General features: G+C 41.8%; 64 protein-coding genes and 1 other annotated feature. Of the genes, 62 read left to right on the plus strand and 2 right to left on the minus strand.

Going from position 1 to position 46,938, the window contains the following annotated elements; genetic code table 11:
* The first annotated feature begins 53 nt into the window (after positions 1-53).
* The 60 genes from epsC (at position 54) to EP737_RS20330 (ending at position 43,766) form a co-directional block, all read left to right on the plus strand.
* The gene (epsC, locus tag EP737_RS20035) at positions 54-719 is read left to right on the plus strand and encodes a serine O-acetyltransferase EpsC (RefSeq protein ID WP_129730281.1); all 666 of its coding nucleotides are present in this window, start codon (positions 54-56) and stop codon (positions 717-719) included.
* The gene (cysS, locus tag EP737_RS20040; RefSeq protein ID WP_129730283.1) at positions 700-2,100 is read left to right on the plus strand and encodes a cysteine--tRNA ligase; all 1,401 of its coding nucleotides are present in this window, start codon (positions 700-702) and stop codon (positions 2,098-2,100) included. Before epsC ends, cysS begins: the two co-directional genes overlap by 20 nt.
* A gap of 2 nt (positions 2,101-2,102) precedes the next feature.
* Entirely contained in the window at positions 2,103-2,516 is a 414-nt protein-coding gene (locus tag EP737_RS20045; RefSeq protein ID WP_129730285.1) for a Mini-ribonuclease 3, read from the plus strand.
* A complete protein-coding gene (gene rlmB / locus EP737_RS20050) occupies positions 2,506-3,249 on the plus strand; it encodes a 23S rRNA (guanosine(2251)-2'-O)-methyltransferase RlmB (protein WP_129730287.1) in 744 nt (247 codons plus the stop codon). The genes EP737_RS20045 and rlmB overlap by 11 nt, the downstream gene beginning before the upstream one ends.
* 2 nt (positions 3,250-3,251) lie before the next feature.
* A complete protein-coding gene (locus EP737_RS20055; RefSeq protein WP_129730289.1) occupies positions 3,252-3,764 on the plus strand; it encodes an NYN domain-containing protein in 513 nt (170 codons plus the stop codon).
* Positions 3,765-3,830: 66 nt separating this feature from the next.
* Positions 3,831-4,487: an RNA polymerase factor sigma-70 gene (locus EP737_RS20060; RefSeq protein WP_129730291.1), complete on the plus strand. Its 657-nt coding sequence runs from the start codon at positions 3,831-3,833 to the stop codon at positions 4,485-4,487.
* Between the two features lie 131 nt (positions 4,488-4,618).
* A complete protein-coding gene (rpmG, locus tag EP737_RS20065) occupies positions 4,619-4,765 on the plus strand; it encodes a 50S ribosomal protein L33 (RefSeq protein ID WP_129730293.1) in 147 nt (48 codons plus the stop codon).
* 32 nt (positions 4,766-4,797) lie between these two features.
* Positions 4,798-4,977, plus strand: coding sequence for a preprotein translocase subunit SecE (secE, locus tag EP737_RS20070; protein ID WP_129730295.1), 180 nt, complete (start codon positions 4,798-4,800; stop codon positions 4,975-4,977).
* A gap of 120 nt (positions 4,978-5,097) precedes the next feature.
* The gene (gene nusG, locus EP737_RS20075) at positions 5,098-5,631 is read left to right on the plus strand and encodes a transcription termination/antitermination protein NusG (RefSeq protein WP_129730297.1); all 534 of its coding nucleotides are present in this window, start codon (positions 5,098-5,100) and stop codon (positions 5,629-5,631) included.
* A 167-nt stretch (positions 5,632-5,798) separates the two neighbouring features.
* A complete protein-coding gene (gene rplK, locus EP737_RS20080) occupies positions 5,799-6,224 on the plus strand; it encodes a 50S ribosomal protein L11 (protein ID WP_165350875.1) in 426 nt (141 codons plus the stop codon).
* A 182-nt stretch (positions 6,225-6,406) separates the two neighbouring features.
* Positions 6,407-7,099, plus strand: a complete 693-nt coding sequence (rplA, locus tag EP737_RS20085) for a 50S ribosomal protein L1 (RefSeq protein WP_129730301.1) — start codon at positions 6,407-6,409, stop codon at positions 7,097-7,099.
* 49 nt (positions 7,100-7,148) lie between these two features.
* Positions 7,149-7,289 (plus strand) — a sequence feature (ribosomal protein L10 leader region).
* A 39-nt stretch (positions 7,290-7,328) separates the two neighbouring features.
* Positions 7,329-7,829 (plus strand): 50S ribosomal protein L10, encoded by a 501-nt coding sequence (rplJ, locus tag EP737_RS20090; RefSeq protein ID WP_129730303.1) that lies wholly within the window; start codon positions 7,329-7,331, stop codon positions 7,827-7,829.
* Between the two features lie 56 nt (positions 7,830-7,885).
* Positions 7,886-8,245, plus strand: a complete 360-nt coding sequence (gene rplL, locus EP737_RS20095; RefSeq protein ID WP_129730305.1) for a 50S ribosomal protein L7/L12 — start codon at positions 7,886-7,888, stop codon at positions 8,243-8,245.
* Between the two features lie 88 nt (positions 8,246-8,333).
* On the plus strand, positions 8,334-8,933 hold the full coding sequence (locus tag EP737_RS20100; RefSeq protein WP_129730307.1) for a class I SAM-dependent methyltransferase: 600 nt from the start codon (positions 8,334-8,336) through the stop codon (positions 8,931-8,933).
* Between the two features lie 285 nt (positions 8,934-9,218).
* Positions 9,219-12,752, plus strand: coding sequence for a DNA-directed RNA polymerase subunit beta (gene rpoB, locus EP737_RS20105; protein WP_129730309.1), 3,534 nt, complete (start codon positions 9,219-9,221; stop codon positions 12,750-12,752).
* 38 nt (positions 12,753-12,790) lie between these two features.
* On the plus strand, positions 12,791-16,402 hold the full coding sequence (gene rpoC / locus EP737_RS20110) for a DNA-directed RNA polymerase subunit beta' (protein WP_129730311.1): 3,612 nt from the start codon (positions 12,791-12,793) through the stop codon (positions 16,400-16,402).
* Between the two features lie 307 nt (positions 16,403-16,709).
* Positions 16,710-17,132, plus strand: a complete 423-nt coding sequence (gene rpsL, locus EP737_RS20115; protein ID WP_129730313.1) for a 30S ribosomal protein S12 — start codon at positions 16,710-16,712, stop codon at positions 17,130-17,132.
* 32 nt (positions 17,133-17,164) lie between these two features.
* Positions 17,165-17,635 carry a 30S ribosomal protein S7 gene (rpsG, locus tag EP737_RS20120; protein WP_129730315.1) on the plus strand — a complete coding sequence of 157 codons (471 nt, stop codon included), beginning with the start codon at positions 17,165-17,167 and terminating at the stop codon, positions 17,633-17,635.
* Between the two features lie 208 nt (positions 17,636-17,843).
* Complete coding sequence (gene fusA / locus EP737_RS20125; RefSeq protein WP_129730317.1) at positions 17,844-19,922, plus strand: elongation factor G; 2,079 nt, start codon at positions 17,844-17,846, stop codon at positions 19,920-19,922.
* Positions 19,923-20,042: 120 nt separating this feature from the next.
* Positions 20,043-21,230: an elongation factor Tu gene (gene tuf, locus EP737_RS20130; protein ID WP_129730319.1), complete on the plus strand. Its 1,188-nt coding sequence runs from the start codon at positions 20,043-20,045 to the stop codon at positions 21,228-21,230.
* A 576-nt stretch (positions 21,231-21,806) separates the two neighbouring features.
* A complete protein-coding gene (gene rpsJ, locus EP737_RS20135; RefSeq protein WP_129730321.1) occupies positions 21,807-22,115 on the plus strand; it encodes a 30S ribosomal protein S10 in 309 nt (102 codons plus the stop codon).
* A 34-nt stretch (positions 22,116-22,149) separates the two neighbouring features.
* Positions 22,150-22,782: a 50S ribosomal protein L3 gene (gene rplC, locus EP737_RS20140; RefSeq protein WP_129730323.1), complete on the plus strand. Its 633-nt coding sequence runs from the start codon at positions 22,150-22,152 to the stop codon at positions 22,780-22,782.
* Between the two features lie 26 nt (positions 22,783-22,808).
* Positions 22,809-23,432, plus strand: a complete 624-nt coding sequence (rplD, locus tag EP737_RS20145; protein ID WP_129730325.1) for a 50S ribosomal protein L4 — start codon at positions 22,809-22,811, stop codon at positions 23,430-23,432.
* On the plus strand, positions 23,432-23,722 hold the full coding sequence (gene rplW, locus EP737_RS20150; RefSeq protein ID WP_129730327.1) for a 50S ribosomal protein L23: 291 nt from the start codon (positions 23,432-23,434) through the stop codon (positions 23,720-23,722). The genes rplD and rplW overlap by 1 nt, the downstream gene beginning before the upstream one ends.
* Positions 23,723-23,749: 27 nt before the next feature.
* Positions 23,750-24,580 carry a 50S ribosomal protein L2 gene (gene rplB, locus EP737_RS20155; protein WP_129730330.1) on the plus strand — a complete coding sequence of 277 codons (831 nt, stop codon included), beginning with the start codon at positions 23,750-23,752 and terminating at the stop codon, positions 24,578-24,580.
* Between the two features lie 57 nt (positions 24,581-24,637).
* A complete protein-coding gene (gene rpsS, locus EP737_RS20160) occupies positions 24,638-24,913 on the plus strand; it encodes a 30S ribosomal protein S19 (RefSeq protein ID WP_129730332.1) in 276 nt (91 codons plus the stop codon).
* A 17-nt stretch (positions 24,914-24,930) separates the two neighbouring features.
* On the plus strand, positions 24,931-25,272 hold the full coding sequence (gene rplV / locus EP737_RS20165) for a 50S ribosomal protein L22 (RefSeq protein WP_129730334.1): 342 nt from the start codon (positions 24,931-24,933) through the stop codon (positions 25,270-25,272).
* A 3-nt stretch (positions 25,273-25,275) separates the two neighbouring features.
* Complete coding sequence (gene rpsC / locus EP737_RS20170; RefSeq protein ID WP_129730336.1) at positions 25,276-25,935, plus strand: 30S ribosomal protein S3; 660 nt, start codon at positions 25,276-25,278, stop codon at positions 25,933-25,935.
* A 1-nt stretch (position 25,936) separates the two neighbouring features.
* Positions 25,937-26,371 (plus strand): 50S ribosomal protein L16, encoded by a 435-nt coding sequence (rplP, locus tag EP737_RS20175; RefSeq protein ID WP_129730338.1) that lies wholly within the window; start codon positions 25,937-25,939, stop codon positions 26,369-26,371.
* Positions 26,361-26,561, plus strand: coding sequence for a 50S ribosomal protein L29 (gene rpmC / locus EP737_RS20180; protein WP_129730340.1), 201 nt, complete (start codon positions 26,361-26,363; stop codon positions 26,559-26,561). Before rplP ends, rpmC begins: the two co-directional genes overlap by 11 nt.
* A 22-nt stretch (positions 26,562-26,583) precedes the next feature.
* The gene (gene rpsQ / locus EP737_RS20185) at positions 26,584-26,847 is read left to right on the plus strand and encodes a 30S ribosomal protein S17 (RefSeq protein WP_129730342.1); all 264 of its coding nucleotides are present in this window, start codon (positions 26,584-26,586) and stop codon (positions 26,845-26,847) included.
* A gap of 45 nt (positions 26,848-26,892) precedes the next feature.
* Positions 26,893-27,261 (plus strand): 50S ribosomal protein L14, encoded by a 369-nt coding sequence (gene rplN / locus EP737_RS20190; RefSeq protein ID WP_129730344.1) that lies wholly within the window; start codon positions 26,893-26,895, stop codon positions 27,259-27,261.
* Positions 27,262-27,300: 39 nt separating this feature from the next.
* On the plus strand, positions 27,301-27,612 hold the full coding sequence (rplX, locus tag EP737_RS20195; protein ID WP_129730346.1) for a 50S ribosomal protein L24: 312 nt from the start codon (positions 27,301-27,303) through the stop codon (positions 27,610-27,612).
* A 25-nt stretch (positions 27,613-27,637) separates the two neighbouring features.
* A complete protein-coding gene (rplE, locus tag EP737_RS20200; protein WP_129730348.1) occupies positions 27,638-28,177 on the plus strand; it encodes a 50S ribosomal protein L5 in 540 nt (179 codons plus the stop codon).
* Between the two features lie 33 nt (positions 28,178-28,210).
* Positions 28,211-28,396, plus strand: coding sequence for a type Z 30S ribosomal protein S14 (locus EP737_RS20205; protein ID WP_129730350.1), 186 nt, complete (start codon positions 28,211-28,213; stop codon positions 28,394-28,396).
* A gap of 29 nt (positions 28,397-28,425) precedes the next feature.
* Complete coding sequence (rpsH, locus tag EP737_RS20210) at positions 28,426-28,824, plus strand: 30S ribosomal protein S8 (protein ID WP_129730352.1); 399 nt, start codon at positions 28,426-28,428, stop codon at positions 28,822-28,824.
* 31 nt (positions 28,825-28,855) lie between these two features.
* Positions 28,856-29,395, plus strand: a complete 540-nt coding sequence (gene rplF / locus EP737_RS20215) for a 50S ribosomal protein L6 (protein ID WP_129730355.1) — start codon at positions 28,856-28,858, stop codon at positions 29,393-29,395.
* A gap of 32 nt (positions 29,396-29,427) precedes the next feature.
* Positions 29,428-29,790 carry a 50S ribosomal protein L18 gene (gene rplR / locus EP737_RS20220; protein ID WP_129730357.1) on the plus strand — a complete coding sequence of 121 codons (363 nt, stop codon included), beginning with the start codon at positions 29,428-29,430 and terminating at the stop codon, positions 29,788-29,790.
* Positions 29,791-29,811: 21 nt separating this feature from the next.
* Complete coding sequence (rpsE, locus tag EP737_RS20225) at positions 29,812-30,312, plus strand: 30S ribosomal protein S5 (RefSeq protein ID WP_129730359.1); 501 nt, start codon at positions 29,812-29,814, stop codon at positions 30,310-30,312.
* 19 nt (positions 30,313-30,331) lie between these two features.
* Positions 30,332-30,514, plus strand: coding sequence for a 50S ribosomal protein L30 (rpmD, locus tag EP737_RS20230; RefSeq protein ID WP_129730361.1), 183 nt, complete (start codon positions 30,332-30,334; stop codon positions 30,512-30,514).
* Between the two features lie 39 nt (positions 30,515-30,553).
* Entirely contained in the window at positions 30,554-30,994 is a 441-nt protein-coding gene (gene rplO / locus EP737_RS20235) for a 50S ribosomal protein L15 (RefSeq protein ID WP_129730363.1), read from the plus strand.
* Positions 30,994-32,292 carry a preprotein translocase subunit SecY gene (gene secY / locus EP737_RS20240; RefSeq protein ID WP_129730365.1) on the plus strand — a complete coding sequence of 433 codons (1,299 nt, stop codon included), beginning with the start codon at positions 30,994-30,996 and terminating at the stop codon, positions 32,290-32,292. The genes rplO and secY overlap by 1 nt, the downstream gene beginning before the upstream one ends.
* Positions 32,293-32,349: 57 nt before the next feature.
* On the plus strand, positions 32,350-33,000 hold the full coding sequence (locus EP737_RS20245) for an adenylate kinase (RefSeq protein WP_129730367.1): 651 nt from the start codon (positions 32,350-32,352) through the stop codon (positions 32,998-33,000).
* A complete protein-coding gene (gene map / locus EP737_RS20250; protein ID WP_129730369.1) occupies positions 33,000-33,746 on the plus strand; it encodes a type I methionyl aminopeptidase in 747 nt (248 codons plus the stop codon). The genes EP737_RS20245 and map overlap by 1 nt, the downstream gene beginning before the upstream one ends.
* Before the next feature lie 68 nt (positions 33,747-33,814).
* Complete coding sequence (gene infA / locus EP737_RS20255) at positions 33,815-34,033, plus strand: translation initiation factor IF-1 (RefSeq protein WP_129730371.1); 219 nt, start codon at positions 33,815-33,817, stop codon at positions 34,031-34,033.
* Positions 34,034-34,068: 35 nt separating this feature from the next.
* The gene (gene rpmJ, locus EP737_RS20260) at positions 34,069-34,182 is read left to right on the plus strand and encodes a 50S ribosomal protein L36 (protein ID WP_000868344.1); all 114 of its coding nucleotides are present in this window, start codon (positions 34,069-34,071) and stop codon (positions 34,180-34,182) included.
* A gap of 20 nt (positions 34,183-34,202) precedes the next feature.
* A complete protein-coding gene (gene rpsM / locus EP737_RS20265; RefSeq protein WP_129730373.1) occupies positions 34,203-34,568 on the plus strand; it encodes a 30S ribosomal protein S13 in 366 nt (121 codons plus the stop codon).
* A gap of 24 nt (positions 34,569-34,592) precedes the next feature.
* Positions 34,593-34,985, plus strand: a complete 393-nt coding sequence (gene rpsK / locus EP737_RS20270) for a 30S ribosomal protein S11 (RefSeq protein ID WP_129730375.1) — start codon at positions 34,593-34,595, stop codon at positions 34,983-34,985.
* Positions 34,986-35,158: 173 nt separating this feature from the next.
* On the plus strand, positions 35,159-36,103 hold the full coding sequence (locus EP737_RS20275) for a DNA-directed RNA polymerase subunit alpha (RefSeq protein ID WP_129730377.1): 945 nt from the start codon (positions 35,159-35,161) through the stop codon (positions 36,101-36,103).
* 47 nt (positions 36,104-36,150) lie between these two features.
* Positions 36,151-36,513: a 50S ribosomal protein L17 gene (gene rplQ / locus EP737_RS20280; protein WP_129730379.1), complete on the plus strand. Its 363-nt coding sequence runs from the start codon at positions 36,151-36,153 to the stop codon at positions 36,511-36,513.
* Positions 36,514-36,617: 104 nt separating this feature from the next.
* Positions 36,618-37,454 (plus strand): energy-coupling factor ABC transporter ATP-binding protein, encoded by an 837-nt coding sequence (locus EP737_RS20285; RefSeq protein ID WP_129730381.1) that lies wholly within the window; start codon positions 36,618-36,620, stop codon positions 37,452-37,454.
* Positions 37,430-38,299, plus strand: coding sequence for an energy-coupling factor ABC transporter ATP-binding protein (locus tag EP737_RS20290; protein WP_129730383.1), 870 nt, complete (start codon positions 37,430-37,432; stop codon positions 38,297-38,299). Before EP737_RS20285 ends, EP737_RS20290 begins: the two co-directional genes overlap by 25 nt.
* Positions 38,299-39,093 (plus strand): energy-coupling factor transporter transmembrane component T family protein, encoded by a 795-nt coding sequence (locus tag EP737_RS20295; RefSeq protein WP_129730385.1) that lies wholly within the window; start codon positions 38,299-38,301, stop codon positions 39,091-39,093. The genes EP737_RS20290 and EP737_RS20295 overlap by 1 nt, the downstream gene beginning before the upstream one ends.
* Before the next feature lie 12 nt (positions 39,094-39,105).
* Positions 39,106-39,843 (plus strand): tRNA pseudouridine(38-40) synthase TruA, encoded by a 738-nt coding sequence (gene truA, locus EP737_RS20300; RefSeq protein ID WP_129730387.1) that lies wholly within the window; start codon positions 39,106-39,108, stop codon positions 39,841-39,843.
* 205 nt (positions 39,844-40,048) lie between these two features.
* Entirely contained in the window at positions 40,049-40,486 is a 438-nt protein-coding gene (gene rplM, locus EP737_RS20305; RefSeq protein ID WP_129730389.1) for a 50S ribosomal protein L13, read from the plus strand.
* A gap of 21 nt (positions 40,487-40,507) precedes the next feature.
* Positions 40,508-40,900, plus strand: coding sequence for a 30S ribosomal protein S9 (rpsI, locus tag EP737_RS20310; RefSeq protein ID WP_129730391.1), 393 nt, complete (start codon positions 40,508-40,510; stop codon positions 40,898-40,900).
* 75 nt (positions 40,901-40,975) lie between these two features.
* Positions 40,976-41,167, plus strand: a complete 192-nt coding sequence (locus EP737_RS26340) for an iron chelate uptake ABC transporter family permease subunit (protein ID WP_281278912.1) — start codon at positions 40,976-40,978, stop codon at positions 41,165-41,167.
* 147 nt (positions 41,168-41,314) lie between these two features.
* Entirely contained in the window at positions 41,315-41,755 is a 441-nt protein-coding gene (locus EP737_RS20320) for a DUF2521 family protein (RefSeq protein WP_129730392.1), read from the plus strand.
* A 62-nt stretch (positions 41,756-41,817) separates the two neighbouring features.
* Positions 41,818-42,531 (plus strand): N-acetylmuramoyl-L-alanine amidase CwlD, encoded by a 714-nt coding sequence (gene cwlD / locus EP737_RS20325; RefSeq protein WP_129730394.1) that lies wholly within the window; start codon positions 41,818-41,820, stop codon positions 42,529-42,531.
* A gap of 170 nt (positions 42,532-42,701) precedes the next feature.
* Entirely contained in the window at positions 42,702-43,766 is a 1,065-nt protein-coding gene (locus tag EP737_RS20330) for an Mrp/NBP35 family ATP-binding protein (RefSeq protein WP_129730396.1), read from the plus strand.
* 72 nt (positions 43,767-43,838) lie between these two features.
* Here EP737_RS20330 and gerD read toward each other — a convergent pair whose 3' ends face one another.
* On the minus strand, positions 43,839-44,399 hold the full coding sequence (gerD, locus tag EP737_RS20335; RefSeq protein ID WP_129730398.1) for a spore germination lipoprotein GerD: 561 nt from the start codon (positions 44,397-44,399) through the stop codon (positions 43,839-43,841).
* A 306-nt stretch (positions 44,400-44,705) separates the two neighbouring features.
* On the opposite strand from gerD, the gene EP737_RS20340 reads away from it, so the two are divergent.
* Positions 44,706-45,302, plus strand: a complete 597-nt coding sequence (locus EP737_RS20340) for a KinB-signaling pathway activation protein (RefSeq protein WP_129730400.1) — start codon at positions 44,706-44,708, stop codon at positions 45,300-45,302.
* 156 nt (positions 45,303-45,458) lie between these two features.
* Here EP737_RS20340 and pdaB read toward each other — a convergent pair whose 3' ends face one another.
* Positions 45,459-46,223 carry a polysaccharide deacetylase family sporulation protein PdaB gene (gene pdaB, locus EP737_RS20345; RefSeq protein ID WP_129730402.1) on the minus strand — a complete coding sequence of 255 codons (765 nt, stop codon included), beginning with the start codon at positions 46,221-46,223 and terminating at the stop codon, positions 45,459-45,461.
* A 166-nt stretch (positions 46,224-46,389) separates the two neighbouring features.
* On the opposite strand from pdaB, the gene EP737_RS20350 reads away from it, so the two are divergent.
* Positions 46,390-46,608, plus strand: a complete 219-nt coding sequence (locus tag EP737_RS20350) for a hypothetical protein (RefSeq protein WP_129730404.1) — start codon at positions 46,390-46,392, stop codon at positions 46,606-46,608.
* Positions 46,609-46,938: the final 330 nt, after the last annotated feature.

Consider the following 46,938-nt stretch of genomic DNA (forward strand, 5'->3'; position numbering starts at 1 on the left):
TTGGTACTGTTACTTATATTGCGTTAGAAATTGGCTGAAAAGGAGGGAAACGAATGTTTCAAAAGCTTCGGGAGGATATTGAAGTCATTTTTGAACAAGACCCAGCAGCACGAAGCTATTTGGAAGTCATATGCACATATGCTGGATTACACGCCATTTGGGCTCACCGGATTGCTCATGTATTATATAAGAAACGATTTTTCTTTATGGCACGTATGATTTCGCAAGTTAGCCGCTTTTTTACTGGGATTGAGATTCATCCGGGTGCTACGATTGGCCGCCGTCTTTTTATTGATCATGGTATGGGCGTCGTTATCGGCGAAACTTGTGAAATTGGTGACAATGTGACCTTGTATCAAGGTGTAACGCTAGGCGGAACAGGAAAGGAAAAAGGCAAGCGCCACCCCACTATTGAGGATAACGTGTTAATTGCAACTGGCGCAAAGGTTCTTGGCTCCATTACGGTAGGGAAAAACTCTAAAGTTGGTGCAGGCTCTGTTGTTTTGAAGGAAGTTCCGCCTAATTCTACTGTTGTTGGGATACCGGGCCGTGTGGTTATCCGCGATGGGATAAAAGTGAATCGCGACTTGAACCATTGTGACTTGCCAGACCCCATTGCTGACAAATTTAAGGCGATGGAGGAAGAGATACGGCAATTGAAGGAACAGCTTACATTATCTAAGGAAGGAAAGAATTCAAATGACTATTTATCTTTATAATACCCTTACTCGCAAGAAAGAAGAATTTGTTCCGCTTGAGGCAAACAAGGTAAAAATGTATGTATGTGGTCCGACTGTATACAATTACATTCACATCGGAAACGCACGGCCTGCTATCGTATTTGATACAGTGCGCCGTTATTTAGAATATAAGGGCTATGAAGTGCAGTATGTGTCCAATTTTACTGATGTTGATGACAAACTCATTCGCGCAGCAAAAGAGCTTGGTGAGGATGTACCAACAATTGCTGATCGATTTATTGCAGCATACTTTGAAGATGTAACGGCTTTAGGATGCCGCCATGCTGATGTACATCCGCGTGTGACAGAGAGTATGGATTTGATCATTTCATTTATTGAAGAGTTGATCAAAAAAGGATACGCTTATGAATCTGCAGGGGATGTATACTACAGAACAAAGGAATTTGCAGGGTACGGCAAGCTGTCCCACCAATCCATTACAGATTTGCGTCACGGCGCGCGCATTGAAGTTGGTGAAAAGAAACAGGACCCGCTGGACTTTGCATTATGGAAGGCGGCAAAGGAAGGAGAAATCTCCTGGGATAGTCCATGGGGGAAAGGTCGCCCAGGCTGGCATATCGAGTGCTCAGCGATGGCTAGAAAATACTTAGGGGATACGATTGATATTCATGCTGGCGGACAGGATTTGGCATTCCCTCACCATGAAAATGAAATTGCACAATCGGAGGCATTAACAGGCAAGCCATTTTCACGTTATTGGCTCCATAATGGATATATTAATATTAATAATGAAAAAATGTCGAAGTCTCTTGGAAACTTTATTTTGGTGCATGACATTATTAAGCAATATAATCCGCAGTTAATTCGATTCTTTATGCTTTCTGTGCATTACCGTAATCCTATTAACTTTAATGAAGAATTGCTGCAAAGCACGCAAAACGGTTTGGAACGCATTCAAACTGCCTATGCTAACTTAAAGCATCGGATGGACAGCAGTACAAATTTGACAGAAAACGATGAATCTTGGATTTCAGAGGTTAAAGCATTCCGAGAAGCATTTGAACAGGCTATGGATGATGATTTTAATACGGCGAATGCGGTAACAGAGCTCTATAATTTAGCTAATTATGCGAACCAATATTTACTTGAACAGCATACTTCAAAAGCCGTGATCGAGACATTTTTGACGGAATATGAGGAGTTATTTGAAGTGCTGGGATTGAGTCTTAACCAACAACAAGAGCTTCTTGATGAGGAGATTGAAACGCTTATCGAGCAACGGAATAATGCCCGAAAAGAGCGTAACTTTGCACTAGCTGATCAAATCCGTGATGATTTAAAGGCCCGCAATATTATCTTGGAAGATACGCCGCAGGGTGTAAGATGGAAAAGAGGATAAGCATGATCGATGTAAAGCAATTAAACAGTCTTGCTTTAGCGTATATGGGTGATGCGGTGTATGAACAGTATGTTCGGCATCACCTTCTTTTAAAAGGATCTGTCCGCCCTAATCAGCTGCATCGTTTGAGTACAAGCTATGTATGCGCAAAGGCGCAAGCCAAGGTTGTATACGCGTGGCTTGACGGAAAAGTTTTAACAGAAGAAGAGGAAGCCATCCTTATGAGGGGGCGAAACGCAAAATCAGGCTCAGTCCCAAAAAATACAGATGTACAAACATATCGATATAGTACGGCATTTGAAGCAGTAATCGGCTTTCATTATTTATCAGGTAATGAAGAGCGGCTGCAAGAGCTTTTGTCGGCTGCTATTTTAGCTTTAGAAGAGCAGGAAGGAGAAAAAAAGAATGGATCATGAATATATTATTGGCAGAAACCCCGTCATTGAAGCATTGAAGTCAGGACGCGATATTAATAAAATTTGGGTAGCTGAGGGAGCGAATAAAGGGCAAATTCACACTGTTTTACAGCTGGCAAAGGAGCAAGGAGTCATCGTTCAGCAAGCGCCGAACAAAAAGCTTGACCAATTGGCGGAGGGAAATCATCAAGGGGTTATTGCGCATGTAGCAGCCTATAAGTATGCAGAGCTGGATGATTTATTCCGTAGGGCGGAGAAACAGCAGGAAACCCCATTTTTCCTAATTTTGGATGAGATTGAGGATCCCCACAATCTTGGTTCCATTATGAGAACGGCAGATGCTGTTGGGGCGCATGGCATTATTATTCCGAAGCGTAGAGCAGTTGGTTTAACTGCAGCGGTCGCAAAAGCATCTACTGGAGCCATTGAGTATATTCCAGTGGTGCGTGTAACAAATTTGACGAGAACCATTGAAGAATTAAAGGAACGCGGTATATGGATTGCCGGTACCGATGCAAAGGGAACGGACGATTACCGTAGACTAGATGGCACAATGCCATTAGGTCTTGTAATCGGCAGCGAAGGAAAGGGGATGAGCCGGCTCGTCAGGGAGCAATGCGATTTTCTTGTGCGATTGCCAATGGCTGGAAAGGTCACATCTCTTAATGCTTCCGTTGCTGCTGGACTTCTTATGTACGAGGTATATCGTAAGCGTCATCCGCTTGGTGAGTAGAGATGAAAGAGATCTTGATTGTCGACGGCTATAACATTATCGGTGCCTGGAAAGAACTTCGTAAGTTAAAGGATACGGATTTGCAGTCGGCCCGTGATGTACTTATCGATAAAATGGCAGACTATCAAGGGTTTACAGGGATAAAGGTCATTATCGTTTTTGATGCGTATTACGTACAAGGAATTGAGAAGAAAACGAACCAGGCGAAGGTGGAAGTGATCTTTACCCGCAAAAACCAAACAGCTGATGAAAAAATTGAGCAACTTGCCATTGAACTTAGGGAAATTGATACGAGCATTTCAGTAGCTACATCGGACTATACGGAACAATGGGTTATTTTTGCGCAAGGAGCCCTGCGCAAGTCTGCACGTGAGCTGGAGATTGAAGTAGAGCTAATGGAGGGGCAGGTACGCCGTAGAATTCAGGAGCAAAAAGAACAAAAAGGAGCATTTCAATCCCGATATAATAAGGAAATTACAGAAAAATTGGAAAAATTAAGGCGAGGAGAGCTTTGAGGCATTGACGCTCATAAAGCGCTTACTGTATAATATTTCTAACTAAGCATCGTCGGGGTGATAAGAGTGGAATCAGACTTCTTAAGTGAACACAACGTACAATTTCGAGAATTAGAAGATGAAGGAGTAGTAGAGCTTGTCCGTGGCGGTGATACTGAGGCGTTAGAATACTTGATTAACAAGTATAAGAATTTCGTTCGTGCTAAATCACGGTCATATTTTCTTGTGGGAGCAGATCGCGAGGATATTATTCAAGAAGGAATGATTGGTCTATTCAAAGCGATCCGTGATTACAAGGAGGACAAGCTCTCATCTTTTAAAGCTTTTGCAGAGCTTTGTATTACTCGACAAATCATAACGGCTATTAAAACAGCAACAAGACAAAAGCACATTCCTTTAAATTCATATGTGTCGCTGGACAAGCCTATTTATGATGAGGAGTCTGATCGTACTCTATTAGATGTGATTTCGGAAACAAAGGTAACAGATCCAGAGGAGTTAATTATCAATCAAGAGGAGTATGTAGATATCGAGTTGAAAATCTCCGAACTCCTAAGTGATTTGGAAAGAAAGGTTCTTTCTCTTTATTTGGACGGGCGTTCCTATCAAGAGATTTCAGAACAGTTGAATCGTCATGTGAAATCAATTGATAATGCCCTACAACGTGTAAAACGAAAATTAGAACGATATGTGGAAATGAGAGAAAATACAGCTTTTAATTGATTATGAGTTTATGAGACAGGTGTAATGCCTGTCTCATTCACTTTTATAGTCATGTGAGGTGCATCATTGACAGCTTCTTTTAATATATGGTAAAGTTTTAAGGACATAGCGTTCAAGGCTGGTGTAGTATAATGGGAAAAAAACTTGTACTTGCATGTTCAGAATGCAGCAGCAGAAACTACTCTACCATGAAAAATGAGAACGCCTCCGAGCGTCTAGAAGTAAAGAAATTTTGCAAAGCCTGCAATACACATACAGTGCATAGGGAAACAAAATAATAACGGCTATACATGATGGAGGTTCCATAAACATGCGTTTGACGAATTTTTTTGGCGACGTAACACGCGAAATGAAAAAAGTAAGCTGGCCGAAAAGACAGGAGTTGTTCCGTTCCACATTAACTGTTATTGCAACGGTAGTGCTTTTTGGTATTTTCTTTGCAGTTGTGGATATGGGGATTTCTTCTTTAATTCGTTTAGTTCTTGAATAAGATGCACTTTTACATGATATAATGATAACTATACGAACTGTGTTAAAACCCGGTGAACGGGTTTTTTCATTTGCCTAAAAAAGCAGGGTCGGGGAGGGAAGGACGAACGTCCTACACGATATGGAAAAACGTTGGTATGTTGTACATACATATTCTGGATATGAAAACAAGGTGAAAACAAACTTGGAAAAGCGTGTTGAATCAATGGGCATGCAGGATAAGATTTTCAGAGTAGTTGTACCGGAAGAAACAGAAGTAGAAATGAAGAATGGAAAAGAGAAGCTTACGAAGCGAAAGGTGTTTCCAGGTTATGTGCTTGTAGAACTAGTAATGACAGATGATTCTTGGTATGTTGTTCGCAATACACCAGGTGTTACAGGTTTTGTCGGTTCTGCCGGTTCTGGCTCTAAGCCGACTCCCCTATTGGAGGAAGAGGTTGTTGTTATCCTTAAACGCATGGGCGTTGAGAATGAAAAGGTGGATTTTGATTTTGAGTTAAATGAAACAGTCCGCTTGAAGGAAGGTCCTTTTGCAAATTATACAGGCACAATTGAAGAGATTGATATAGAGAAGCAAAAGGTTAAAGTTCTTGTAGATATGTTTGGTCGTGAAACACCTGTAGAACTTGATTTTGTCCAAGTTGAAAAATTATAAATTAAAAACTTGAAAAGAATTGTAAAAGGTGATACTATCTTTAAGGTCAGTGTCTTTCATGGGTAAAGGCATTGCTTAATAAGTTTTTTATCTCTATAGCAGATAAGAATAGAGTGGGAGGGCGGACAGCCCATTGACCACATCACGGACTTAAGGAGGTGTGTCTCGTGGCTAAAAAGGTAATCAAAGTTGTGAAATTGCAAATTCCTGCAGGTAAAGCGAATCCAGCGCCGCCAGTTGGTCCAGCACTAGGACAAGCAGGCGTTAACATCATGGGCTTCTGTAAAGAGTTCAACGCTCGTACAGCTGACCAAGCTGGTCTAATTATCCCAGTTGAAATTACGGTATTTGAAGACCGTTCCTTCACTTTCATTACAAAGACTCCGCCTGCTGCTGTTCTTCTTAAAGTAGTAGCTGGTATCCAGTCTGGTTCTGGTGTTCCAAACCGTAATAAAGTGGCAACAGTGAAGCGTGATAAAGTTCGCGAAATCGCAGAACAAAAGATGCCTGACCTAAACGCTGCTAGCGTAGAAGCTGCAATGCGCATGGTTGAAGGTACTGCACGCAGCATGGGTATTGTTATCGAAGACTAATTCGCTTTAGTTTCTTGTAAAAAGGTTGCGGGTCTTATACATTCGCAACCTTTATTAACGTAACAAATCGTAGCATTTTAAATACAGGGTTGGTGTCCCCCGCAGCAGAAGCTGAAACCTATTACAGGAACACACACGTGGGAGGTTATTCCGCTAAAACCACAATCAAGGAGGAAATTCAAATGCCAAAAAGAGGTAAAAAGTATCTAGAAGCTGCAAAGCTTGTAGACCGTGCAACTACTTACTCTGTTGCTGAAGCAATTGAGTTAGCGAAAAAAACAAACACAGCTAAATTTGATGCGACTCTTGAAGTTGCTTTCCGTTTAGGCGTAGACCCTAAGAAAGCTGATCAACAAATCCGTGGTGCGGTTGTTCTTCCGCATGGTACTGGTAAAGTACAACGCGTATTAGTATTTGCTCGCGGCGAAAAAGCAAAAGAAGCAGAAGCTGCTGGTGCTGATTTCGTAGGTGATGCAGACTACATCAACAAAATCCAACAAGGCTGGTTTGACTTCGACGTAGTTGTAGCAACTCCAGATATGATGGGTGAAGTTGGTAAATTAGGTCGTGTATTAGGACCAAAAGGTTTAATGCCAAACCCTAAAACTGGTACAGTTACATTCGATGTAACAAAAGCAGTAAACGAAATCAAAGCAGGTAAAGTAGAATACCGTGTTGACAAAGCGGGTAACATCCACACGCCAATCGGTAAAGTATCTTTCGACAACGAAAAGCTTGCTGAAAACCTGCAAACAGTTTATGAAGCAATGCTAAAAGCAAAACCTTCTGCTGCAAAAGGAACTTACATGAAGAACGTAACAGTTGCTTCTACAATGGGACCTGGCGTACGCGTAGATGTTTCTACATTTGCCTAATAAATGGAATTTGACTTTTTTATAAAGTTTTTATATAATAAATGATGTTGTGAATTTAATAACTGTACCGTAGACAGTAGGTGCCCTTACAGGCTTAATTTCCTACCGAGGTGTTATGATAAGAACGGATTATTCTGTGACTATTATGCCTCCATGTCTAGTTTTGATATGGAGGTTTTCTAATGCACATTCGGTGTCGGTACAATCCAGTCTTATAGGAGGTGTAACGATGAGCAAAGCAATTGAAGCTAAACAACAAGTCGTAACTGAAATTGCTGATAAATTACGTGCGAGCAAATCTACAATTGTAGTTGACTACCGTGGTTTAACAGTAGGTGAAGCAACTGAACTTCGTAAACAATTGCGTGAAGCAGGCATCGAGTTCAAAGTTTACAAAAACTCTTTAACTCGTCGTGCAGCTGAACAAGCAGAGGTAGCGGAATTGAACGCTCACTTAACAGGTCCGAACGCGATCGCGTTCAGCAACGAAGATGTTGTTGCCCCTGCTAAAGTGTTGAACGATTTCGCGAAAAAGCATGAAGCTTTAGAAATCAAAGCTGGTGTCATTGAAGGTAAATTAGTAAGCGTTGAAGATGTGAAAGCAATTGCAGAACTTCCTTCCCGCGAAGGCTTACTTTCTATGTTGCTTAGCGTTCTTCAAGCTCCAATCCGCAACCTTGCACTTGCTGCAAAAGCTGTGGCTGAGCAAAAAGAAGAACAAGGCGCTTAATTCCCGATTATTCGGTCTGAGTTATTAATAAAAGGAAAACAAGGAGGAACACTCAAATGACTAAAGAACAAATCATTGAAGCAGTTAAATCTATGACTGTTTTAGAACTTAACGATCTAGTAAAAGCAATCGAAGAAGAATTCGGCGTAACTGCTGCTGCTCCAGTAGCTGTAGTAGGCGGCGGTGCTGCTGAAGCGGCTGAGCAAACAGAATTCGATGTAGTACTTGCTAGCGCAGGCGCTCAAAAAATCAAAGTTATCAAAGTTGTTCGTGAACTTACAGGCCTTGGCTTGAAAGAAGCGAAAGAACTTGTTGACAACACTCCAAAAGCAATCAAAGAAGGCGCTTCTAAAGAAGAAGCTGAAGAAATCAAAGCTAAACTTGAAGAAGTTGGAGCAGTTGTTGAAGTTAAGTAATTTCACTTGTACTGCAAAAAAAAGCTCGCTCTTATGCGGGCTTTTTTTTTAACCGAAACAATAACCGTGAGGAAAGAGGGCTGTGGGTATGGCAGATCACTACTTTTCAAACAATCCTGTAAGCAAAAGCGATCGAAAACGATGGAAATTTGAGTTAAGAGGACAAACGTTTACGTTTCTGTCGGATCAAGGTGTTTTTTCAAAAAATGAGGTGGACTTCGGTTCGCGTCTTTTGATTCATGCATTCGAACAACCAGAGGAACAGGGTGCTTTTTTGGATGTTGGTTGCGGATATGGTCCAATCGGGTTGTCACTTGCTAAGGAGTTTGTCAATCGTCGCGTTGATATGGTGGATATAAATGAACGGGCGTTGGAATTAGCAGGGGAAAACGCTGTGTTGAACAGGGTTACGAATGTTTCTGTGTTTCAGAGTAATGTGTATGAAAATGTGAGCGGGCAATATGCTGCAATTTTATCAAATCCACCGATTCGAGCTGGTAAAAAAGTAGTTCATGAGATTTTAGAACGGGCAAATGAGCACTTAGTTCCTGGTGGTGAGCTGTGGGTTGTGATTCAGAAAAAACAAGGCGCACCTTCTGCCTTAGCTAAGATGGAAGAGATCTATCCCACTGTAGAAGTGGTAAAGAAAGAAAAAGGATATTATATCATAAAATCAAAAAAACGTTGACGGTTATTTTTGGTTGTGTTAAGATTGTAAAATGCCAAATATATCATTTCTTGCAATGTTTGGAATGTATAATTCTTCATGCATTGGGAAAGATAGTAAAATCAGTAGAGCGCGAAACAGAATGGTGGTTTTCTTATGAGAAGCCATTTTTCTTTTTGCATAATTAGCAAAGGTTCTGCATGTCCTTAAGGCACGGCTGCGCCTCCGGGCGTCGGCTGTTTTTAGCTTGTAAATTATGCAATTTTATTGCATTTTATAATACTCATGATTTGAGGGGTGAAGCAGTTGACAGGTCAACTAGTTCAATACGGCCGCCACCGCCAACGAAGAAGTTATGCCCGTATTAGTGAAGTATTAGAGTTACCAAATCTTATTGAGATTCAAACCTCTTCTTATCAGTGGTTTCTTGATGAAGGTTTGCGAGAAATGTTCCAGGACATTTCACCAATTGAAGACTTCACGGGAAATCTGTCTCTTGAGTTCATTGACTACAGCCTAGGTGAGCCTAAGTATTCTGTAGAAGAATGTAAAGAGCGTGATGTTACGTTCGCAGCACCGCTGCGCGTGAAGGTACGTCTAATCAATAAAGAAACTGGCGAAGTGAAGGAACAGGATGTATTTATGGGGGATTTCCCACTCATGACAGAAACGGGAACGTTTGTCATTAACGGTGCGGAACGTGTTATTGTTTCCCAGCTTGTTCGTTCACCAAGTGTGTATTACAGCGGAAAGGTAGACAAAAACGGTAAACGTGGCTTTACTGCGACTGTTATTCCGAACCGTGGCGCTTGGCTTGAGTATGAAACAGATGCGAAGGATGTAGTATATGTACGTATCGATCGTACGCGCAAGCTTCCTGTAACAGTGTTATTACGGGCACTTGGTTTTGGTTCTGACCAAGAAATCATTGAGCTTTTAGGCGAAAATGAATACTTGCGTAATACGTTAGAAAAAGACAACACAGATAGTACAGACAAAGCCTTGCTTGAGATTTATGAGCGTCTTCGTCCGGGCGAACCTCCGACTGTAGACAATGCAAAGAGCTTACTTGTTTCACGCTTTTTTGATCCGAAACGCTATGATTTAGCGAATGTAGGGCGATATAAAATTAACAAAAAACTTCATATTAAGAATAGATTGTTTAACCAGCGTGTAGCAGAAACATTGGTAGATCCGGAAACAGGTGAAATTCTAGTTGCGGAAGGTACAAACTTGGATCGTCGCACACTAGATAAAATCCTCCCATACTTAGAGAAAAACATTGGTTTTAAAACTTCCAGACCGGTTGGAGGCGTGGTGGAGGACGAGGTTCTGATGCAATCTATTAGAATCTATGCGCCAGATGCAGACGCGGATCAGATGATTAATGTAATCGGAAACGCGAACATCGACCGGAATGTGAAACATATCACGCCTGCAGATATTATTGCATCTATCAGCTATTTCTTTAATTTACTTTATAAGGTAGGCGACACGGATGATATCGATCATTTAGGAAACCGTCGTCTTCGCTCTGTTGGTGAATTGCTTCAAAACCAGTTCCGTATCGGTCTTTCCCGTATGGAGCGTGTTGTTCGTGAGAGAATGTCTATTCAGGATACGAACGCAATTACACCACAAGCCTTGATTAATATTCGTCCAGTTATCGCATCCATTAAAGAGTTTTTTGGAAGCTCTCAGCTATCTCAGTTCATGGACCAAACGAACCCGTTAGCGGAATTAACGCATAAACGCCGTTTATCTGCATTAGGACCGGGCGGTTTGACTCGTGAGCGTGCAGGCTTTGAAGTGCGTGACGTTCACTATTCTCACTATGGCCGCATGTGTCCAATCGAAACACCGGAGGGTCCGAACATTGGTTTGATCAACTCATTGTCTTCCTTTGCGAAGGTAAATGAATTTGGTTTTATTGAAACGCCATATCGTCGAATTGACCCAGAAACGGGACATGTAACAAGTCGTGTGGATTACCTGACTGCAGATGAAGAGGATAACTATGTAGTAGCACAGGCAAACATGCGTTTATCAGATAATGGTGAGTTTCTTGATGAAGATATCATTGCTCGTTTCCGTGGTGAGAACATTGTCGTGACACGTGATCGTGTTGACTATATGGATGTATCACCGAAGCAGGTTGTTTCAGCTGCGACAGCATGTATTCCATTCTTGGAAAATGACGACTCTAACCGTGCTCTAATGGGAGCGAACATGCAACGTCAAGCAGTTCCTCTTTTAAATCCAGAAGCACCGACTGTAGGAACAGGTATGGAATACGTATCTGCTAAAGACTCCGGGGCAGCTGTCATTTGTAAGCATCCAGGCGTTGTAGAGCGAGTGGAAGCGAAAGAGGTTTGGGTACGTCGTTACATTGATGTAGATGGTCAGAAGGTCAAAGGTGATTTAGACCGTTACAGAATGTTAAAGTTTATTCGTTCTAACCAAGGAACTTGTTATAACCAACGTCCGATTGTAAGTGTGGGCGATGAAGTTGTAAGAGGCGAAATTCTTGCGGATGGTCCATCGATGGAAAAGGGTGAACTAGCTCTTGGACGCAACGTGCTTGTTGCCTTCATGACATGGGATGGTTACAACTATGAGGATGCCATCATTATGAGCGAACGCCTTGTGAAGGATGATGTATACACATCTGTTCATATTGAAGAATACGAGTCAGAAGCTCGTGATACAAAGCTTGGTCCTGAAGAGATTACACGCGATATTCCGAATGTTGGTGAAGATGCACTTCGTAATTTGGATGAGCGCGGAATTATTCGTATTGGTGCCGAAGTAAAAGATGGAGATCTTCTAGTTGGTAAGGTTACTCCAAAGGGTGTAACAGAATTAACAGCTGAAGAACGTTTATTACATGCGATTTTTGGTGAGAAAGCACGTGAAGTTCGCGATACATCTCTTCGTGTACCTCATGGCGGCGGCGGTATTATTCTTGATGTGAAGGTCTTTAACCGTGAAGATGGAGATGAGCTTCCACCAGGTGTAAACCAACTTGTGCGTGCATATATTGTACAGAAGCGTAAAATTTCCGAGGGTGACAAAATGGCAGGACGCCATGGTAACAAAGGGGTTATCTCCCGTATTTTGCCAGAAGAAGATATGCCGTATCTCCCAGATGGTACGCCGGTTGATATCATGTTAAATCCATTAGGGGTACCTTCTCGTATGAATATCGGTCAGGTATTAGAGCTTCATATTGGTATGGCAGCTCGTTACCTTGGAATTCATGTAGCAACTCCAGTATTTGATGGAGCGCGTGAAGAAGATGTATGGGCAACGATTGAAGAAGCAGGTATGTCTCGCGACGCTAAAACAGTTCTGTACGACGGTCGTACGGGTGAAGCATTTGATAACCGTGTATCCGTAGGTGTTATGTACATGATTAAGCTGGCGCACATGGTTGACGACAAACTTCATGCTCGTTCTACAGGACCATACTCACTTGTTACACAGCAGCCTCTTGGAGGTAAAGCACAGTTCGGTGGACAGCGTTTCGGTGAGATGGAGGTTTGGGCACTTGAGGCTTATGGTGCTGCTTATACACTTCAAGAAATCTTAACAGTGAAATCTGATGACGTAGTAGGACGTGTGAAAACGTACGAAGCAATCGTTAAAGGAGAAAATGTACCGGAGCCGGGTGTACCTGAATCATTTAAAGTATTGATTAAGGAACTGCAAAGCTTGGGTATGGATGTTAAGATTTTATCCAGTGACGAGAAAGAGATTGAAATGCGTGACACGGATGATGATGATGACCATCAGTCTGCCGATAGATTGAATATCGAAGTTGAGACAACGAAGGAATAATTCGATATAACCTGTAGATTGAAAGGGAGGTAGTCCCCTTGATAGATGTAAATAACTTTGAGTATATGAAGATTGGACTTGCTTCACCCGATAAAATTCGTTCTTGGTCGCACGGGGAAGTCAAAAAACCAGAAACAATTAACTACCGTACATTAAAACCGGAAAAAGACGGTTTGTTCTGCGAGCGCATTTTCGGTCCTACAAAGGACTGGGAATGCCATTGCGGAAAGTACAAGCGAGTTCGCTATAAAGGTGTTGTCTGTGACCGATGCGGTGTGGAAGTAACACGCGCTAAAGTCCGCCGTGAGCGTATGGGGCATATCGAGTTAGCTGCCCCAGTCTCTCACATTTGGTATTTTAAAGGGATTCCTAGTCGTATGGGGCTTGTTCTTGACATGTCTCCTCGCGCCTTGGAGGAAATCATTTATTTTGCTTCTTATGTAGTAACGGAAAGCGGCGATACTCCTCTTGAGAAAAAGCAATTGTTATCCGAGAAGGAATATCGTGCATACCGTGAAAGATACGGAAGCACCTTCCAAGCATCTATGGGTGCGGAAGCAATTAAAAAGCTTTTACAAGATATTGACCTAGATAAAGAGGTAGATTTTCTCAAGGAGGAGCTTAAAACAGCACAAGGACAACGTCGTACACGTGCTATTAAGCGCCTTGAGGTGCTAGAGGCGTTCCGTGGTTCAGGAAATGAACCATCTTGGATGATTCTTGATGTTCTTCCTGTTATTCCTCCTGAGCTTCGCCCAATGGTACAGCTTGATGGAGGCCGTTTTGCGACCTCTGATTTAAATGACCTATATCGCCGTGTTATTAACCGTAATAATCGTTTGAAACGCCTTCTAGATCTTGGTGCGCCAAGTATTATCGTGCAAAACGAGAAGCGTATGCTTCAGGAAGCGGTTGATGCATTAATCGATAATGGTCGTCGTGGTCGCCCTGTAACAGGACCAGGTAACCGTCCGTTAAAATCTCTTTCACATATGCTAAAAGGTAAGCAAGGGCGTTTCCGTCAAAACTTACTTGGTAAACGTGTTGACTACTCCGGACGTTCTGTTATCGTTGTAGGACCAAACTTAAAGATGTACCAATGTGGATTACCTAAGGAAATGGCTCTTGAATTGTTCAAGCCATTTGTTATGAAGGAATTGGTGGAAAAGGGTCTTGCACACAATATTAAGAGTGCAAAGCGTAAAATCGAGAGAGTACAGCCAGAGGTTTGGGATGTATTAGAGTCTGTGATTAAGGAGCATCCGGTTCTATTAAACCGTGCCCCGACTCTTCACCGTCTCGGTATCCAAGCATTTGAGCCAACTCTTGTAGAAGGTCGTGCAATTCGTCTTCATCCGCTTGTATGTACAGCATACAACGCCGATTTTGACGGAGACCAAATGGCTGTTCACGTTCCGCTTTCCTCCGAAGCGCAAGCTGAGGCTCGTTTACTAATGCTTGCTGCACAAAACATCTTGAATCCGAAAGATGGAAAACCAGTTGTTACGCCGTCTCAGGATATGGTATTAGGTAACTATTACCTAACACTGGAGCGTATTGGTGCGGTCGGAGAAGGTATGGCATTTAAGGATACAAATGAAGCATTGCTTGCCTACGCAAACGGTTATGTTCACTTGCATACTCGTGTTGCTGTTGCAGCTGGCTCTTTGCAGAATGAAACATTCACAGAAGAGCAAAACAACATGCTTCTTTTAACAACTGTCGGTAAATTGATTTTTAATGAAATTTTACCGAAATCCTTCCCTTACATTAATGAGCCTACAAAAGAAAACTTGGAAAAAGAAACACCTGCCAATTATTTTGTACCTAAGGCTGCTAATATAAAGGAAATTCTCGCTGAGCGCGAAGAGGTTGCGCCATTTAATAAGAAAATTCTTGGTAATGTCATTGCGGAAGTGTTCAAACGTTTCCAGATTACAGAAACTTCTCGTATGTTAGACCGTATGAAGAATTTAGGTTTCAGACACTCCACAAAAGCGGGTATTACAGTTGGTGTAGCAGACATCGTGGTATTAGGCGAGAAGGAAGAAATTTTACAAGAAGCGCAATTGAAGGTAGATACAGTAACAAAACAATTCCGTCGCGGCTTGATTACGGAAGAAGAGCGCTATGACCGTGTTATCTCCATTTGGAGTAATGCGAAGGATGTAATTCAAGGAAAACTGATGAAATCCTTGGATCGACGCAACCCAATCTTCATGATGAGTGATTCGGGTGCCCGTGGTAACGCATCAAACTTTACGCAGCTTGCGGGTATGCGTGGATTGATGGCCAACCCGTCCGGACGTATCATTGAGCTCCCAATCAAATCAAGTTTCCGTGAAGGTTTAACAGTATTAGAGTACTTTATTTCCACGCATGGTGCGCGTAAAGGTCTTGCCGATACAGCTCTTAAAACTGCGGACTCTGGTTACTTAACTCGCCGTCTCGTAGATGTGGCGCAGGATGTAATTGTCCGTGAAGATGATTGTGGTACAGATCGTGGTTTATTAGTAGCTGCGATTAAAGAAGGTAATGAAGTAATTGAGGCTCTATACGATCGTCTTGTTGGTCGTTTCGCAAGAAGAGTAGTGAAGCACCCAGCTACAGGTGAAGTAATTATTGCTGAAAATGAACTTATCACAGAAGATATTGCAACGCTAATTGACGAAGCTGGTATTGAGCAAATGCATATTCGTTCTGCATTTACATGTAATACACGTCATGGTGTATGTAAGAAGTGTTACGGACGAAACTTGGCTACAGGTACAGATGTAGAAGTAGGGGAAGCGGTAGGTATTATCGCTGCTCAATCCATCGGTGAGCCGGGTACACAGCTGACAATGCGTACGTTCCATACGGGCGGTGTTGCTGGGGACGATATCACGCAAGGTTTACCGCGTATTCAGGAGCTGTTCGAAGCGCGTAATCCGAAAGGTCAAGCGGTTATTACAGAAATCGACGGCACGGTTGCGGCGATTAATGATGTAAAAGATCGTCAAGAAGTTGTTGTACAAGGAGATGTAGAAGCTCGCACGTATACAATCCCTTATGGCGCTCGTTTAAAAGTGACAGAGGGTCAACGTTTGAATCGCGGGCAAGAGCTTACAGAGGGCTCTATCGATCCGAAAGAGCTTCTAAAGGTTAAAGATATGAACGCAGTACAAGAGTATCTATTGCGTGAGGTACAGAAAGTATACCGTATGCAAGGGGTAGAAATCGGCGACAAACACGTAGAAGTAATGGTACGTCAAATGCTGCGCAAGGTACGTGTCATGGATGCTGGAGATACTGATGTGTTGCCTGGAACATTACTTGATATTCACCAATTTACAGATGCGAACGAAAAAGTATTGCTTGTAGGTAAACAGCCTGCTACAGCACGTTCTGTTCTTCTCGGTATTACGAAGGCATCGCTTGAGACAGATTCCTTCTTGTCTGCAGCGTCCTTCCAAGAAACAACACGTGTTCTTACTGACGCAGCTATCAAAGGAAAGCGCGATGAGCTTCTTGGTCTGAAAGAGAATGTTATCATCGGTAAACTTGTTCCAGCTGGTACAGGTATGAACAGATATCGTAAAGTAGATCTTGTAAAGACATCACCTGAAGAGGTTGGTGCCACAAATCATGAAATTTATGTAGAAAGTTAAAATTTTCTATTATAAATTTCATGAAAAACATGTGTAGAGTTGTTGACATCTTCTTGTTAGAAATGTTACTATAAGCAAGGTTGCTCCTAAGAGATGTTACGGACGATACAAAATGTGCGTTGCGAAAATGCTTGTATGCTGTGAAAACAGTATAGAGGGGCAAATGATTTACAATTAATGATAGTCAGTTAAAACTGTTTTTGCGAGGTGGGAGCGTTCCGCTTCTCCTTGCAAAAACTTTGTTTTCAACTAATAATGAACCACCTGGATGTGTGGTCTTATAAAAGAAGTGAAGGGAGGATAACTCATGCCTACAATTAACCAATTAGTTAGAAAAGGTCGTACTGATAAAGTATGGAAATCTAAATCTCCTGCGTTAAACAAAGGTTTCAACTCTTTGAAGAAAAAAGCAACTGATTTGTCTGCTCCACAAAAGCGTGGTGTATGTACACGTGTTGGTACAATGACTCCAAAGAAACCGAACTCCGCGTTGCGTAAATACGCTCGTGTGCGTTTAACAAACGGAATCGAGGTTACTGCTTACATCCCAGGTATCGGTCATAACTTACAAGAGCATAGCGTGGTATTAATCCGCGGCGGCCGTGTAAAAGACTTACCAGGGGTACGTTACCATATCGTGCGCGGTGCGCTTGACACAGCTGGTGTTAACAACCGTATGCAAGGTCGTTCCAAATATGGTACAAAAAGACCAAAAGCTGCTAAGAAATAATAAACAATTTTCAATGAAAGGAGGAAATCAATATGCCTCGTAAAGGTCCTGTTGCAAAACGTGATGTTTTACCAGATCCGATTTACAACTCTAAGCTTGTATCTCGTCTTATTAACAAAATGATGATCGATGGCAAGAGAGGTAAATCTCAAACTATTCTTTATAACGCATTTGACATCGTACGTGATCGTTCTGGAAAAGATCCTATGGAAGTATTTGAGCAAGCTATTAAGAACATCATGCCTGTTCTTGAAGTGCGTGCTCGTCGTGTTGGTGGCGCTAACTACCAAGTACCGGTAGAAGTTCGCCCTGACCGTCGTACTACTTTAGGTCTTCGCTGGTTAGTGAACTACTCTCGTCTTCGTGGTGAGAAAACGATGGAAGAGCGTCTAGCTAACGAAATCTTAGATGCTGCTAACAACGCTGGTGCATCTGTTAAGAAACGTGAAGATACTCATAAAATGGCAGAAGCTAACAAAGCATTTGCTCACTACCGTTGGTAGGATTAAACTTATAATTGTTTGCATGAATTCGCTTTGTTTGTCGTTCATGGAAAGTAGGGAGAGGAAGAAATTCCTCTCTCTTCAATGAACGTCCATTTTACATATTTGGAATGTTTGTGGATATACTTACCTGTGTGACAATTAAAGAGATTTTATGCTTTTGAAATTAAAAAAATCCAATCCTTTAAAAGGAAGGAGAAAAACACCCATGTCAAGAGAGTTCTCCTTAGACAACACTCGCAACATTGGTATCATGGCTCACATCGATGCTGGTAAAACAACAACGACAGAGCGTATCTTGTTCTACACAGGCCGCGTACACAAAATCGGTGAAGTACACGAAGGTGCTGCAACGATGGACTGGATGGAGCAAGAACAAGAGCGTGGTATCACAATCACTTCTGCTGCGACAACTGCTCAATGGAAAGGCAATCGCGTAAACATTATTGATACTCCTGGACACGTAGACTTCACTGTAGAGGTAGAGCGTTCTTTACGCGTACTTGACGGTGCAGTAGCTGTTCTGGATGCACAATCTGGTGTAGAGCCTCAAACAGAGACAGTTTGGCGTCAAGCAACAACTTACGGTGTACCTCGTATCGTGTTCGTTAACAAAATGGACAAGATCGGTGCGGACTTCTTATACTCCGTAAAAACATTGCATGAGCGTTTACAAGCAAATGCACATCCAATTCAATTTCCAATTGGTGCAGAAGATCAATTCACTGGTATTATTGATATCATTGAAATGAAGGCGCATATGTACACGAATGATTTAGGAACAGATATCCAAGTTGTAGATATTCCTGAAGAATTCCAAGATCAAGCTGAAGAACTTCGTGGCGGTTTGATTGAAGCTCTTGCGGACTTCGATGAAGCACTGATGGAGAAATATCTTGAAGGTGAAGAAATTACAGTAGAAGAGTTAAAAGCGGCTATCCGTAAAGCTACGTTAAGCGTAGAATTCTTCCCTGTAGTGTGCGGTTCTGCCTTCAAAAACAAAGGCGTTCAATTAATGCTAGATGCAGTTATCGACTATTTACCATCTCCACTTGACGTTCCTGCTATCAAAGGTATCGTTCCTGATACTGATGAAGAAGTAACTCGTCCTGCTGATGATAACGGTCCGTTTTCTGCATTAGCGTTCAAAATTATGACTGACCCTTACGTTGGTAAGTTAACATTCTTCCGTGTTTACTCTGGTAAAGCAGAAGCTGGTTCTTATGTTGTTAACTCCACAAAAGGTAAGCGTGAGCGCTTAGGACGTATCCTACAAATGCACGCAAACTCTCGTCAAGAGATTTCTGTATGTTACTCTGGTGACATCGCAGCTGCTGTAGGTTTAAAAGATACAACAACTGGCGACACTTTGTGTGATGACAAGAACCAAGTAATTCTTGAGTCTATGACATTCCCAGAGCCGGTTATCTCTGTAGCTATCGAGCCGAAGTCTAAAGCTGACCAAGACAAAATGGGTACAGCGTTAGTGAAGCTTTCTGAAGAGGATCCGACATTCCGTGCTCATACTGACCAAGAGACTGGTCAAACAATCATCTCTGGTATGGGTGAGCTTCACCTTGATATCATCGTTGACCGTATGCGTCGCGAATTCAAAGTAGAAGCAAACGTTGGTGCTCCTCAGGTAGCATACCGTGAAACGTTCCGTGCTGCTGCACGTGTTGAAGGTAAATTTGCACGTCAATCTGGTGGTCGCGGACAATTCGGACACGTTTGGATCGAATTCGAACCGAACGAAGAAGGTAAAGGCTTTGAGTTTGCAAACAAAATCGTTGGTGGTGTAGTTCCACGTGAATACATCCCAGCTGTACAAGCAGGTCTTGAAGATTCATTGAAAAACGGTGTACTTGCAGGATACCCTCTAGTAGACATTAAAGCTGCATTAGTAGATGGATCTTACCATGATGTTGACTCCTCTGAGATGGCATTTAAGATCGCTGCATCTATGGCTCTAAAAGCTGCTGCTTCTAAATGTAACCCTGCAATTCTTGAGCCGATTATGAAGGTAGAAGTTGTAATCCCAGATGAGTACCTAGGTGACATCATGGGTGACATCACTTCCCGTCGTGGTCGTGTAGAAGGTATGGAAGCTCGCGGTAACGCACAAGTAGTTCGTGCGATGGTTCCACTTTCTGAAATGTTTGGTTACGCAACATCCTTGCGTTCTAACACACAAGGACGCGGAACATTCTCTATGGTATTTGACCACTATGAAGAGGTTCCAAAAACAATCTCTGAAGAAATTATTAAAAAAAATAAAGGCCAATAATTGATTTTTGGCACTTGTTCAAGTATAACTACTTATGTAAGCCTAGAAAGTGGAAAAACATTTAGTCTTTCCTCTTTCTAACCTATATAATAATTAGAATTTTAAGGAGGATTTTCCCCAATGGCTAAAGCTAAATTTGACCGTTCTAAACCACACGTTAACATTGGTACAATCGGCCACGTTGACCATGGTAAAACTACATTAACTGCTGCTATCACAACTGTACTTGCAAAAGCAGGTGGCGCTGAGGCTCGTGCATACGACCAAATCGACGCTGCTCCAGAAGAGCGTGAGCGCGGTATCACAATCTCTACTGCACACGTTGAGTACGAAACTGCAACTCGTCACTATGCACACGTTGACTGCCCAGGCCATGCTGACTATGTTAAAAACATGATCACTGGTGCTGCGCAAATGGACGGCGCGATCCTAGTAGTATCTGCTACTGACGGTCCAATGCCACAAACTCGTGAGCACATCCTTCTTTCTCGCCAAGTAGGTGTACCATACATCGTTGTATTCTTAAACAAATGTGATATGGTAGACGATGAAGAGCTTCTTGAATTAGTAGAAATGGAAGTTCGCGATCTATTAACTGAGTATGATTTCCCTGGTGATGACATCCCAGTTATCAAAGGTTCTGCCCTTAAAGCTCTTGAAGGAGATGCTGAGTGGGAAGAAAAAATCAATGAGCTTATGGCTGAAGTTGATGCTTACATCCCACAACCAGAGCGTCAAACTGACAAGCCTTTCTTAATGCCAGTTGAGGATGTATTCTCTATCACTGGTCGTGGTACAGTTGCTACAGGTCGTGTAGAGCGTGGAACAGTTAAAGTTGGTGAAGTAGTAGAAATCATCGGTCTTGCTGAAGAAACGAAAAACACAACTGTAACAGGTGTAGAAATGTTCCGTAAGCTTCTTGATCAAGCTGAAGCTGGAGACAACATCGGAGCTCTTCTTCGTGGTGTAGCTCGTGACGACATCCAACGTGGACAAGTTCTTGCTAAACCAGGTTCTGTTAAACAACATACAAAATTCAAAGCGGAAGTTTACGTTCTTTCTAAAGAAGAGGGTGGACGTCATACTCCATTCTTCGCTAACTACCGCCCACAATTCTATTTCCGTACAACTGACGTAACTGGAATCATCCAATTACCAGAAGGCGTTGAAATGGTTATGCCTGGCGACAACATCGAAATGACTGTAGAACTTATCGCTCCAATCGCGGTTGAAGAGGGTACTAAATTCTCTATCCGTGAAGGCGGCCGTACAGTAGGCGCTGGCGTAGTTGCTACTATCACTGAATAATTTTTAATAAAAAGCTTGGAACTTTGGTTCCAAGCTTTTTTGTATTTCTAAGAAAGGATAAATTTTCAGCTGGAAGACCATTCGACGTCGTGAGAAATTTTAGAAATACAGTGTAAGTGCACCTGTACCTCTGTCCCCGCCTAGCGGCTTGCCGATCAGCAAGTTCCCTTTATTGATCGAATTTAGAAAAAATCTTCTATTATATAGTTCATATAGAATTGTTAAACATTAAGAAGTTGTTTCATTATCCTTCTATGTATCAGCTGTGCTTAGTAAGAGTGGCTGCTTACCTAAAACTTTATCTCAAAACCAGAATTTGCAAGTGTAAACTTGTTTGTCCATAGCTTGAAATTCAACGAAGCCGTGTGTATAATAACTTAGGTACGGCAAAAACAGCGAAATTATATTTTTCTGTTGCATAGGCCGTAGATATAATGTATAATAGACGATGTTGGTCTTTGACTGCGATGAAGTGGAAGGTTGCTGACACACCCGGCCGCTTTGCCATGGCGAGTGTGAGGAAATTTCCATGGAGAATGTCTATTTTTTAAAATAGGCGAAGAAGGAGGGAAAATAATGGCAAAAGAGAAAATTCGTATTCGTTTGAAAGCTTATGATCACCGTATTTTGGATCAATCAGCAGAGAAGATTGTAGAAACAGCTAAACGTTCTGGTGCAGCGGTATCTGGTCCAATTCCATTACCGACTGAAAAGACAATCTATACAATTCTTCGTGCGGTGCACAAGTACAAAGATTCTCGTGAGCAATTCGAGATGCGTACACACAAGCGCTTAATCGACATCGTGAATCCTACTCCACAAACAGTAGATTCACTTATGCGTTTAGATTTACCATCTGGCGTAGATATCGAAATCAAACTATAAATGACATATTCTTAACATGTAGGAGGTGTGACTCATGACCAAAGGAATCTTAGGAAGAAAGATCGGTATGACTCAAGTGTTTGCAGAAAACGGTGAGCTAATTCCTGTAACTGTTATCGAAGCTGCTCCAAACGTTGTTCTTCAAAAGAAGACAGCTGAAACAGACGGCTACAATGCAGTTCAATTAGGTTTAGAAGACAAGCGTGCGAAGCTTGCTAACAAACCTGAGCAAGGTCATGCTGCAAAAGCAAATACTGCTCCTAAGCGCTTCATTCGCGAGTTCCGCGATGCAGACGTAGCAGGGTACGAAGTTGGTCAAGAGGTAAAAGTAGAAATTTTCGCTGAAGGCGATACAGTTGACGTAACAGGAATCTCTAAAGGAAAAGGATTCCAAGGTGTAATTAAACGTCACGGACAATCTCGTGGACCTATGTCCCACGGTTCTCGTTATCACCGTCGTCCTGGTTCAATGGGCCCAGTTGCTCCGAACCGCGTATTCAAAGGCAAAAAGCTTGCTGGACGTATGGGTGGAGATCAAGTTACTGTTCAAAACTTACAAATCGTGAGAGTTGATGCAGAGCGTAACTTGTTACTCGTTAAAGGTAACGTTCCGGGCGCTAAAAAATCGTTAGTAGCTGTTCGTAATGCCGTTAAGGCAAGCAAATAATTCTTTAGCGGAAAGGAGGAAACCAAATGCCAAAAGTAACGTTATTTAATCAAACAGGATCTCAAGTTGGTGAAATCGAATTAGCAGAAGCTATTTTCGGTATTGAGCCAAATGAAGCTGTACTTTTTGATGCAGTAATTATGCAACGTGCATCTTTACGTCAAGGTACACATAAAGTAAAAAATCGTTCGGAAGTACGCGGTGGTGGACGTAAGCCATGGCGTCAAAAAGGAACTGGCCGTGCTCGTCAAGGTTCCATCCGTTCTCCACAATGGCGCGGCGGCGGTATCGTATTCGGACCGACTCCACGTTCTTACACTTATAAATTAAACAAAAAAGTTCGTCGTTTGGCGATCAAATCTGCATTGTCTACTAAAGTATTGGAGAACAACGTAATCGTTCTTGAAGATTTAGTATTAAATGCACCAAAAACAAAGGATATGGTTGCAGTCCTTAAAGGATTAGCAATTGAGAAGAAAGCTCTTGTCGTTACTGCTGATGTAAACGAAGCGGTTGAGTTATCTGCTCGTAATATCCAAGGGTTAACAGTTGTCACTGCAAATGGCGTGAACGTATTAGACGTTCTTGGTCATGAGAAGCTTGTCTTAACTAAAGCGGCAGTGGAAAAAGTAGAGGAGGTGCTTGCATAATGAGAGATCCTCGTGATATCATTAAGCGCCCGGTTATCACTGAACGTTCTATGGAAGCGATGGCTGAAAAGAAATACACTTTCGATGTTGACGTGAGAGCGAACAAAACGGAAGTTAAAGATGCTGTTGAAGCAATTTTCGGCGTTCAAGTTGACAAAGTAAACATCATGAACTATAAGCCGAAGTATAAGCGCGTAGGTCGCCATGCGGGTTATACAAATCGTCGTAGAAAAGCTATCGTGAAATTAACTGCTGATAGCAAAGAAATCGAAATTTTCGAAGGCGTTTAATCCTAACAGAGAAGGAGGGAAATTGAGATGGCTATTAAAAAGTACAAACCAACATCAAACGGTCGCCGTAATATGACAGCTAACGATTTCGCTGAAATCACAACTGACAAACCGGAAAAGTCCTTACTTGCACCTTTAAGCAAGAAAGCCGGCCGTAACAACCAAGGTAAAATCACTGTACGTCATCAAGGTGGCGGACATAAGCGTCAATACCGTATCATCGATTTTAAACGCGATAAAGATGGAATTCCAGGACGCGTTGCTACAATCGAATACGATCCAAACCGCTCTGCGAATATTGCATTAATCAACTATGTTGACGGTGAAAAACGTTACATCCTTGCTCCTAAAAACTTAGAAGTAGGAACTCAAATTATGTCTGGCCCAGAAGCTGACATTAAACCAGGTAACGCATTACCGCTTGTAAACATTCCAGTAGGTACTGTAATTCACAATATCGAGCTTAAGCCTGGTAAAGGCGGACAATTAGTTCGTTCTGCTGGTTCTTCTGCTCAAGTACTTGGTAAAGAAGGCAAATACGTACTTGTACGTTTAACTTCTGGTGAAGTACGTCTGATCTTAGCAGCTTGCCGTGCTACAATCGGTCAAGTTGGTAACGAACATCATGAACTTATTAAAATCGGTAAAGCTGGTCGTTCTCGTTGGTTAGGCAAACGTCCTACAGTTCGTGGTTCCGTAATGAACCCTGTAGATCACCCACACGGTGGTGGTGAAGGTCGTTCACCTATCGGACGTAAGTCTCCGATGTCTCCATGGGGCAAACCGACTCTTGGAGCGAAAACTCGTAAGAAAAACAAAGCTTCTGATAAATTCATCGTTCGTCGTCGTAAAAAATAACGTGATTGTAGTACGGTTCTATAGAACCGTACGTCAATTACGAAGGGAGGTACAAAAATGGCTCGCAGCTTAAAAAAGGGACCATTTGTCGATGATCATTTAATGAAAAAGGTCGAGCAAGCTACTGAAACTGGCTCTAAGCAAGTTATCAAAACTTGGTCTCGTCGTTCTACAATCTTCCCTCAATTCATCGGTCACACAATCGCTGTGTATGATGGTCGTAAGCATGTTCCTGTTTACGTTACTGAGGATATGGTTGGTCATAAATTAGGCGAATTTGCGCCAAGTCGTACGTACAAAGGCCATGAGGCAGATAAGAAAACTAGAAGATAATGAGAGGAGGCACTTCAATGCAAGCTAAAGCAGTAGCTAGAACAGTTCGTATTGCTCCTCGTAAAGTACGTCTAGTATTAGATTTAGTTCGAGGAAAGCAAGTGGGTGAAGCAATCGCAATTCTTCGCCACACTCCGAAAGCTGCTTCTCCAGTTGTAGAGAAGGTTTTGAAATCTGCGATCGCAAACGCAGAGCATAACTATGAAATGGACATCAACAACTTAGTTGTTAGCACAGCATTCGCTGATGAAGGTCCAACATTGAAACGTTTCCGTCCACGTGCAATGGGACGTGCAAGCGCGATTAACAAACGCACAAGCCATATTACAATCGTGGTATCTGAAAAGAAGGAGGGATAATCGATGGGTCAAAAGGTTAGTCCGATAGGTCTTCGGGTTGGTATTATCCGTGACTGGGAATCTAAATGGTACGCTGATAAAGATTTCGCTGAGTTATTACACGAAGATATTAAAGTCCGTGAATACATCAACGTTCGTTTGAAAGATGCTGCTGTTTCTAAGGTTGAAATTGAGCGCGCTGCAAACCGTGTGAACATTACAGTACACACTGCAAAGCCTGGTATGGTAATTGGTAAAGGTGGTACAGAAGTGGAAGCACTTCGTAAAGCTCTTAACCAATTAACTGGCAAACGTGTCCACATCAATATTTTAGAAATCAAAAAAGCAGATCTTGATGCGAAATTGGTTGCTGAAAATATTGCTCGTCAATTAGAAAACCGTGTATCTTTCCGTCGTGCACAAAAACAAACACTTCAACGTGCGATGCGTGCAGGTGCAAAAGGTATCAAAACTCAAGTTTCTGGACGTCTTGGCGGCGCTGATATCGCTCGTTCAGAATCTTACTCTGAAGGAACTGTTCCACTTCATACTCTTCGTGCTGACATCGACTATGCAACAGCAGAAGCTGATACAACATACGGCAAGCTTGGCGTAAAAGTATGGATTTATCGTGGAGAAGTCCTTCCTACGAAAAAGAAAGCTTCTGAGGAAGGAGGAAAATAATATGTTAATGCCTAAACGCGTAAAATATCGTCGTGAACACCGTGGTAAAATGCGTGGAGAAGCTAAAGGTGGTAAAGAAGTTCATTTCGGTGAATTCGGTTTACAATCTACTGAAGCTTCTTGGATTACAAACCGTCAAATCGAAGCTGCGCGTCGTGCGATGACTCGTTATATGAAACGTGGCGGTAAAGTCTGGATTAAGATTTTCCCTTCTAAGCCATACACTGCAAAGCCTCTAGAAGTCCGCATGGGTTCCGGTAAAGGTGCTCCAGAGGGTTGGGTAGCAGTTGTTAAACCTGGAAAGGTTATGTTTGAAATTGCGGGTGTATCTGAAGAGATCGCACGTGAAGCTTTACGTCTTGCTGCTCACAAACTTCCAGTTAAATGTAAGTTTGTAAAACGTGAAGAAAATGGTGGTGAATCTAATGAAAACTAATGAAATTCGTGACTTAACCACTGCTGAAATCGAACAAAAAGTGAAAGCCTTGAAGGAAGAGTTGTTCAACCTTCGCTTTCAATTAGCTACAGGACAATTAGAGAACACTGCTCGCATTCGCGAAGTACGTAAAGCAATTGCTCGCATGAAAACTGTAGTTCGTGAAAGAGAGATCGGAATTAACGGATAATAATTGAGGGGAGGTTTGCACTGTGAGCGAACGCAACCAACGTAAAGTTTACACTGGACGTGTTGTTTCCGACAAAATGGATAAAACTATCACAGTTTTAGTCGAAACTTACAAAACACATACTTTGTACGGAAAACGTGTTAAGTATTCTAAAAAATACAAAGCACATGATGAATTAAACCAAGCAAAAGTTGGCGATGTAGTAAAGATCATGGAAACTCGCCCGCTTTCTGCTACTAAACGCTTCCGTTTAGTTGAAGTGGTTGAAGAAGCTGTTATTATTTAATAGACGAATCGGATCAATGATAAATCCGAAGGGAGGTTCCATAGCATGATTCAACAAGAAACTCGTTTGAAAGTTGCTGACAACTCTGGTGCTCGTGAATTGTTAACAATTAAAGTATTAGGTGGTTCTGGCCGTAAGTACGCTAACATCGGTGACATTATCGTCGCTACTGTAAAACAAGCAACACCAGGTGGCGTTGTTAAAAAAGGTGATGTTGTTAAGGCGGTAGTTGTGCGTACAAAGAGCGGTGCTCGTCGTAAAGACGGTTCTTACATCCGTTTCGATGAAAATGCAGCAGTTATCATTAAAGAAGATAAGAGCCCACGCGGTACTCGTATCTTTGGACCGGTTGCTCGTGAATTGCGCGAAAGCAACTTCATGAAAATCGTTTCCTTGGCTCCAGAAGTTCTATAATTTCGAAGTATTGCCTTTCTAAGGAGGTGCACAAAAAAGATGCATGTTAAAAAAGGTGACAAAGTACAAGTAATCACTGGTAAAGATAAAGGAAAACAAGGTGTAATCCTTGCCGCTTTCCCTAAGGAAAACCGTGTTATTGTTGAGGGTGTTAACGTTGTTAAGAAGCACTCTAAGCCGTCTCAATTGAATCCACAAGGTGGAATCATCACGAAAGAAGCACCAGTTCATGTATCTAATGTTCTGCCATTAGATCCAAAAACAGGTGAGCCTACTCGTGTAGGTTATCAAGTAGTCGATGGTAAAAAAGTTCGTGTAGCAAAGAAATCAGGTCAATTGTTAGATAAATAATCTCTCTTGAAAGGAGGTCCCTGAATTGAATCGCCTTAAAGAAAAGTTCCAAAAAGAAATTACACCTGCTCTAGTGAGCAAGTTTAACTATAAGTCGGTAATGCAAGTGCCTAAGCTTGAAAAAATCATCATCAACATGGGTGTTGGTGACGCTGTACAAAACTCTAAAGCATTAGACAATGCTGTTGAAGAGTTAACACAAATCGCAGGTCAAAAACCTGTTGTAACTCGTGCAAAGAAATCGATCGCAGGCTTCCGTCTTCGTGAAGGTATGCCAATCGGTGCAAAGGTTACATTACGTGGAGAACAAATGTATGAGTTCTTTGATAAGCTTGTATCTGTTTCTCTTCCACGTGTTCGTGACTTCCGCGGTATCTCTAAGAAGTCTTTCGATGGTCGCGGTAACTACACTTTGGGAATTAAAGAACAATTAATCTTCCCTGAGATTGATTACGATAAAGTAAGCAAGGTTCGTGGTATGGATATCGTAATCGTAACAACTGCTAACACAGATGAAGAAGCTCGTGAGCTTTTAACACAATTCGGTATGCCATTCCAAAAATAATGGAAGCCAACGCTAAGTAGAGGAGGCGAAAACGTGGCTAAGAAATCAATGATTGCAAAGCAAAAACGCGAGCCGAAGTTTAAAGTACAGGCGTATACACGTTGCGAACGCTGCGGTCGTCCGCATTCTGTATACCGCAAATTTAAACTTTGCCGTATTTGTTTCCGTGAACTTGCCTATAAAGGTCAAATTCCTGGTGTTAAAAAAGCTAGCTGGTAATACCCAAGAATGGGAAGGAGGTAAAACAAATGGTGATGACAGATCCAATTGCAGATTTGCTTACTCGCATCCGTAATGCGAATATGGTACGTCACGAGAAATTAGAAGTTCCTGCTTCTAACATGAAAAAAGAAATCGCGGAAATCTTAAAGCGTGAAGGTTTCGTTCGTGATGTAGAAATGATCGAGGATAACAAGCAAGGTATCCTTCGCATTTTCTTAAAATACGGTCCTAACAACGAACGTGTAATCACTGGACTAAAACGCATCAGTAAGCCTGGCTTACGTGTATATGCAAAAGCTGATGAAGTACCACGCGTACTTAACGGATTAGGTATTGCAATCGTTTCTACTTCTAAGGGAGTAATGACTGATAAAGATGCTCGCCAACAACAAACTGGCGGAGAAGTACTAGCATACGTTTGGTAATATTTTCTGAACGAACGGAGGTGTAACAGAAATGTCTCGTATTGGTAAAAAGATTCTTGAAATCCCTGCAGGTGTAACAATTACAGTAGCTGACAACAATACGGTAACTGTAAAGGGTCCTAAAGGTGAATTAACTCGTACTTTCCATGCTGATATTAAAATCAATATCGAAGAAAACGTACTAACAGTGACACGTCCTTCTGATCAAAAGGAGCACCGTGCGCTTCACGGTACAACTCGTGCTCTTCTGGGCAACATGGTTGAGGGTGTAACAGCTGGATTCCAACGTGGACTTGAGTTAATCGGGGTTGGTTACCGTGCATCCAAGCAAGGTAACAAGCTTGTATTAAACGTTGGTTATTCTCATCCAGTGGAGATTACTCCTGAAGCTGGAATCGAAGTTGAAGTACCTGCAAACACGAAAATTCTTGTTAAAGGTATTGATAAAGAACGCGTTGGCGCTTTAGCCGCTAACATTCGTGCAGTACGTGCACCAGAGCCTTATAAAGGCAAAGGTATTCGCTACGAAGGCGAAGTTGTACGTCGTAAAGAAGGTAAAACAGGTAAGTAATCCTGGTAGATGAAAGGAAAGGAGTGACATCAATGATCACTAAACCTGATAAAAATGTGGTTCGTAAGAAAAGACATGCGCGTGTGCGTACAAAGCTTTCCGGTACTGCGGGGCGTCCACGTTTAAACGTGTTCCGTTCTAATCAGCACATTTATGCTCAAGTTATCGACGACGTGAACGGTGTTACATTAGCTAGTGCATCTACTCTTGATAAAGAGCTTGCTCTTGAAGGTACTGGCAACGTGGCTGCTGCTCAAAAGGTTGGCGAACTAGTTGCAAAACGTGCGGTTGAGAAGGGTGTTGGCGAGGTAGTATTCGATCGCGGCGGATACCTATATCATGGTCGTGTAAAAGCTTTAGCTGAAGCTGCTCGTGAAGCTGGCTTACAATTTTAATGGTAAAAGGAGGGAAAAAAGATGCGTCGCATTGACTCAAGCAAATTAGAACTTGAAGAGCGCGTAGTAACGGTTAACCGTGTTGCGAAAGTTGTTAAAGGCGGTCGTCGTTTCCGTTTCGCTGCGTTAGTTGTAGTTGGAGATAAAAACGGTCATGTTGGATTCGGTACTGGTAAAGCACAAGAGGTACCAGAAGCGATCCGCAAGGCTATTGAAGATGCTAAGAAAAACCTAATTCATGTACCACTTGTTGGTACAACAGTTCCACATGAAGTACTTGGACAATTCGGAGCAGGCGAAGTATTCTTGAAGCCAGCTTCAGCAGGTACAGGAGTTATCGCTGGCGGACCGGTTCGTGCGGTTCTTGAATTAGCTGGCGTACAAGACATCCTTTCTAAGTCTTTAGGATCTAACACGCCTATTAATATAGTACGTGCTACTATGAACGGATTGAACCAATTGAAGCGTGCTGAAGACGTAGCAAAACTTCGTGGCAAAACTGTCGAAGAGCTGTTAGGTTAAGATAAGGAGGGAATAGACAATGGCAAAGAAATTAGAAATTACCCTCACTCGCAGTTTGATCGGACGCCCGCAAGATCAACGCGCGACTGTTGAAGCGCTTGGCTTGAAAAAGCTACATCAAACTGTAGTTAAAGAAGAAAATGCTGCTATTCTTGGAATGGTAAACAAGGTTTCTCACCTTGTAACTGTAAAAGAAGCTTAATTTAAATCGTAATTCAATACTATAAGGAGGTGCCTAGGAATGAAACTTCATGAATTAAAGCCTGCTGAAGGTTCTCGTAAAGTTCGCAACCGTGTAGGACGCGGTACTGGTTCTGGTAACGGTAAAACTGCTGGTAAAGGTCATAAAGGACAAAATGCCCGCTCTGGCGGCGGTGTTCGTCTTGGCTTCGAAGGTGGTCAAACTCCTCTATTCCGTCGTCTTCCAAAACGTGGCTTCACAAACATCGGACGTAAAGAATACGCGATTGTGAACCTTGATGCTTTAAATCGCTTTGAAGATGGTACAGAAGTAACAGCGGAATTGTTACTTGAAACTGGCGTAATCAGCAAGCTGAACAACGGTGTAAAAGTTCTTGCGAACGGTACACTTGAGAAAAAGCTTACTGTGAAAGCTACTAAATTTTCTTCTGCTGCAGTAGCAGCAATTGAAGCGGCTGGCGGAAAAACTGAGGTGATTTAATGTTTCGTACAATCTCCAACTTTATGCGCGTTGCTGAGATAAGACATAAAATCCTTTTTACCTTGGCGATGCTAATCGTCTTCCGAATTGGTACATTTATTCCGGTACCTAATGTTAACGCTGAAGTTCTAAAGGCCCAAGATCAACTCAACGTATTAGGTATTCTTAATACCTTCGGGGGCGGAGCGTTGAAAAACTTCTCCATCTTCGCGATGGGAATCATGCCGTATATTACAGCATCCATCATCGTGCAGCTTTTGCAGATGGATGTTGTGCCTAAGTTTACGGAATGGGCAAAGCAAGGTGAGATGGGCCGTCGTAAATTAGCTCAGTTTACCCGCTATTTCACAATTGTGCTAGCTTTTATTCAAGCAATCGGTATGTCTATCGGATTTAACAATTTGGCGAACGGACAGTTAATTGAGAATCCGGGTTGGACGACATATTTGTATATCGCTACTGTTCTTACTGCAGGGACAGCCTTTTTAATGTGGGTGGGCGAACAAATTACAGCGAAGGGCGTTGGAAACGGAATTTCAATCCTCATCTTTGCTGGTATCGTAGCAGCAATTCCAAACGTGATGAATCAGGTTTATGTACAGCAGTTCCAAGACGCTGGAGAAGATTTATTCGTTCGTATTGTGAAAGTAGCACTAATTGTAATTGCTATATTGGCAGTTATTGTTGGAGTCATCTATATTCAACAGGCAACAAGAAAGATCCCGATTCAGTACGCAAAACGTGCAACGGGAAGCGGCAGCTATGCTGGTGCACAAAACACGCACTTACCATTAAAGGTAAATAGCGCAGGTGTAATTCCAGTCATCTTTGCCGTATCGTTCTTGATTACACCGCCAACGATTGCTCAGTTTTTCCCGAAACACGATGTGTCGCAATGGATTATTCAAAACTTTAACTATTCTCATCCTGTGGGAATGATTATATATGTTGCATTAATCATTGCCTTCTCGTACTTCTATGCGTTTGTTCAAGTTAACCCTGAACAAATGGCTGAGAACCTGAACAAGCAAGGTGGATATGTTCCTGGTATCCGCCCAGGTAAGAATACAGAGCAATATCTAACAAAAATTCTCTATCGTTTAACTTTTGTTGGTTCTCTATTCTTAGCAGCTATCGCCATTCTGCCAGTTATCTTTATTAAGCTTGCAAATTTACCTAGTTCTGCACAAATTGGGGGAACAAGTTTATTAATTGTAATTGGAGTGGCTTTAGAAACGATGAAACAGCTAGAAAGCCAATTAGTAAAACGCCATTATAAAGGCTTCATTAAGCAATGAGCAACGCGGGAAGGTACTCTTCCCTAACAGCTCGTTTATATTCTGGGGGGAATCGTGATGAATTTAATTTTGATGGGACTTCCGGGTGCCGGAAAAGGTACACAGGCTGAAAGAATTATTGCCAAGTATAATATCCCTCACATTTCAACAGGAGATATGTTTCGTGCTGCTATTAAAGAAGGAACTGAACTAGGTTTAAAAGCAAAATCTTTCATGGATCAAGGTGCGCTTGTTCCAGATGAGGTAACAATCGGGATCGTTCGTGAGCGTTTAAGCAAAGAAGATTGCGACAATGGCTTCTTGCTAGATGGTTTCCCTCGAACAGTGGCTCAAGCATCTGCTTTAGAAGAAATCGTGAAAGATCTTGGCAAGAAAATCGATTATGTCATCAATATTGATGTAGATTCTGATTTATTGCTTAAACGATTGACTGGAAGACGTATTTGCAAAGACTGTGGTTCAACATATCATCTTGTCTTTAACCCACCTGCAGTAGAGGGTGTTTGTGATAAATGTGGCGGGGAGCTGTATCAGCGCTCTGATGATAATGAAGAGACTGTAGCAAACCGTTTAGAGGTTAATATTAAGCAAACACAGCCTTTGCTTAATTTCTATGAAGAACTTGGTTACTTGCGAAATATCAACGGCGTGCAGGAAATCGGAAAGGTATTTGAAGATATTGAAGCCCTTATCGGAGTTTTGGCGTAATGATCGTTTGCAAGACACCTCGCGAACTTGAAATTATGCGCGAAGCAGGAAGAATTGTAGCTCTGACTCACCAAGAGTTGAAAAAGCACATTGTTCCGGATATCACAACAAAGGAGCTTGACGCAATTGCGGAACAAACCATTCGCAAGTATGGGGCATCCCCTTCCTTTAAAGGATATCATGGTTTCCCGGGAAGCATTTGTACTTCTGTAAATGAAGAGTTGGTGCACGGAATTCCAAGCGACCGCAGACTCAAGGATGGCGATGTGATCAGCATCGATATAGGTGCGAAATATAACGGATATCATGGAGATTCCGCATGGACATATCCCGTAGGAAGCATTTCAGAATCTGTTCAAAAGCTGCTTGATGTTACAGAGAGATCATTATATCTCGGTTTGGAGCAAGTGAAGCCTAGTGAAAGATTGTCAAATGTATCACATGCGATTCAAACATATACGGAGAGCAATGGCTTTTCTGTTGTGAGAGAGTATGTCGGTCATGGAATCGGGCAAGACTTACATGAAGACCCGCAAATTCCCCACTACGGTCCTCCTAACAAAGGTCCTAGGTTGAAACCGGGTATGGTTATTTGCATTGAACCGATGATTAATGAAGGAACAAGATATGTAAAAACACTCTCTGATAACTGGACAGTGGTGACTGTTGATGGTAAATGGTGCGCTCACTTTGAGCATACTATTGCTGTTACAGAAACAGGATATGAGATCCTAACCACCCTGTAAGCAGTAAACTCTCCGAGATTTCAGAGCAGTTTAAGAAGATTACTGATTTGAAGAAGGGAGAACATGAAATGGCTAAAGATGATGTAATTGAAGTAGAAGGCACAGTTGTAGAAACTTTGCCAAACGCGATGTTTAAAGTAGAATTGGAGAACGGACACGTGGTATTAGCTCACGTTTCTGGTAAAATCCGTATGAACTTCATTCGTATTTTACCAGGAGACAAAGTTACGATAGAATTATCTCCGTATGACTTAAATCGTGGTCGTATTACGTATCGTTTTAAATAATATAGCACTCCGTAATCGTTAAGGAGGTTCGAGACATGAAAGTAAGACCATCCGTTAAGCCGATTTGCGAAAAATGTAAAGTTATTCGCAGAAGAGGAAAAGTAATGGTGATCTGTGAAAATCCGAAACATAAGCAAAAACAAGGTTAATCAAGGGAGGTGTTTTCATAATGGCACGTATCGCAGGTGTAGATATTCCTCGTGACAAACGCGTTGTTATTTCTTTAACTTACGTATATGGTATTGGTCGTCCGACTGCTGAGAAAGTTCTTGCGGAAGCTGGTGTTTCCGAAGATACTCGAGTTCGTGATCTAACTGAAGAAGAATTAGGGAAAATCCGTGATGTCATCGATCGTCTAAAGGTAGAAGGTGACCTTCGTCGTGAAGTATCCTTAAACATCAAACGTTTGATGGAAATCGGTTCTTTCCGTGGTCTTCGTCATCGTCGCGGTTTACCAGTTCGTGGTCAAAATACAAAAAATAACGCACGTACGCGTAAAGGTCCTCGTCGTACTGTAGCGAACAAGAAGAAATAATAAGTAAAGGAGGTTGAACAAACAATGGCAGCACGCAAAACAAATACTCGTAAACGTCGTGTGAGAAAGAATATTGAAACTGGTATCGCGCATATCCGTTCTACATTCAACAACACAATCGTAACGATTACAGACTCTCATGGTAATGCACTTTCTTGGTCTAGTGCAGGTGCACTTGGTTTCAGAGGCTCTCGTAAATCTACTCCATTTGCAGCGCAAATGGCTGCAGAAACAGCTGCAAAAGCATCCATCGAGCATGGTCTTAAAACTTTAGAGGTTACTGTTAAAGGTCCTGGTGCCGGTCGTGAAGCAGCTATCCGTGCGCTTCAAGCTGCAGGATTAGAAGTAACAGCTATCAGAGACGTTACTCCAGTGCCTCATAACGGATGCCGTCCGCCAAAACGTCGCCGTGTGTAATTGTTCTGTATAATTTCCCAAACATTGTCTATAATGGGATATGATACAATATTTATACAGAAAAATATCACTTATTGTTGTGCACAATCGGGAACTGCCTAAGGGGGACTTTCGGTTAGACAATTTTAAGTTGTCTAGCCGGGGTTTCGACGTTTTGAAGGAGGGTTTAATAAATGATCGAGATTGAAAAACCAAAAATCGAAACGGTTGAAATTAACGAAGATGCCAAGTATGGCAAGTTCGTCATTGAACCGCTTGAGCGTGGATATGGTACTACTTTGGGTAATTCCTTACGTCGTATTTTATTATCCTCACTCCCTGGTGCCGCTGTAACGTCTATCCAAATTGATGGTGTACTACACGAATTTTCTACGATTGAGGGCGTTGTGGAAGATGTCACAACGATTATCTTAAATTTAAAGAAGCTGGCCCTGAAAATTTACTCTGAAGAAGAGAAAACGCTCGAAATTGATATTACGGGCGAGGGTGTTGTCACAGCTGCTGATATTACCCACGACAGCGACGTGGAAATCTTAAACCCAGATTTACATGTTGCAACGCTTGCTAAGGATGCACACTTACGTATGCGTCTTACAGCTAGACGTGGCCGCGGGTATACACCAGCCGATGCGAACAAGAGAGAGGATCAGCCGATAGGCGTTATTCCTATCGACTCCATTTATACTCCAGTCTCACGTGTGACATACCAAGTAGAAAATACACGTGTCGGACAAGTAACAAACTACGACAAGCTTACGCTTGACGTATGGACGGATGGAAGCATCGGACCAAAAGAAGCAATCTCGTTAGGAGCCAAAATCTTAACAGAGCATTTAAATATCTTTGTCGGTTTAACAGACGAAGCACAAAATGCTGAGATTATGGTAGAAAAAGAAGAAGATCAAAAAGAGAAAGTTTTGGAGATGACGATCGAAGAACTTGACCTTTCTGTTCGTTCTTATAACTGCTTGAAGCGTGCTGGTATCAATACGGTACAAGAGCTTGCTAACAAGACAGAAGAAGACATGATGAAGGTTCGTAACTTAGGACGCAAATCCTTAGAAGAAGTGAAGCATAAGCTCGAAGAACTTGGCTTAGGCTTGCGCAAAGATGACTAAGGTTTCTTTGTTTTGTTACGATACTACTAACAAAGGAGGGACTACTAATGGGATACAGAAAATTAGGCCGCACAAGTGCCCAGCGTAAAGCGATGTTACGTGACTTAACGACTGATTTAATCATTAACGAGCGTATTCAAACTACTGAAACACGTGCGAAAGAGCTTCGTTCCGTAGTAGAAAAAATGATTACTTTAGGAAAACGCGGAGATCTTCATGCTCGCCGTCAAGCAGCATCATACATCCGTAACGAAGTAGCTAATGCTGAAACAAACCAAGATGCACTTCAAAAGCTATTCGTTGATATCGCACCACGTTACACAGAGCGTCAAGGTGGATACACTCGTATCGCTAAGATCGGACCACGCCGTGGTGACGGTGCTCCAATGGTAATCATCGAGTTAGTATAATAACAGTAAAAGGGCAGGATCAACTGATCACGGCCCTTTTTTTGTATCTTCTGAATGTCGAAATGGATTATTTCTTAGGAAATGTTGTCTGGGGGTGTGCAGTTATGGAGAAACTTCGTGTCGATATGTTAAAGTTTCAATATCCTCATGCCCATTCGTATACTTTGCATGATATTTCTTTTTCTATCCAAAAAGGGGAATGGGTTAGTATTATCGGTCAGAATGGTTCCGGAAAATCGACTTTGGCAAAGTTGTTAAACGGATTGCTCTTGCCAAGTGAAGGAACTATTATAGTAGACGGTGGAATTGTATTGTCAGAGGAGACAATTTGGGATGTGAGAAAGAAAATTGGCATGGTATTCCAAAGTCCTGATAATCAATTTGTTGGTACAACCGTTAAGGATGACATTGTATTTGGTCTTGAGAATATTGGGATGACTCGGGATGAGATGGCTAAACGTCTTGAGTATGTACTCCAGCTTGTTGGCATGAAGGAATATGAGAATCAAGAGCCACATTCCTTATCGGGAGGTCAAAAACAACGTGTTGCTATTGCTAGTATTTTAGCCCTTGAGCCATCTATTCTTATTTTGGATGAGGCTACCTCGATGTTGGATCCAAAAGGGAGAAGAGAAGTATTAGAAACGGTACGGGAACTTGTGCGAACAAAAGGGGCTACTGTCCTTTCAATTACACATGACCTAGAGGAGGCTGCACAATCGGATAGAGTGATTGTTCTCCATGAGGGAAGTATTTTACGAGAAGGGAAGCCGGAACAGGTATTTCAATATGGTGATGAGTTGCGGAAGATTGGTTTAGATACTCCATTTTCTGTGAATTTAACAGAAGCTCTGCAAAAAAGCGCTGTTCCGCTACAATCCATGCATCTTACAATGGAAAGTTTGGTGAATGAGCTTTGGACATTATATTTCAAAAAGTAGAGCATCGTTACCAACGAAACACTCCGTTTGAACGACTTGCAATTTACGATGTTGATATTTGCTTAAAGAGTGGGCATTATTATGCTGTTATCGGACATACGGGTTCAGGAAAATCTACATTTATTCAGCATTTGAATGGTTTGCTGCAGCCAACTAACGGGGAAGTTCGAGTTGGGGAACAAGTCATTTCATCCCATAAAAAAGAGAAAAAGCTTAAACCGCTTCGCAAAAAGGTAGGTGTTGTGTTTCAATTTCCAGAACATCAACTTTTTGAAGAAACAGTAGAGAAAGATATTTGTTTTGGACCAGTAAATTTTGGTGCAACAGAAGAACAAGCAAAGAGAAAAGCAAGAGATGTGATTCAATTGGTTGGACTTTCTGAGGAATTTTTAGGGCAATCACCATTTGAATTAAGCGGAGGCCAAATGCGGCGAGTGGCGATTGCTGGTGTCTTAGCAATGGAACCTGAAGTACTTGTGCTGGATGAACCGACAGCTGGACTCGATCCAAGAGGACAACGAGAATTGATGGATATGTTTTATGGACTTCATAAGGCAAAAGGCCTCACGGTCATTCTGGTGACACATAATATGGATGATGCCGCTCGTTATGCTGATCAGGTCATTGTGATGCATAAAGGGACTGTATTTTTGCAGGGGGAGCCGACAGAAGTATTTTCGCATGCGAGCGAACTAGAAGGAATCGGTGTCTCTCTTCCGTTGTCGCTTCAATACAAAAAGCTGCTTGAAGAAACATGTGGTGTGCTTCTACCCGAGTCTACGCTGACAGCAGAGAAGCTAACTTATGAGCTGCTGCAATTGATAAGGAAGGGAGAGAAGCGGTAATGCAGCAATTGATGATTGGAAAGTATATACCAGGGAATTCCCTTATTCACCGTCTCGATCCGCGTGCGAAGCTCTCTATCGTGTTTTTCTATGTGTTTCTTGTGTTTCTTGCTAATAACTCTGCTTCCTATGGTTTATTGCTGTTATATTCTGTATTGCCTGTAGTTTTTTCAGGAGTCCCTTTTCGTTACATCTTGAGGGGGCTAAAACCAATGCTGTGGATTTTTCTATTCACCTTTCTTCTCCATGTATTCACAACGAAGGAAGGGGCCCTTTTGTTTGAGTTTGGTCCCATATCTGTCCATCAAAAAGGATTACAGCAAGGAACTTATATGTCGATTCGTTTTCTTGTAATTATCCTGCTGACAACACTATTAACATTAACGACAACACCTATTGAGATTACAGATGGACTAGAGTCATTGCTTTCACCATTTAAAAGGATCGGTCTGCCCGCTCATGAAATCGCGCTTATGATGTCCATCTCTTTACGCTTCATCCCAACGTTGCTGGAAGAGACGGAGAAAATTATGAAGGCGCAGGCATCAAGAGGTGTAGATTTCGCAGGAGGACCCATTAAGGAGCGGCTGCGCGCTATGGTAGCATTGCTTGTTCCTTTATTTATTAGCGCATTTAAAAGGGCTGAGGATTTGGCAATTGCGATGGAAGCGAGAGGATACCAGGGAGGCGGGGGCAGAACAAAATTCCGTCAGCTTCTTTGGCATGTCCGAGACAGTGCAGCATTTGGAAGCCTACTTTTAACAGCGTTTATTTTAGTTTGGATTCGTTCATAATGGAGAGTGGTTATGAAAAGAATGAAGTGTATTATTTCCTATGATGGTACGGGCTTTTTTGGCTACCAAATTCAACCAGGAAAACGTACAGTGCAGCAGGAGATAGAGGCCGTGTTGAAGAGGATGCATAAAGGCGAGGAGGTTCGTATTTATGCATCAGGAAGGACGGACGCAGGCGTTCATGCACAAGGACAGGTTATTCATTTTGATACTCCTCTTGAGATCGCTCAGGAGCGCTGGATTGCTGCGTTAAATACACAATTGCCCGAAGATATTGCAGTACACCATGCGGAAGCTGTGTCCCCAAAGTTTCATGCTCGTTATGATGTGGTGAGCAAGGAATACCGCTATCGAGTTATGCTGGGAAGAGGGAAAAATGTATTTCTTAGACATTATGCGCATTTCTATCCGTACAGCTTGAACATAGAGGCGATAGAGGCGGCTATTCAGCATTTAAAGGGGACACATGACTTTACCTCCTTTTGCTCAGCTAAAACGGAGATAGAGGATAAGGTGCGGACAATCTATGAGATTGATGTACAGCAGCAAGGCGAGGAAATTATATTTCGCTTTATAGGTAACGGCTTTTTGTATAATATGGTACGTATTATGGTCGGTACATTGCTTGATGTAGGACAAGGAAAGCTGCATGCAGATGAGATTCCGAGCATCCTAAAGCAGATGGATAGACGCTCTGCCGGGAAGACAGCACCTGGTCATGGGCTATATTTATGGCAGGTTAATTACTAGAAAATTTTTCTCAGGAATAAATTGGCGGAAAATATAAAGGCTATAACAACTAATCCTGGTGTAACATTTTCTTGACATTAGTTTGCCAAAACGATAATATAACATATGGTATTGTTTCTAAAACCACGATAAAGCCCCGGAACTTCATCGTGTTAGAATAAACAAACAAGAATTTCATTATTGAGATTGAACAGGAGGGAAACACATGCGTACGACTTTCATGGCAAAGGCTAACGAAGTTGAGCGTAAATGGTATGTTGTTGATGCTGAAGGTAAAACTTTAGGTCGTCTTGCAAGCGAAGTAGCTTCTATTTTGCGCGGGAAAAACAAACCAACTTACACACCAAATGTTGATACTGGCGATCACGTAATCGTAATCAACGCTGAAAAAATTCATTTAACAGGTAACAAATTGAACGATAAGATTTACTATCGTCACAGCATGCATCCAGGCGGATTAAAACAAAGAACAGCTCTAGAAATGCGTACAAACTACCCTGTACAAATGATCGAGCTTGCGGTTAAAGGTATGCTTCCTAAAAACCGTCTTGGCCGTCAAATGGTTAAGAAATTAAACGTATATGCTGGTGCTGAGCATCCACATCAAGCACAAAAACCAGAAGTTTACGAACTTCGCGGATAATTATTAAAAGGAGGGTTTACTTTGGCACAGGTACAATACTATGGTACTGGACGTCGTAAGAGTTCAGTAGCGCGTGTCCGTCTCGTTCCTGGCGAAGGACGCGTTATTATCAACGGTCGTGAATTTGAAAACTATATTCCATTCGCTGCATTGCGTGAAGTTGTAAAGCAACCTCTAGTTGCAACTGAAACTTTAGGCAGCTACGATGTTCTTGTTAACGTTGGCGGCGGCGGCTACACTGGTCAAGCTGGTGCAATCCGTCACGGTATCGCAAGAGCATTACTAAAAGCGGATCCTGAATACCGCTTAACTTTAAAACGTGCGGGTCTATTAACTCGTGATGCGCGTATGAAAGAGCGTAAGAAATACGGTCTTAAAGGCGCTCGTCGTGCACCTCAGTTCTCAAAACGTTAATTTTTGGCGTTTGGAAGGCTCTCAACCATTTTGGTTGGGGGTCTTTTTTATTGGGGAAAAAATGCTTGACCACATATTTCTAGACGATTAGTTGGAGCACGACATATAAAAGTATTACCATTGACCGCTGTCATTGGCGCTTTTCCCCTTTTATCCGCAGACACATTAGGACGCGTTATCATGGCTCCAATGGAACTGCCCGTCGGCATCGTCGTCTCCATTTTGGGAGCACCTTACTGTATCTATTTACTTGTAAGGAACATTTAAACGGGGGGCAGCTTGATGTCAGACATCCTTTGCAGACAAACAGAAGTACCTTGTCTGCGTTTCTTATTCTCTTCCCTGGTTGGAATATTTTAATGGGCATGTTCCTTTTCTGTACGTTTAGACTACGGAATAGGGAGGTGCATAAGCTTGAATGTCATTACTACCCTAAAAGATAAACGACGTGAAAAGCAATTGAAATATGAACGGAGGCTGCTGCGTGAAATCTCGCTAGCCTCTCTTCGAAGCGATATAAAGCAATATTTTTATGAGTATACAAAGACATCTCAGTTTACACGACATTGTGAAGAGTATTGTATTGAGCTGGCAGTTGAGTCCTATCTGCTCGGTGCTCGTTACAGCAAGTTTGGCTATTATGGAGAACCGTTACCGCAGGTGAGAAAACGATCTATATTTGAGGAAAAAAGCCTAGCGGAAATGCTGTTTCACTTTTTGTCGACAGTTCCGTTGGCTGAGCTGCCGAAGGAATACCGGCAAAAGCTGCACGAAGTATGTGAAAGTTTCATCTCTTCCTGGTGGAAGGAAGGCTACGAAAAAGGAGAACGAAGATATCGTCTTCGTTTACGTTAACTACTCATATTCTCTCTCCTTGTCCCATATAAGTAAGTAGAGGACTAGCAGGAGGGGGAATTATGAGGAAAATTAAATTGATTTCCTTCGCTTTAGCAGCCATTGTACTTTTTTTTCTCGTACGGTATGAATTCCAGATTACAAAGTCATGGAAAGCATGGAATTTACCTCTTTCAGGGAAAATTATAGTGTTGGATGCGGGACATGGAGGACCTGATGGCGGAGCAGTCGGCGGCGATGAGATTATAGAAAAAGAAGTTACGCTTAAGATTGCGAAAAAAGTGCAAGATTACTTACAGGAGCAAGGAGCCCTTGTGATTATGACGCGCACCGAGGATGAAGATTTGGCTGATGAAGATACAAAGGGATATAGCAGAAGGAAAGTCGAGGATTTACGCAGGCGGGTTGAAATTGTCAATAATTCCGATGCGGACTTCTTTGTTAGTATTCATTTAAATGCCATTCCGATCCCCAGCTCGCGAGGTGCACAAACTTTTTATAGCCGTTCGCTAATAGAAAATGAACGAGCTGCCAAATTTGTTCAGGCAGAGCTTCGAAATAGCTTAGAAAATACAAATCGATTAGCTAAAATTATTAATCATGTATATCTTCTTAAGCATGCTAAGGTACCAGGTGTGCTTGTAGAAGCGGGATTCTTGTCTAATGTGGACGAGAGACAGCTTTTGAAATCTGAAGCATATCAAAAAAAGATCGCAGCTGCTGTGTACAGGGGTGTACTGCGGTATTTTACTGAGAAAGGAAATCCTCCTGACTAAAAGCAGGAGGTTTTTTTCATACCTTAGAAGTATAGTGTAAGTACAACTACACCTCTATCTTCGTCCAAGGGCAGGGCTCGCCAGTCGGCGAGTTTTCTTTACTTGTTAAAAATGAAAGTGTGATATACTAAAAATGAAAACGCACTATTTCTTACAGGCGGTGGACAAATATGATAACAAAAGAGCAAATCATACAAGCACTGAACGGATTGCAAGACCCATTTCTACATAAAACATTTGAAGAGACAGGCGCCATTCAAGAAATCAGTTTAAAGTCAGAGAAAGCACATGTAAGCTTGAAAATTGCAATTGCTCAAATAGGCACTCCAGAGCAGATGCAGTTGCAGGGTGCCATTGTAAAAATTGTAAAGGATTTAGGGGCAGCTACAGTAGGTCTTCGTTTTACTGAGCTTACTGATGAGGAGCTGGCTAAGTTCGGTGTAGCAGAGGAAAACGCACCGGATACATTGCTATCTCCAAATTCAAAAACCGTATTTCTCGCAGTTGCAAGCGGCAAAGGCGGTGTCGGTAAGTCTACTGTTTCTGTAAACCTTGCAGTTGCGCTAGCACGCCTTGGAAAGAAAGTGGGAATTGTTGACGCGGATATTTATGGATTTAGCGTACCGGACATGATGGGTATTACAAAACGTCCAGTTGTGCGCGATGAGCGCATTGTCCCAGTTGATCGATTTGGGGTAAAGGTCATCTCGATGGGCTTTTTTGTAGAGGATAATGCACCTGTTATTTGGCGGGGGCCAATGCTTGGCAAAATGTTAAACCATTTCTTCTCGGAAGTAGAATGGGGTGAGTTGGATTACCTTGTGCTAGATTTGCCGCCAGGAACGGGAGATGTTGCTTTAGATGTCCATTCCATGCTTCCTTCTTGCAAAGAAATTATCGTGACAACACCGCATCCAACAGCCGCTTTTGTTGCCGCGCGTGCTGGTGCGATGGCATTACGGACAGAGCATGAAATAGTTGGAGTTATCGAGAACATGTCTTACTTTGAAAGCAAGGTAACTGGAGAGAGGGAATATGTCTTTGGGCAAGGCGGAGGTAAAAAGCTTGCTGAGGACTTACAAACGATTTTACTTGGTCAAATTCCGCTTCAGCAGCCTGATTGGAATGAGGCTGATTTTGCACCATCTGTATATGATGAAGCGCATCAAATCGGGCAAATCTATAATGAGATTGCTGAAACAGTTATCGAGGCAATTGAAGTTAAACAGAAATAACCTCTTCTTATGAAGAGGTTTCACTTTGTTGGAAAAGTCGATTGTCAACTTGACGAATCGGCTTTTTCTTTATTATGACTTCTTATTTGCTTTCTCAATAGCTTTACTAATAACATCAATCATTTTTGTTTGGAAGAGCGGGTTCTCGGCAGTTTCATTCAACATTTGCTGTAAATGAAGACGGTATTCCTTACTCTTCATCACCTCGAGCATTTGTTTCTCGACCTCTGGGTTTTTCAAAATTTCAATAACTCCAGCTTGGTATTGAGGATCCTTTAGAAGAACCTTCATGAGTTCTCCTTGCTCTTTTTGTACACTTTTTGCAAAGGATGCGGAGAACTGTGGGTCTTTAAACAGCTTTTCCCAGAATTTTTGCCCCTCCTCAGAGGTCATAGTGTCCTGAATGGTTTGTTTGACAACTGTTTCATCAAGGATAAGGGCCTGCTTCATTTTCTCATCCTTCAGCACATCCTGAATGGCATTCTTTCCTTGATCCGTTTTTAAAATATCGATAATCATTTTTTTGGTTTGATCGTAGTCCAATTCAGCTTGAGCTGAATTATTCTCCTGGGCACATGCTGCTACTGTAAGAAGGAGTAGAAACGATAGCAGTATAAACGGAATCCGTTTCATTAACCGGAGCTCCTTTCGCTGATTTCTATTTTTGGGTATAAAGGCAGACATAAACTTTGTGACACATCCTAGTTTCCCTAGTATGCCCTTTAACAGTAAATTTGAATAAAGTTAAGGTGCGTCAGGAAGCCTTTACTAATACATTGTGCCAAGCCACACATTGTATGTTGTTAAGGAAAATTAGATTGTGTCTGCTTTTCTTAATATAAATATCTTGGTAAAAATTATGCGTATTCCTGACTAGCTTTTTAAAATTTCGGTTGTTACAATTTAAGTTAGAACATGCAGAAACTGGGGGATTATGTTGTGAACAGCCGAAAATGGGTACATTTATTTTTTTCCACCCTTTTTCTTGGGGGAATAAGTACAATTTTAGTTGGGTTTATTTTAAGGTGGAACCAGTATGCAAGGCTGTTTCAAAGCTTTGATGGGAAGGAGCTGCTTTCTGTAGCCTTTTGGCTGCTAGGGGTTGGATTTATCTTCAGTGTCATCAGTCAAATGGGCTTTTTTGCTTACCTAACGGTACATCGCTTTGGGATTGGGATTTTTCGTTCCGTATCTCTTTGGAATACGATGCAGGTATTTCTTGTAGCTTTTGTATTATTTGATTTTGTATACTTACGCTCTACCTTCATAGAGGAAGGAAATGCCTCTACAACGCACAATATTTTGATAGCAGCTGTCATATTTCTTGCAGGAGCAATTGTTGCCTACATAAAAAGTAAGGAAACGAATAAGCAAGCTTTTATACCCGCTTTATTTTTTATGATTGTTGTTACAATAATAGAGTGGATTCCTGCGCTTCGCGTCAATGATCGTGATTGGCTGTATTTAATGGCAGTTCCACTTTTTATCTGCAATGCTTATCAGCTATTAACTTTACATCGTCTTATCAGGAAATAAAAAAGATGGCCCAAAAAGGGATTATCCTTTCTAGACCACCTAAGAGAGACCATTCCTTGCAGGGAATGGTTTAGCTTCGTTGACCGGTTTTATCAAGCGTAAGACAGGTTAATGGAGCTTTTTTTCTATGTTTTCTTGCATATATCTCATTTTTTATCACTGTACATCTGTGCTCTTTGTTTGGGTATTGGAAATCAGTTCTGAGACAGATGCATTTGCATACCCTGCTGCTCTTAAATGTTGAATGAGCAGGGGAAGAGCTTGATTTGTTTGTAGTGCTGAATCCGAGGCATGCAGAAGAATGATATCACCAGATTGCAAGTGCTCAGACACTGTTTTTACAATCTTAGTTGCACCTGGATTTCTCCAATCATCAGAATTATTGCTCCAGTGGATGACCGTATAGCCTAGAGAATCAGCAACTTTTAATACTTCTTTATTGAAGCTTCCGCTTGGTGGACGCAGGAGCTTAACATCCTTTACACCAAGCTTTGTAAATATCTCCTGTGCCTTTAATATATCCTGTCTTACCTGTGCTGCCTCTAGGGATGTATAGCTTTTATAGTTATAGCCCATACTTCCAATCTCATGACCGTCTTTTTGAATGCGTTCGACGATATCTGGATGTCTCTCGGCCCAAGCGGCAGATATGAAAAATGTTGCGTTTTTAATGTTTTGTTTTTGTAATGTATCCAAAATTGGTATTGCCTTTTCATCTCCCCAGCTGATATCAAATGTTAAGGCCACTTGCTGTTTAGCAGCATCCCCTTTATAGATTGCTTTAGGTCCTGTAGCAGTAGAAAATACAGACTGCTGTGAATAAGTTTCCAGAAATAAAAGCCATGCCGTAAATAAAGAAAGTAAAGCAATTAGTAAAACCTGCTTCAACTTTGTTTTGCTCGTTACAAAGAAGAAAAACATAATCTCCCCTCTCCTCTTGTCCAAACCTTTTTAGTTACTTATATGCCTCCTCAAAACAAAACATGCCGTTCTTTCAAGGGAGAGCCACTTAATAAAATGGAAAATGCATACATAAAAGGGTTGCGGGGAAATAATTAACATAAATAAAAAGGAAAGAGGTGCATATATGTTCGGTTTATTGGTTGATAAGAGAGAAATGAAGGAAATGGAATACTTATTAAAAAGAGAGTTGGATGAACTTTTATTTGATTTTGATGATGGCAGAATTGATTATGCGGTCAAGAAAGCGATGGAGGATCGATATAAAGTGTTATTTCGACTGTTTCAACGAGTTGCCGACCCGTCAGAATGTTCCCGTTATATACGTAAGAGGGTTCATAATTAACAGTTGGTTTACCTGAGTCTAAATAGTCAAACATGTGCTTTTCATAAGAGAAAATATAAGCCGTGTGCTTTGATAAAAGAAGGGGAGCTGATTCATGATTGTTAATTAGAGGGTTTTATATAAAGATGAATCAGCTTCTATATTAAAAAGTGTTGACGACAGCTACGTAGGTATGGTAAATTAAATCTCGTCGCTGATGAGTGACAAACTTAAAAAAACAATTTCAAATAAATTATTGACATTGAAAGTAGCAGATGTTAATATAAAAAGGTCGCGTTGAGCGGCAAAGTAGTTCTTTGAAAACTGAACAAAACACAAAACGTCAATGTT

Origin of the sequence: Ectobacillus funiculus (assembly GCF_004138295.1) — a bacterium.
In the GTDB taxonomy this organism is placed as follows: domain Bacteria; phylum Bacillota; class Bacilli; order Bacillales; family Bacillaceae_G; genus Ectobacillus; species Ectobacillus funiculus.

Bases quoted from the DNA above. Each gene is read 5' to 3' on its own strand.
- epsC (WP_129730281.1), top strand. From the start codon at position 54: ATGTTTCAAAAGCTTCGGGAGGATATTGAAGTCATTTTTGAACAAGAC.
- cysS (WP_129730283.1), top strand. From the start codon at position 700: ATGACTATTTATCTTTATAATACCCTTACTCGCAAGAAAGAAGAATTT.
- EP737_RS20045 (WP_129730285.1), top strand. From the start codon at position 2,103: ATGATCGATGTAAAGCAATTAAACAGTCTTGCTTTAGCGTATATGGGT.
- rlmB (WP_129730287.1), top strand. From the start codon at position 2,506: ATGGATCATGAATATATTATTGGCAGAAACCCCGTCATTGAAGCATTG.
- EP737_RS20055 (WP_129730289.1), top strand. From the start codon at position 3,252: ATGAAAGAGATCTTGATTGTCGACGGCTATAACATTATCGGTGCCTGG.
- rpmG (WP_129730293.1), top strand. From the start codon at position 4,619: ATGGGAAAAAAACTTGTACTTGCATGTTCAGAATGCAGCAGCAGAAAC.
- secE (WP_129730295.1), top strand. From the start codon at position 4,798: ATGCGTTTGACGAATTTTTTTGGCGACGTAACACGCGAAATGAAAAAA.
- nusG (WP_129730297.1), top strand. From the start codon at position 5,098: ATGGAAAAACGTTGGTATGTTGTACATACATATTCTGGATATGAAAAC.
- rplA (WP_129730301.1), top strand. From the start codon at position 6,407: ATGCCAAAAAGAGGTAAAAAGTATCTAGAAGCTGCAAAGCTTGTAGAC.
- rplJ (WP_129730303.1), top strand. From the start codon at position 7,329: ATGAGCAAAGCAATTGAAGCTAAACAACAAGTCGTAACTGAAATTGCT.
- rplL (WP_129730305.1), top strand. From the start codon at position 7,886: ATGACTAAAGAACAAATCATTGAAGCAGTTAAATCTATGACTGTTTTA.
- EP737_RS20100 (WP_129730307.1), top strand. From the start codon at position 8,334: ATGGCAGATCACTACTTTTCAAACAATCCTGTAAGCAAAAGCGATCGA.
- rpsL (WP_129730313.1), top strand. From the start codon at position 16,710: ATGCCTACAATTAACCAATTAGTTAGAAAAGGTCGTACTGATAAAGTA.
- rpsG (WP_129730315.1), top strand. From the start codon at position 17,165: ATGCCTCGTAAAGGTCCTGTTGCAAAACGTGATGTTTTACCAGATCCG.
- fusA (WP_129730317.1), top strand. From the start codon at position 17,844: ATGTCAAGAGAGTTCTCCTTAGACAACACTCGCAACATTGGTATCATG.
- tuf (WP_129730319.1), top strand. From the start codon at position 20,043: ATGGCTAAAGCTAAATTTGACCGTTCTAAACCACACGTTAACATTGGT.
- rpsJ (WP_129730321.1), top strand. From the start codon at position 21,807: ATGGCAAAAGAGAAAATTCGTATTCGTTTGAAAGCTTATGATCACCGT.
- rplC (WP_129730323.1), top strand. From the start codon at position 22,150: ATGACCAAAGGAATCTTAGGAAGAAAGATCGGTATGACTCAAGTGTTT.
- rplD (WP_129730325.1), top strand. From the start codon at position 22,809: ATGCCAAAAGTAACGTTATTTAATCAAACAGGATCTCAAGTTGGTGAA.
- rplW (WP_129730327.1), top strand. From the start codon at position 23,432: ATGAGAGATCCTCGTGATATCATTAAGCGCCCGGTTATCACTGAACGT.
- rplB (WP_129730330.1), top strand. From the start codon at position 23,750: ATGGCTATTAAAAAGTACAAACCAACATCAAACGGTCGCCGTAATATG.
- rpsS (WP_129730332.1), top strand. From the start codon at position 24,638: ATGGCTCGCAGCTTAAAAAAGGGACCATTTGTCGATGATCATTTAATG.
- rplV (WP_129730334.1), top strand. From the start codon at position 24,931: ATGCAAGCTAAAGCAGTAGCTAGAACAGTTCGTATTGCTCCTCGTAAA.
- rpsC (WP_129730336.1), top strand. From the start codon at position 25,276: ATGGGTCAAAAGGTTAGTCCGATAGGTCTTCGGGTTGGTATTATCCGT.
- rplP (WP_129730338.1), top strand. From the start codon at position 25,937: ATGTTAATGCCTAAACGCGTAAAATATCGTCGTGAACACCGTGGTAAA.
- rpmC (WP_129730340.1), top strand. From the start codon at position 26,361: ATGAAAACTAATGAAATTCGTGACTTAACCACTGCTGAAATCGAACAA.
- rplN (WP_129730344.1), top strand. From the start codon at position 26,893: ATGATTCAACAAGAAACTCGTTTGAAAGTTGCTGACAACTCTGGTGCT.
- rplX (WP_129730346.1), top strand. From the start codon at position 27,301: ATGCATGTTAAAAAAGGTGACAAAGTACAAGTAATCACTGGTAAAGAT.
- rpsH (WP_129730352.1), top strand. From the start codon at position 28,426: ATGGTGATGACAGATCCAATTGCAGATTTGCTTACTCGCATCCGTAAT.
- rplF (WP_129730355.1), top strand. From the start codon at position 28,856: ATGTCTCGTATTGGTAAAAAGATTCTTGAAATCCCTGCAGGTGTAACA.
- rplR (WP_129730357.1), top strand. From the start codon at position 29,428: ATGATCACTAAACCTGATAAAAATGTGGTTCGTAAGAAAAGACATGCG.
- rpsE (WP_129730359.1), top strand. From the start codon at position 29,812: ATGCGTCGCATTGACTCAAGCAAATTAGAACTTGAAGAGCGCGTAGTA.
- rpmD (WP_129730361.1), top strand. From the start codon at position 30,332: ATGGCAAAGAAATTAGAAATTACCCTCACTCGCAGTTTGATCGGACGC.
- rplO (WP_129730363.1), top strand. From the start codon at position 30,554: ATGAAACTTCATGAATTAAAGCCTGCTGAAGGTTCTCGTAAAGTTCGC.
- secY (WP_129730365.1), top strand. From the start codon at position 30,994: ATGTTTCGTACAATCTCCAACTTTATGCGCGTTGCTGAGATAAGACAT.
- EP737_RS20245 (WP_129730367.1), top strand. From the start codon at position 32,350: ATGAATTTAATTTTGATGGGACTTCCGGGTGCCGGAAAAGGTACACAG.
- map (WP_129730369.1), top strand. From the start codon at position 33,000: ATGATCGTTTGCAAGACACCTCGCGAACTTGAAATTATGCGCGAAGCA.
- infA (WP_129730371.1), top strand. From the start codon at position 33,815: ATGGCTAAAGATGATGTAATTGAAGTAGAAGGCACAGTTGTAGAAACT.
- rpmJ (WP_000868344.1), top strand. From the start codon at position 34,069: ATGAAAGTAAGACCATCCGTTAAGCCGATTTGCGAAAAATGTAAAGTT.
- rpsM (WP_129730373.1), top strand. From the start codon at position 34,203: ATGGCACGTATCGCAGGTGTAGATATTCCTCGTGACAAACGCGTTGTT.
- rpsK (WP_129730375.1), top strand. From the start codon at position 34,593: ATGGCAGCACGCAAAACAAATACTCGTAAACGTCGTGTGAGAAAGAAT.
- EP737_RS20275 (WP_129730377.1), top strand. From the start codon at position 35,159: ATGATCGAGATTGAAAAACCAAAAATCGAAACGGTTGAAATTAACGAA.
- rplQ (WP_129730379.1), top strand. From the start codon at position 36,151: ATGGGATACAGAAAATTAGGCCGCACAAGTGCCCAGCGTAAAGCGATG.
- EP737_RS20285 (WP_129730381.1), top strand. From the start codon at position 36,618: ATGGAGAAACTTCGTGTCGATATGTTAAAGTTTCAATATCCTCATGCC.
- EP737_RS20295 (WP_129730385.1), top strand. From the start codon at position 38,299: ATGCAGCAATTGATGATTGGAAAGTATATACCAGGGAATTCCCTTATT.
- truA (WP_129730387.1), top strand. From the start codon at position 39,106: ATGAAAAGAATGAAGTGTATTATTTCCTATGATGGTACGGGCTTTTTT.
- rplM (WP_129730389.1), top strand. From the start codon at position 40,049: ATGCGTACGACTTTCATGGCAAAGGCTAACGAAGTTGAGCGTAAATGG.
- cwlD (WP_129730394.1), top strand. From the start codon at position 41,818: ATGAGGAAAATTAAATTGATTTCCTTCGCTTTAGCAGCCATTGTACTT.
- EP737_RS20330 (WP_129730396.1), top strand. From the start codon at position 42,702: ATGATAACAAAAGAGCAAATCATACAAGCACTGAACGGATTGCAAGAC.
- gerD (WP_129730398.1), bottom strand. From the start codon at position 44,399: ATGAAACGGATTCCGTTTATACTGCTATCGTTTCTACTCCTTCTTACA.
- pdaB (WP_129730402.1), bottom strand. From the start codon at position 46,223: ATGTTTTTCTTCTTTGTAACGAGCAAAACAAAGTTGAAGCAGGTTTTA.
- EP737_RS20350 (WP_129730404.1), top strand. From the start codon at position 46,390: ATGTTCGGTTTATTGGTTGATAAGAGAGAAATGAAGGAAATGGAATAC.